This is a genomic window from Bifidobacterium sp. LH_426, from assembly GCF_056356875.1.
In genome coordinates, this window is the sequence record NZ_JBKEVB010000002.1 from 1 (window position 1) to 57,671 (window position 57,671).

A 57,671-nucleotide genomic window follows, 5' to 3' on the forward strand; every position below is an offset into this window, starting at 1 on the left:
GCAAACCCGTACCCGGTGCCAACGATGCCCCAACACACATGTAAACCATGCCCCAGGAGACCCCGTCAACCATGCCCCAAGACATGCGTCAACTATGCCCCGAGACAATACACGACGCATTGTTAGCGCTAAGTAGGCACGATACGATATGCTCGTGCGTTAGCGTTCAAAACACGAACACATGAGCATAGCTGTAGCGCCTTGGGCGCATGGGAGGATTTCAGGTGAGGACGTTAATTCAGGCCCTGAAGACGAAGGAGCTGAGGAAGAAGATCCTCTTCGTCCTGTTCATCATCATCATCTACCGCATCGGTTCGTTCATCCCGACCCCGGGCGTGGACTACACCGTCGTGCAGAAGTGCGTGGCGCCCCTGCAGGGCAGCCAGGAGAACTTCATCGGACTGGTGAACCTGTTCTCCGGCGGCGCCATGCTGCAGCTGTCGATCTTCGCGCTGGGCGTCATGCCGTACATCACCGCGTCCATCGTCGTGCAGCTGCTGCGCGTCGTCATCCCGCGCTTCGAGGCCCTGCACAAGGAGGGCCAGTCCGGCGAGGCGAAGCTGACGCAGTACACCCGATACCTCACCATCGGTCTGGCCGTGCTGCAGTCCACCACGATCCTCGTCACCGCCCGCTCCGGCGCGCTGTTCAACTACGCCTGCTCCCAGGTCATCCCCGACGGTTCGGTGTGGAACCTCGTGGTGATGGTCCTCATCATGACCGGCGGCACCGGCCTGATCATGTGGATGGCCGAGCTCATCACCGACAAGGGCATCGGCCAGGGCATGTCCGTCCTCATCTTCATGTCCATCTGCTCCGGCTTCCTGCCGCAGCTGTGGGAGATCGGCTGGGGCACCAACGGCACCGACGGCGACTGGACCAAGTTCGGCATCGTCGTGTCCGTCCTCGTCGTCATCCTCATCTTCGTCGACTTCGTCGAGCTGTGCCAGCGCCGCATCCCCGTGCAGTACACGCGCCGCATGATCGGCCGCAAGATGTACGGCGGCTCCTCCACCTACCTGCCGCTCAAGATCAACATGTCCGGCGTCATCCCGCCGATCTTCGCCTCCTCGATCCTCGCCATCCCGACGCTCATCGCGCAGTTCGGCAAGACCGACCAGAGCTGGGTCAAGTGGATCAACGCCAACCTGGCGAACACCACCAGCGTGTGGTACATCGCGCTGTACGCGCTGATGATCGTGTTCTTCTGCTTCTTCTACACGGAGATCACGTTCAACCCGGACGAGACCGCCGACAACATGAAGCAGTACGGCGGCTTCATCCCCGGCATCCGCGCCGGCAACGCGACCAGCCGCTACCTGAGCTACGTGATGAACCGCCTCAACACGGTGGGCGCCGTCTACCTGTTGTTCGTCGCGCTCATCCCGACCGTCCTCATCATGGCCCTCGGCCTCAACACGCAGCTGCCGTTCGGCGGCACGACGATCCTGATCATCGCGGGTGTCGGCCTCGACACCCTGCGCCAGGCCAAGGCCCAGACCGAGCAGTTCCAGTACGCCGGATTCCTGCTCGAAGACATCGACCACAAGGAAAACTGAGCCAACAAGACAAGGAGCAACGACATGCGTCTTCTCATCATGGGCCCGCAGGGCGTCGGCAAGGGCACCCAGGCCGCGCTGCTCGCCGAGCACTACGGCATCCCCGCCATCTCCACCGGCGACATCTTCCGCGCCAACATCAAGGGCAAGACCCCGCTGGGCCTCAAGGTCATCGAGTACACCGACAAGGGCGAACTCGTGCCGGACGAGCTGACCAACTCGATTGTCAAGGACCGCCTCGCCCAGGACGACGCCAAGAACGGCTGGATCCTCGACGGCTACCCGCGCAACGCCTCCCAGGTCGAGGCGCTCGACGCCATCCTCGCCGAGCTCGGCACCCCGCTCGACGCGGTGGTCGCGCTCGATGCCGACCACGACGTGCTCATGCAGCGCATCGCCAAGCGCGCCGAGGAGCAGGGCCGCACCGACGACAATCCGGAGGCCATCGCCAAGCGCCTCGCCACCTACGCGAAGGAGACCGCCCCGCTGCTGGACACCTACAAGTCCCGTGGCCAGCTGGTCGCCATCGACGGCGTCGGCGAGATCGACGAGATCCAGAAGAACATCGTCGCCGCGCTCGACGCCCGCTGAGTGTAGCGGCATAGCGCGCGTATACCACACGACGGAAGAGCCGGACGAAATGACACGCCGAGTGTCGATTTCGTCCGGCTCTTCGCTATCCTAGTAGATTGGTGTGTCTTCGGATACGTCAATGTAATGCAACCAACGAAACGGAAGCCGGGAGCTCATGGCAAAAGACGGTGTGATTGAAGTCGAAGGTCGGGTGGTCGAAGCGCTGCCCAACGCGATGTTCCGCGTTGAACTCGAAAACAAGCACATCGTGCTGGCCACCATCTCCGGCAAGATGCGGAAGAACTACATCCGCATCCTCCCGCAGGACCGCGTCGTGCTCGAGATGAGCCCGTACGATCTCAACCGCGGTCGCATTACGTACCGTTACAAGTAAGGTACAAGCAAAGGATAACCATGAAGGTCAGCCCTAGTGTGAAGAGGATCTGCGAGAACTGCCGCGTGATCCGTCGTCACGGCCGCGTCATGGTGATCTGCACCAACCCCCGCCACAAGCAGCGTCAGGGCTGAGAGCAGATTCTCCAGCGGCACAATTGAAAATCAGGCGCTCACTCACAGTGCTTCCCGCAAGGGAACGACACTGAACCACGGGTACGTAGGCCCGTGCCGGACAGCCGGACGAGTGGGTGCAAGACCTACGTCAACCAGAAGGAATCGCAATGGCACGTCTTGCCGGAGTCGACATCCCCAATGAGAAGCGCATCGAGATCGCCCTCACCTACATCTTCGGTGTGGGCCGTACTCGTGCGAAGGAAACGCTTGCCGCGACCGGTATCAACCCGGACATCCGCGTCAAGGATCTCACCGACGAGCAGCTGATCACGCTGCGTGACTACCTCGAGGCCAACTACAAGATCGAGGGCGATCTGCGTCGTGAAATCGACGCGGACATCCGTCGCAAGATTCAGATCAACTGCTACCAGGGCCAGCGTCACCGCAGGGGACTTCCTGTGCGCGGCCAGCGCACCAAGACCAACGCCCGCACCCGCAAGGGCCCGAAGCGCACGGTCGCCGGAAAGAAGAAGGCCACCAAGTAATAGGTGGCATTGGCACGGGCCACGGGGTGACACCCATCGCCCGAGCCGCAACCCCAAGCAAACAAGTTCGTTACTAGGAAACGAGGGTCAATGGCAGCGCCTAAGCAAGCCGCTCGTAAGCCCGCTCGTCGCCGCGATCGCAAGTCGATCCCGGTGGGCCAGGCTCACATCAAGTCCACTTTCAACAACACGATCATCTCGATCACCGATCCGTCCGGCGCGGTTGTGTCCTGGGCGTCCGGTGGTGACGTCGGCTTCAAGGGCTCCCGTAAGTCCACGCCGTACGCTGCCGGCATGGCCGCCGAGTCCGCCGCCCGCAAGGCGATGGAGCACGGCGTCAAGAAGGTCGATGTGTTCGTGAAGGGCCCGGGTTCCGGTCGTGAGACCGCCATCCGTTCCCTGCAGTCCGCTGGTCTCGAGGTCGGTTCCATCACCGACGTCACCCCGCAAGCGCACAACGGCGTTCGTCCTCCGAAGCGTCGTCGCGTCTGAGCACTACTAGACAATATTCATCCAACCCGCTGTTGGCCCGGTGAGTGCACCACCGGCCAAAAGCTGAAAGGATACCACAGTGCTTATTGCACAGCGTCCGACTCTTACCGAGGAATCGCTGAACCCCCAGCGCTCCCGCTTCACCATCGAGCCGCTCGAGCCGGGCTTCGGCTACACGCTTGGCAACTCGCTGCGCCGCACCCTGCTGAGCTCGATTCCGGGAGCCGCTGTGACTTCGGTGCGTATCTCCGGTGCCCTGCATGAGTTCACCACGCTGCCGGGCGTCCAGGAGGACGTGACTGAGATCCTGCTCAACATCAAGGGCATCGTGCTCACCAGCGAGTACGACGAGCCCGTCGTGATGTACCTGCGCAAGAGCGGCAAGGGCGAGGTCACCGCCGGTGACATCACTCCGCCGGCGGGCGTGACCATCGCGAACCCGACCATGCACATCGCCACCCTCGCGGAGGACGGCGAGCTCGAGATCGAGTTCACCGTCGAGCGTGGCCGTGGCTACGTGCCGGCTGCGATGAACAAGCAGGACAATGACGAAATCGGTCGCATCCCGGTCGATTCCATCTACTCCCCGGTGCTCAAGGTGAGCTACAAGGTCGAGGCGACCCGTGTGGAACAGCGCACGGACTTCGATAAGCTCATCCTGGACGTGGAGACCAAGCCGGCCATCTCCCCGCGCGACGCGGTGGCTTCCGCCGGTTCCACCCTGGTGGAGCTGTTCGGCCTGTGCCGTGAGCTCAACACCCAGGCCGAAGGCGTCGAGGTCGGCCCCGCCCCGGTGGCGGAGGAGTCCAACCCCGAACTCGCCGTGCCGATCGAGGATCTCAACCTCACCCAGCGCAGCTACAACTGCCTGAAGCGCGAGGGTATCCACACCATCGGCGAGCTGGTCTCCCACACTGAGCAGGATCTGCTCGATATCCGCAATTTCGGCATGAAGTCCATCGACGAGGTCAAGGAGAAGCTCCAGTCTCTGGGCATGTCCCTCAAGGCCTCCCCGCTGGGTGGCTTCGATGCCAACAATCTCGAAGGCGGCACCTTCTTCTCGCCTGAAGACGAGTGAGAACCCGTTAGCCGCATTCGACCAACCGTCCGACCGGTTCGGATGTTCGGGCCACTGCCCACCTGAACCGGCCTGACATAAGGAGTTACTATGCCCACACCCAAGAAGGGCCCGCGTCTGGCCTCCAGCCCGGCGCACGAGCGCCTGATGCTCGCGAACATGGCCACCAGCCTGTTCCAGAACGGCCGCATCGTCACCACGCTGCCGAAGGCCAAGCGCCTTCGTCCGCTGGCCGAGCGCCTGATCACCTTCGCCAAGCGCGGTGATCTGCACTCCCGCCGTCGCGTGATGCGCGTCATCCGCAACAAGTCCGTCGTGCACGTGCTGTTCACCCAGATCGCCGAGCAGATGGAGCAGCGTGAGGGTGGCTACACCCGCATCGTGAAGATCGCCCCGCGCAAGGGCGACAACGCGCCCGCCGCCATCATCGAGCTCGTCACCGAGCCGGTGAGCAAGAAGCAGGCCGTCGTGAAGGAAGCCGAAGCCGCCGCCAAGTCCGCCGAGACCGAGGCTCCGGCTGCCGAGGCTCCGGTTGAGGCTCCGGCCGAGACCGCCGCCGAGGCCACCGAGGCTCCGGCCGAGCAGGCCGAGTGAGCCGTTAGCGTCAGCTGACTCGCGATACAAGGGGTCGGGAATCCACCAGGGTTCCCGACCCCTTTCGCATACCCACCCAATTCCCCTTCCTCCTCTTCCATCCCACCTATCCACCCCACCTATCCCACCTATCCACCCCACTCATCACCCACTCAACCTCCCATGGTGCGGTAAAACACCCATGGTGCGGTAGGCGAAAATGGCGGAATTCCGCCGTTGTGGAGAAAGTGTGTTGCCGCACCATGGGAGAGAGGGCGCTATGGGGAGGTGAGTGATGGGATGGTGGGTTGTGGAGGAGTGGGTTGTGAAAAGGTGGGTTGTGGAGAAGTGGGGAAGTGAGTCGCGGGGAAGCGTTACGGCAACGTGCGGACGGCGCGGATCGCTTCGGCGCGGGAGGCGAGTTCGTCGTCGGGCGGGTAGGCGACGTGTTCCAGCGTGAGTCCCTGCGGCGCGATCGGTCCCGTCGATCCCTCGCGCTTCGGCACGGCCATTTTGCCGGCGAACCAGTCCAGATCGCGTTTGCCGATGCCCACCGCGACGCATGCGTTGACGAGCGATCGCACCATGTTGCGCGCGAACGCGTCCGCGACGATCGTGAAGCACACCAGTCCCGACTCCAGCGTCGGCGTCACGTACCCGATCGTCGCGTCGTCGCCGGTACCGTGCGTCGCGACGTCGTCGCGCGCCGGTACCAGCGGGCGCGACGGGACGCGCGTCCACGCGGCGCGCTTCACCTCGCGAATCGTCGTGCCTCCCGGATTCGGCGTCGCGAACGAACCGAAATCATGGAGTCCCAGCGTCATCGCCGCCGCCCGGTTCATCGCGTCCAGGTCGAGCGTGTCGTCGATGTGCAGCACGCAGCCGCGCAGACGCGGGTCCACCTCGCTCGCGCGGTCGGCGATCCGGTACACGTACGTGCGTTCCAGCGCCGAGAACCGTGCGTCGAAGCCGTCCGGCGCGACGGACACGCGATGGATCGCGATGTCCATCGGCAGAAGACGTTGCAGACGATGCTCCAGCGCGGTGGCCGCCGGCACCTTCATGTGCCCGACGGCGCGTTCCAGCGTCGATTCCGCGATGTCGAGATGACAGACCTGATGGCTCGCGTGGACGCCCGTGTCGGTGCGTCCGGCGACGACGAGACGAAGCGGCTCGTCCGGGTCGTGTTCGGGCACGCGCAGCAGCTTGTGCAGCGCCGCCTCGATGGTGCCCTGCACGGTGCGGATGTCCGGTTGCGTGGCCCATCCGTAGAAGCCGCCGCCGTCGTATGCCAGGTCGATGCGCAGTCGTGTCATAGCCAACGAGTATACGGTTCAGCGCCGATGCGGCGGTGATGGTGCGGCGATGCAGTGACGCGATGATGCGACGATTGTGATGATTGCGACGATGCGGCGGTGACGTGTTCGTAACATTGGCGCGCGTTTGCCGAAACCGGGTCTTCCTACGGTGAGTCGGGTACGAAAGACAAGACCCATCACAAGGAAAGTGGCACGATGATTGAATCGGCGGCGAGCAGGCTTGCGGCGGAACTGGTGGCGCGACGTGAGGAGATCAACCGCGAACTGAGCCGCAACGGCGTGCGGTTCGGCGTGTACAAGGACGGCGTGTACAAGGACCGTCTGTTCCCCTACGACCCGATTCCGCGCGTCATCGAATCCGACGAGTTCGACGAGCTGGAGGCGGGCCTGAAGCAGCGCGTCAACGCGCTGAACGCCTACCTCAGGGACATCTATTCGGAGAAGCGGATCATCCACGACGGCGTCGTGCCCGAGGAGTTCGTGTACACGTCCGCCGGCTACTACCCGCAGGTCAACGGCGTGACGCCTCCCGGCGGCGTGTTCGCGCACATCGCCGGCGAGGATCTCGTGCAGGGCGAGGACGGCCGCTGGTGGGTGCTCGAGGACAATCTGCGCATCCCGTCCGGCGCCAGCTACCCGCTGTTCGCCCGCGACATCGAACGACGCACGAATCCGCGACTGTTCCGCGAGATTCACGTGCGCGACAACCGCGACTACCCGCGCCTGCTGCGCAAGTCGATGGACTTCGTCTCCACCGAGGGCATCGCCGTGGTGCTCACGCCGGGACGCTACAACTCCGCGTTCTTCGAGCACGCGTATCTGGCGGAGAAGACCGGCGCGACACTCGCTTTCCCCGAGGACCTCGAAGTCGTCGAGAACAAACTGTTCTTCCTCGACTACGCGGGCAGCCGCCATCGCGTCGGCGTCGTCTACCGCCGACTCGCCGACGACTTCCTCGACCCGTTCGCGTTCAACCCGGATTCGGTGATCGGCGTGCCGGGACTCCTGTCCGCCTACCGCGCCGGCAACGTGGCGATCGTCAACGCGCCGGGCAACGGTGCCGCCGACGACAAGGCCATCTACTACTTCGTGCCGCGCATGATCAAGTACTACCTCAACGAGGAGCCGATCCTGCACAACGCGCCCACCTACATGCCGATGTTCGAGAAGGACCGCAAGGAGGTCCTCGACCGCATGGGCGAGCTCGTCATCAAGGACGTAGCCGAGGCAGGCGGCTACGGCGTGGTCTTCGGCCGCGACCTCGACAAGGCGAAGCGCGAGGAGCTGGCCGACAAGATCAAGACCGACCCGCGCCGGTTCATCGCGCAGGAGATCATCCAGTTCCGCGACATCGACGTGGTCGACCCGGCGACGGGGGAGCGGAGCCCGCGCAAGTGCGACCTGCGCGCGTTCGTCGTGACCGGCCAGAACACGCACGTGTGGTATTCCGGCCTGACCCGCTACTCGTCCGTGCCTGGCCAGATGATCGTCAACTCCTCGCAGGGCGGCGGCTTCAAGGACACGTGGGTGCTCGCCCCGTCCGACGGCAGCAAGGACTTCGCGCGCGGCGCCGAGATCGAATCGGTGAGCCTCATGCCGCATGCGCGCAAGCACTCGCTCCAGCTCGTCACCGCATCCAAGGCCGACAACCTGTACTGGCTCGGCCGCTACACCGAACGCGCGTTCACCACGCTCGTCCAGTTCTTCCCGTTCTACGACCGCGTGATGGACGAGAACCCGGACGCGTTCCGTCCGTTCGCCCGCGCGCTCGACCTGCCGGAGGATTTCGAGGACTTCGACACGTTCATCCACTCGTTCCTCTATGACGGCACGAACCCGGATTCGGTGCGCTCCGCGATCGTCGCCGCGTTCAACAACGCGGTCATCCTGCGTCCGGAACTGTCGTCGCGTCTGCTGCAGTACGTGGAGCTCGCGATGACGAACATCACCGACGCGGCCGAACGCTCCGCCAGCGCGGAGGACATCTACACGCAGCGCGACGTGGCCGACGACATGCTCGCCTTCTGGGGCGGCATCGAGAACTCGGCGGCGGACATGACGCTCAAGGCGTTCATCTTCATCGGCAAGTACATCGAACGCATCGACCTGTACACGCGCTTCGGCATGCCGATGGCGGAGATGGAGGCGCCGCTGCGCAAGCTGGAGACCTACGCGCACGCGCTCGACGGCATGCCGCTGCCGCAGTGCTTCGCCGAGGGCGTGAGCTGGCTGCTCGGCCAGCTGCCGCAGCGCGGCTACCCGGAGCTCAACGGGCGCCTGCAGGAGTTCCTCAGCGACTTCGGCCGGCGGTCCATCCACGGCGACATCAAGGACGGCAGCTCGCTGAGCTCGATGAACATGGACGCGCGCAGGCCGTGACCTGGGTCACACTGGTAAAGTTGGAAGACAGTATGTCGTTCCTATGCCGTCCACTTTCCCGGAGCCTGAAGCATGAAAAAACTGGTGTTTGATTATGAGATGAAGCTCAGCTTCAGCTCACCCGTCACCGACCACCGGTTCCAGTTGCGGTGCATCCCCGCCACCGGCCCGCGCCAGCAGGTCGTGGACGTGGAGATCGACATCGAACCGGACGTGGAGTTGGAGACCACCATCGACTCGTTCGATTCGGTCGTGAAGACCGGGTACATCCCCGAGCCGCACGACGTGTTCAACTACAAGGTGACCGGCATCGCGTTCGTCGACAACGAGCACATCAAGCCGGAGATCTACAAGCCGCTCTACCGGTTCGACTCCGCGCTGACGATCCCGGGGCCCGCGGTCGAGGCGCTGACGGCGATTTGCCGCGGGCGTCTCGCCGCCCTGCCGGACAGCGCCTCGCCGATCGACAAGGCGCGCGAGATCATGGACGAGGTGTTCCGCGCGTTCGTCTACACGCCCGGATCCACGACGATCCGCACGACCGCCGAGCAGGCGTTGGCGCAGCGCAAGGGCGTGTGCCAGGACTACGCGCACGTGATGCTCTCCGTGGCGCGCCACTGCGGGCTGATCGCGCGCTACATCGCGGGCCTGCTGGGCGGCGAGGGCGCGACGCACGCGTGGGTGGAGATCTATCACAACGGCCGGTGGATCGGCCTCGACCCGACCCACAACCGCATGGTCGACGACAACTACATCACGATCGCCCACGGCCGCGACTACCGCGACTGCATGCTCGACATTGGCATTTTCTCCGGATACAACGTCCAGCAGAGCCAGTGGGTCAACGCCTCCGTCCACGAGCAGGAGCTGTAGCGGCGGGTCGCGCGCGACGCGCGGTGATTTGCGTATCGGACGAACAGGCTTATAATGAACAGGTTGCGTTTTACGTGACGACTGGATAAGTGTCCGAGCGGTCTAAGGAGCACGCCTCGAAAGCGTGTGAGGGCGAACCCCTCCGCGAGTTCGAATCTCGCCTTATCCGCGATATCAAGGGCTTCGGGAATTCCCGAAGCCCTTTTCGTATGCGGCCGTTCTCTGGCCCCCTCTGACGAGGGGGCTGTCAGCCGAAGGCTGACTGGGGGAGAGACAGCGGCCGCAGGCCGCGGAAGATACGGCATCGGCCGCAGGCCGATTCGATGTTCCCGCGGCCTACGGCCGCTCATCTTCTCTCCCTCCGTCATCGCTTCGCGATGACACCTCCCTCGTCAGAGGGAGGCGATGTTCCGTAGAGGGGGCCGAGGAGCCGTTGCTCAGCGGAAGAGGGCGGAGTCGGCGGAGGGGTAGCCGAGCTCCATCGCACGCCAGGCGCGGGCGGCGGCCATGCGGGCCAGCCAGGCGAGCGTCTTGCGCGACGGGGACGAGGCCGTGCCCGAGGCGTCGGACGAACCGGTGCCGCTCGAATCGGCGGTGCCCGAGCCGGATTCCGCGGAGCCGGAGCCGGCGGCCGATCCGGAATCATCCGTCGTGGAACCAGTCGTCGAATCGTAGGTGGCGGTGCTGTTGGACGTATCGGATTCGGCGGCGATATCGGACGAATCCGCATCGTCGACGCCGCCGATCGCGTCGAGGTAGGCGCGGGCGCAGTCCATCTCGACGACGGCCACCGTCGGCGCTGTCACGCCGGCCGCGGAATCCTCGATCGTGTCGGGATGCGCGAGAAGCTCGTCGACGGCGTACACCTTCTGACGTGGGTCCCGGCTCGCACCGGACAGCGTGAACAGGCGCTGGGCGGCGGTCTTGTGGTTGTCGGAGGCGGCGAGCGTGGCGTCGTCGACGCCGCGCGCCGCCAGCACCTCGAGCGCGAAACCGGCGCGGTCCTCCGCCAGCGACATCGCCGCCAACGCGTCGGCTCCCGCGTCGAGCCGCACGACGTCGCCGTAGTCGACGGTCGGCGGCGTGGGCGAGGCGACGCCGAGCGCCGCGCCGAGCGTCTCGGTGCGGTAGGCGACCTGCGCCGAGCGCAACGCGCCTTCGGCGAACCGCGACGTGCAGACGGAGGCGACGGTGAGCCACGCGTCCGTCGCCGCGAGGCCGTTGAGGTAACGCATCATCGTCGGCTGCGCGTCGGCCGTGCCGGCGTCGCCGCCGGTGCCGGCCTGCGCGGTCAGGTAGGCGCTTTCGCAGGCGCCGAGTTTCGTCGCGTCCGTGTTGCGCGCTTCGAGATGCGGCGTGGCGCATCCCGCCAGCGGCGCGACGAATGCGCATACGGCGACGGATGCGGCGAGACGCGAGACGAGACGCGATGACGTGGGATGCGATAGGGGACGCGACCTGCGGCGCGAGGCGAGACGGGCGATGACGGCGCCGGGGCCCGTGCCCCGCGCGCCCACGGCTGAATCTCGAAGTGTCTGCATAAAACAGTAGAGTAAACATCGACTGTGACCAAATGGGCCAAGAGCCGATATAACTGAACTCAAGGGAGGTCTTGCGACATGGAACTGGACCTGCAAGGCATGCACAAGCTCGCATCCGAGCAAGGAATCGACCCGGCCGCGCTCGACGCGGCCCTCGCCGAGGCGCTGCGCCTCGCCTACATGAAGACCTCGCACCCGGCCAAGCACGCGCGCGTCGAACTCGACGAGCGCGCCGGCACGTTCACCGTGTGGGCCGCCGACGAGATTCCGGGCACCCCCACCGAGGAGGACCCGCACCCGGCACCGACGCTCGGCGAGGAGTACGACGACACCCCGCGCGACTTCGGCCGTCTCGCCGCCGCCACCGCGCGCCAGGTCATCACCCAGCTGTTCCGCCGCGCCGAGGACGAGCGCGTGTTCGGCGCGTTCTCCGGTCAGAAGGGCAAGCTCATCACCGGCATCGTCCAGCAGGACGTGAAGGACCCGTCCAACGTGCACATCGCCGTCGGCGATGTCGAGGCGATCCTGCCCCGCCGCGAGCAGGTGCCGGGCGAGCGCTACCGTCACGGCCAGCGTCTGCGCGTGTACGTGGTGAACGTGGGCCGCGGCGTGAAGGGCCCGGAGATCATCGTCTCTCGTTCCCACCCGGAGCTCGTGCGCAAGCTGTTCGAGCGCGAGGTCCCGGAGCTCGTCTCCGGCGCCGTGTCGATCATGGCGATCGCGCGTGAGGCCGGCGCCCGTACGAAGATTGCCGTCAAGGCGAACACGGACGGCGTGAACCCGAAGGGTGCGCTGATCGGCCCCGGCGGCGCCCGCGTGCGCGCCGTCATGGAGAACCTCGGACCGGAGAAGATCGACATCGTCGACTACTCCGACGATTCGGCGAAGTTCGTGGCCTCCGCGCTGAGCCCGGCCGTCGCGACCGGCGTGCAGGTGATCAGCGAGAAGAACAAGACCGCGATCGCGTTCATCCATGACGACCAGCTGTCGCTCGCCATCGGCAAGGAGGGCCAGAACGCGCGTCTGGCCGCCAAGCTTACCGGTTGGAAGATCGGCATCGAGTCGTCCGAGGCCCACGCGAAGAAGGTCGCCGCGGAGAAGGCCGCTGAGGCCGCCGAGGCTGCCGGTGCGGCGTCCGGCGACGCCGCCTCCGCCCCGGAATCGGCCCCGGAAGCGAAGTAACCGGAAGGCTTGCGCCCGGCGTGCCCACATCCAGCGCTTTGAGTATGCTTGATGCGGTATGCCGGGCGTAAGCATGCCCGGCCAAAGAACGAGGATTACACGATCATGGTCGCACGATGAACAGGCTCGTCGTCTTCAAGTTTTGACCGCGCAGGCGCGTGGTCACGGATAGGAGAACAAGTAGTGGCGAAACCACGCGTTTATGAAATTGCCAAGGAACTCGGCATCGACAGCAAGACCGCGCTGGAGAAGCTGAAGGATATGGGGGAGTTCGTCAAGTCCGCCTCCTCCACGGTCGAGCCCCCGGTGGCTCGCAAGCTCAAGTCCGCCTTCGCGAAGCAGGGCGGCAACGGTGGCCAGGGCGGCAACCGTCAGAACGGCGCCGGCTCGCACGGCGCGAAGGGCGCGCGTCCGGCGGCCCCGTCCGCGCCGCGTCCCGGCCAGCATCATCCGTCTCCGGCCCCGACTCCGGGCCCGGCGGCGTCCCACACCTCCCACACGTCCTCCGCGCCGACTCCGGGCCCGCGTCCGGCGGCGCCGACCCCGGCTTCGGCCGCGGCCGAGCACGAGCAGCGTCCGGTTCCGGGCGCGCGTCCGTCCGCCCCGCACCCGGGCCAGCATCGTCCCGGCCAGGGCGGCGCGCAGGCCGGCGCCGGCTCCCGCGGCGAGCGCGGCGATCGCGGTCAGCATCGCGGCGAGCGCGGCGAACATCGTGGCGAGCGCCGCGGTGAGCGCCCCGGCCAGAACCGTTCCGGCGCCCCGCGTCCGGGCGGCGAGCGTCGCGGCGGCCAGGGCCGTCCGACCGGCGCCCCGACTCCGGGCCCGCGCAACAACCAGCCGCGCGGCGGCCAGCAGGGCGCTCCGCGTCCCGGCCAGGAGCACGGCGGCCAGCAGGGTCAGGCCGGCCAGCGTCCGCACACCCCGGGCCCGCGTCCGGGCAACAATCCGTTCAGCCGCAAGCAGGGCATGCACACGCCTACGCCCGGTGACATCCCGCGTCCGCATCCGATGGCGCGTCCGACCGTGAACGACAGCCGCAACGGCGGCGGTCGTGGTCGCGGCGGCGCCCGCGGCGGCTTCCGCAACGGTCGTCCGGGGCAGGGCGGCGCTCCGCGTCCGGGCCAGTGGGGCCACAACCGTCCGGGTCAGGGCGGTGCGCAGGGCGGCGGCGCCCGCGGCGGCTTCCGCTCCGGCACCGGCACCGGCGGCTTCCAGAACAACGGCGGTCCGAGCAACGGTCCCGCGCGCGGCGGCGGTCGCGGTCGCGGCGGCGCGGCCGGCGCGTTCGGCCGTCAGGGCGGCAAGAGCTCCAAGGCGCGTAAGAACCGTCTGCAGAAGCGCAGGGAGTACGAGGAGATCAAAGCGCCGACCATCGGCGGCGTGCGCATCCCGCGCGGCAACGGTCAGACCATCCGCCTGCGCCAGGGCGCTTCCCTCGCGGACCTCGCGGAGAAGATCAACGTCAATCCGGCGGCCCTCGTCACCGTGATGTTCCATCTCGGCGAGATGGCCACGGCCACGCAGTCCCTCGACGAGTCCACGTTCCAGATCCTGGGCGAGGAGATCGGCTGGAACATCCAGATCGTCTCCGCCGAGGAGGAGGACAAGGAGCTGCTCCAGCAGTTCGACATCAACCTGGACGAGGAGGAGCTGCAGGAGGACGAGGATCTGAAGCCGCGTCCGCCGGTCGTCACCGTCATGGGCCATGTCGACCACGGTAAGACCCGACTGCTCGACACGATCCGCAAGACCAACGTCATTGAGGGCGAGGCCGGCGGCATCACCCAGCGCATCGGCGCCTACCAGGTGACGGTCGAGCTGGACGGCGAGAAGCGCAAGATCACGTTCCTCGATACCCCGGGCCACGAGGCGTTCACCGCCATGCGTGCCCGCGGTGCGGAAATCACCGACGTGGCGATCATCGTCGTGGCCGCGGATGACGGCGTCATGCCGCAGACCGTCGAGGCCATCAACCACGCGAAGGCCGCCCACGTGCCGATCGTCGTGGCCGTCAACAAGATCGACAAGCCGGGCGCGAACCCGGACAAGGTGCGCGGCCAGCTCACCGAGTTCGGCCTCGTGCCGGAGGAGTACGGCGGCGACACCATGTTCGTCGACATCTCCGCCAAGCAGAACATCAACGTCGACAAGCTCCTCGAAGCGGTGCTGCTCACCGCCGACGCGGACCTCGACCTCAGGGCCAACCCGGATATGGACGCCCGCGGCGCCACCATCGAGGCGCGACTCGACAAGGGCCGCGGCGCCGTGGCGACCGTGCTCGTCCAGCAGGGCACCCTGCACATCGGCGACGCGATCGTGGCCGGCACTTCGTACGGCCGCGTGCGCGCCATGCTCGACGAGAACGGCAAGCACATGAAGGAGGCCACCCCGTCCACGCCGGTCCAGGTGCTGGGCCTGACCTCCGTGCCGACCGCAGGCGACCTGTTCCTCGTCGCCCCGGACGACCGCACCGCGCGTCAGATCGCCGAGAAGCGCCAGGCCACCGAGCGTGCCGCGCAGCTCGCGAAGCGCCGCAAGATCGTCTCCCTCGAGTCCCTGAAGGAGCAGTTCGCCAAGTCCGAGGTGGACATGCTCAACATCGTCATCAAGGGCGACTCCTCCGGCTCCGTCGAGGCGCTCGAGGACTCCCTGATGAAGATCGAGGTGTCCGACGAGGTCGGCATCCAGGTCATCCACCGCGGCGTCGGCGCGATCACCCAGAACGACGTCAATCTCGCCACGGTCGACAAGGCCGTCATCATCGGCTTCAACGTGCGTCCGAACCGTCAGGTGCAGGACCTCGCCGACCGCGAGGGCGTGGAGATCAAGTACTACTCGGTCATCTACCGCGCCATCGAGGACATCGAGGCGGCCCTCAAGGGCATGCTCAAGCCGGAATACGAGGAGGTCGTCACCTCCCATTCCGAGATCCGCGAGATCTTCCGCTCCTCCAAGTTCGGCAACATCGCCGGCGTCATGGTGCAGGACGGCGAGGTCAAGCGCGGTACGAAGTGCCGTATCCTGCGCAACGGCGTCGCCACGGTCAACGACCTGGAGATCTCCTCGCTGCGTCGTTTCAAGGACGACGTGCAGTCCGTCAAGGAAGGCTACGAGGCGGGTATCAACCTCGGCACCTTCAACGACATCGAGCTCGGCGACATCATCGAGACCTTCGAGATGCGCGAGGTCGAGCGCAAGTAGCGCACAATGGTCGCCTCCGCGGGAAGCGGAGGCGGCGGTTTTCATGCTCCCCCTGTCAGGGGGAGCTGCCGAACGAAGTGAGGCTGAGGGGGTTGCAGGGCGCGACCGGATGAGGCCGCGTGACCCCCTCAGTCGTCTACGACGACAGCTCCCCCTGACAGGGGGAGCAAACTGTATGGGGCTCCCCTTCCCCGGATGCGGGAGCGAATCATCGAAAGGACTTTCATGGCAGGAACGAATCCCCGCGCCGCGCGCATCGCGGCCCTGATCCAGCGCGTCATCGCGTCCTCCATCGAACGCGAGCTGCATGACAAGCGACTGACGAACATCACCATCACCGACGTGCGCGTGACCAACGATCTGCAGATCGCCAAGGTCTACTGGACGCAGTACGGCCACGAGGGCAAGGAGGCGGGCGAACGCAAGCGCGCCCAGCAGGCCCTCGACCAGGCGAAGGGCCATCTGCGCAAGCTCGTCGGCCACAAGGCCGGCCTGCGCCTCACCCCGCAGCTCCAGTTCGTGTTCGACGAGGTGCCGGGCGAGGCCCACGAGATCGAGGACATCCTCGCCATCGCGCGCAAGCGCGACGAGGAGCTCGCCAAGGCGCGCGCCACCGCCCAGTACGCGGGCGACGCCGACCCGTACAAGCACGACGAGCCGGAAGACGCCGACACCGAGGCGGATGGCTTCGACGACGATGCGGATTCCGACGACGATTTCGACGACATGGACGATTTCGACGTCACCGCGAACGACGCCGAATGACGACGATCGCCTCTCTTTGAGGGAACGAGACCTGCGGAGGTGCCCAGAATGCCGATGACCACCACCACATGCGCCGACGGCCTGCTGATCGTCGACAAGCCGAAGGGCGTGACCAGCTTCGACGCGGTCGCGGCCGTGCGCGCCGCGCTGCACACGAAGAAGGTCGGGCACGCCGGCACGCTCGACCCGATGGCCACCGGCATGCTGGTCATCGGGTTCGGCCGCGCCACGCGCCTCCTGCAGTACATCGTCGAACACGACAAGACGTATGAGGCGACGATCCGCCTCGGCCTCGCCACCACCACCGACGACGCCGAAGGCGACATCATCCCGCCCGACACCGCCTCCCTGCGCTCCCGCTGGCGGGAGCTGTCGGCGCAGCCGACTGAGGGTGGTCGTCCGGACGCGTCGGATGACGACGCCACGAACGCCGCCCGTCTCCGCGCCGTCATCGCATCGACGATCGCCGAACGGTTCACCGGCGACATCGAACAGATTCCGAACACGTTCTCCGCGATCAAGATCGACGGTCAACGCGCCTACGATCTCGCGCGCGCCGGCAAGGACGTCGCCCTGAAGGCGCGTCCCGTCCACATCGCCGAGTTCGCCGTGCTCGCCACACGCGAAGGCGTCGCAAGCACAAGCGACCCCACTTCCCCGCTGCAAACTGACTCCACGTCCCGCTCCCGCTGGCGGGAGCTGTCGGCGCAGCCGACTGAGGGTGGTCCCGAGGGCGGCTCCGAAGTCGAACAGACGGAAGCCGTCGTCCCCGTCATCGACGTGGACGTGCGTGTGAGCTGCTCGTCCGGCACGTACATTCGCGCGCTCGCCCGCGACCTCGGTGAGGCGCTCGGCGTCGGCGGGTACCTCACCCGCCTGCGCCGCACGCGCGTCGGCCGGTTCGCGCTGTCCGACGACCATTCCGGTCTCGCGCAGGTGACCGTCCTCCCGGCCGTCACGGACGCCGGAATCGGCGATGATACGACCGGAACCGGCGAAACCGCGCCCGCTGCGATGCAGGTGATCGCCGCGCACGCCGAGCCGAAGACGTTCACGAACCGCGACGGCGAGACCGTCACGCGCAACCGTTGCGTGCTCGATACGCCCGCCGGACTGTCCGGCGACGCGCGCGGCGACTGGCTGCGCGCGCGTGCCGTCGGCATGGCCGACGCGGCGCGCGGCGCGATGCCGGTCGTCGCCATCACCGCCGACGAGGCGCGTGAACTGCGATTCGGCCGCCGCATCGACCGCGAACTGGAGAAAGGCGTCCACTACGCCGCCATCGTGGCAGAAACGCGCGATGACGCGGCCGGTGCCATCGCCCCCGCCGACGTGGCCGCCATCATCGAACGCGCCAACCGCACCCAGGCCAAGCCCGCCGTCGTCTTCCCGGCGGCGTGAGCGGCGGGAGACGACGGACAGCGTGGCGGCCGAATGCCGTCCGCCACGTCGTCCGTCACAGATGCTGCAACGCGGCGACCGGGCTGATGCGCGACGCCTTCCACGCGGGATAGAGACCCGCGAGCACGCCTGTCAGTATGCCGAGCGCGGGACCCAATGCGAGCAGCAGCGGGTCGATGACGGCCGTCCATGATTGCGCCACGCATACGACGAGTACCGCCGCCAAACCGAGATTCATGCCGAGCAGACCGCCGATGCCGCCGAGCACCGCGGTCTCGCCCAGCACCTGGGCGGCGATATGGGCGGGACGTGCGCCCAACGCCCGGCGCAATCCGATCTCCGGGATACGCTCGTAGATCGATGTCAACGTCGCGTTCGCGATGCCCACGCATCCGATGAGCAGCGCCATCGCCGCCAATCCCAGCAACAGGCCGGACATCGATGATTTCACGCCGCCGGTCGCTTTCGACCAGTCCGGTGGCGCATCCACGACGAATCGGTCGGGGGCGTCCGGCCGCAACGCATACGGTGCCTGACGTGAGATGAGTTGCGCCGCGCCCAGTTGCGTGTGCACCATCATCTCCGCCGGAGAATCCGCGGAGGGAGCGCCGTACATGCCGATCGCCGTGCTGACGGGAATGACGCCTGCGGTCGACAGTTGCGGAATCTCCGGTACCGCGCGCATGACACCGATCACCGTGTACGGTTCGTCGCCGATATAGACGGACCGCGGCGTCGTCGGATCGCCGTCCATACCAAGCGCCTGTGCGGCCTTCGTGCCCAGCACGATCACATGTGAACGATGCCGGACATGCGCCGCGTCGAACGGTACGCCGGACTTCATGCCGGCCCCGATGCCGAAGATCCCCGTATCCGCGGCGTACACGGGGAACGAGGACCGCCCACTGGAACCATCCGCCGCCATGGCCGACGCCGGTGATGTGCGTATCGCCGCCGGACTGCCGTCATCCCCCGAACCGGTCGATACGCGCCAGAACAGCGTCGCCGATTCGACGCCATTGAGCCGTTCCATGCGTTTGCCGGAATCCAGCGGAAATCCCAAGCCCGGCACCAAGCCGGCTGTGTCGCCGGTCTCGCTATCCCCGGCTGCGTTATCACCGTCTCCGGCACCCGGCTTGTCCGTGATGTGCACGGTGGTCGCCTCCAGCTCGTCGAAGCCTTCACTGATCTGGCCATTCGCGCTTTGCGTCAGCCCGATGATGCCGATGAACGCCGCGATACCCAGCACGGTACCGACCAGCGTCATCAGTGTGCGCGACGGGCGTCCGGACAGTGATGACACCACTTCGTAGATGAAATCGGACATCGTGATACGCGATGTCGCGCGTGATTTCGCCCGCGACGCGGAACTCGACTTGAACCATGGCCTCATGATGCGCACCGCTCTTCCCGAACCACGCCGTCCTCCGTACGGAACACACGGTCGGCGAACCGCGTCTGCCGCTCGTTGTGCGTCACCATCACCACCGTCATGCCGTCGTCATGCAGCTGCGCGAACAGACGCATGATCGACTCGGCGCGTTTGGAATCGAGATTGCCGGTCGGCTCGTCGCATAGAATCAGCCGCGGTCTGCCGCAGATCGCGCGCGCGATCGCGACGCGCTGCTGCTCGCCGCCGGACAGATCGCGGGGCAACGACTGCGCCTTGCTCCCCAATCCCACACGTTCCAACGATTCCAACGCGCGACTGCGTCGCACGTCGCGCGGCACGCCGCCGTACAGTCCCGCCATCGCGACATTGTCCAGCACGCTGCGAGCGGCGATGAGATGGAACGCCTGGAAGATGAATCCGATGCGTGAGGCGCGCAGATACGCCGATTCCGCGGCGTCCATCGCACTCACGTCACGCCCCTCGAACCGGTAGACGCCCCGCGTGGGCGCGTCCAACAGGCCGATGATGTTCAACAGCGTCGATTTGCCGGATCCCGATTCGCCGACAATCGCCGCGAACTCGCCCTCGTGGATTGTCAGGGTCACGTCGCGTAGCGCGTGGACGGGCACCGCGCCGCCATACTCCCGGTCGACGTGTTCGAGTTCGATGACCGGTTCCGGCAGGACTCTCGTATCATCCATCGGCGTCACTGCTCCCGTCATCGTCCGCCTACCGCCACGCGGTCGCCTGCGCGCAGGTCCTTCGCATGCGTCGGCGTGACCTGCACGTACCCGTTCGCCTGCACACCGACCTTCACCGGCACGCGCGCGAGCTTATCCTCCTCGCCGCTCCCGCCGCCCGTGACCTTGATGACCGCGTCGCCGCCATCCGTCGCGGTGGTGAGCGCGCCGATCGGCACGGCGAGCACGGCGTCACCCGTGGTGGCGCGTGTCAGACGCACCGTCACCTGTCGTCCCGACAGCGCGGCGTCAAGCGGCTGGTCGCAGTTCACGGTGACGATCGTCGCGTCCGTGTGGACGATGCCGCCGACCTTGCACGGCAATCCATCGCCCGTCCCGGTCTCCACGATGGCGCTCGTACCCGGCACGAGTCCGTCCGTCTGCGCGGAATCCAACGTGGCGTGCACCACCAGCGCGGACGAGGCGAGCGTCAGCACCGTGCCGGACGCGTCGCCGCCGACTTGTGACGTGACGTCGGCGACCGTCGCCGGCATGTTCGGGACGAACACGATTTCGGCGCGCGGCATCGTCGTGCCGGAACGCGCCTCTACCGCCTCCAGCGAGGCCTCGGCATCGGCGAGATCCTGCTGTGACGTGGCGTCGCCGCCGGACGCCGCCGCTTCGGCTGCGCGCACGGCGGCGCGCGCCTGCCGAAGCGACTCGTCGTCGGCGCCGGTGCCGCCGTCGGCCTGCGTCGCGTCATAGCCGTTATCGGCGTACAGCCGTGCGACCGCCGCCTTGGTGAGTGGACCGTAATAGCCAGTGATGCCGCTGCCGTCCAACAGTCCCAGCGCGGTCAGTCCGGTCTGCAACTGTATGACGTCGGGGCCTTTCATACCGGGTTTCATATCGCGCCAGGCCGGCAGCGCACCACGGAACGCGAACACCGGTCGGCCGGAGACCTCCGCCACGATCGTGCCGTCGTTGACCGCCGCGCCTTTGGCGAGCGGCAGTGCGGTGACGATCGGGGAACCGGTGGCGGCGGGTGCGCTTGGGGTCTGCTGGGTGGAGGAGGTATCGCCGGATGAGTTCGTATTGGTGTCGGGCGCGCCTGCGCCGGTGCCCGATGCGACGGCGCCGGTTCCGTTCGTCGCCGCTCCCTGCCCGGAACCGGTGACGGAAACCGTGTTTTCGGCTTCGACGGTGCCTTGGACGGCGATGACGTCGCTGACCACTTTCCGCTCCACCTTCGCGGAAATGATCGATGGCGTGGGTGCGGCGGAATGCGCGGCGATATCCTGCGGCGATTTGATGGCCATGCCCGCCACGAAGCCGACGATCGCCGCGACCACGGAGATCGCGGCGACCAATACCAGCCAGTGGCGGCGCAGACGCTCGACGATGCGGCGTTTGCCGCTCTTGGGAGTGACGCTCACTGTCCGTCACCTTTGGCGAGTTCCTCCTGTGCCTTGAGGAACATGGCATCCGACAGGCGCTTGATGGTGTCCATCGTCGCCTGGTTGTCACGCACGGCCTGCGACTCGTACTCATAGGTCACGTCGGTCACAGTGCGCATCAGACCGCTGGATGCCTTGCAGCCGGCATCGGCGACGGCGATGTTCCGTTCCTCGTCGGTGACGGTGTGCGTGCCGCCGCCTGCCGAACCGTTTCCGGATGCGCCGTTCGTGTAGTGCTTGACGATGTCGCGCGGGTCGTTGTATTCGTAGCCTTTGCCGTCCATGCACGTCTTCCAGTCGCCGATCGCCTTGGTCACGCGGGAATCCTGCAGGGCGTTCTCATCGGCGTTGCGCCGGGCCGTGTCGTAGGTGCCGATTTGGGCGAACCATTCGTCGTTGTATCCCAGGGCGGTGGTGTTCTGATTGTCGCAGCCGGTGCCGTCCGGATTCGCCAGCGCCTTGACATAGCCGGAGGAGGAAGGGCCTTTGAGGGAGGTGCCGTTCGGGGACTGTTGCGTGTTCGTGTTCTTCTGTGTGTTCTTCTGTGTGTTCTTCTGTGTGTTCTTGGTGGACTTGTAGAGCTTGTCGTATTGCGGGGCGTAGCCGTACTTGCGCGCCCATGCGGCGGTCAGCGGGCCCCACTGCGGCGCGTACATCGCCTCGGGATCGTCGGTCGCGGCCTCCATGCCACCCGTGTCTTCGTAACGATAGCCGCGTTCCGCCATGCATGCGGTGTTCATCATCACAAGGGCCTGATTCACCGTGTCCTTCTTGTCGCCCTGCAGGAAGTACTGGTCGAACGGCGATCCGGTTTTGAGGTCGGCGGTCTGGCCGGTACCGGTGTCGTTGGCATCGTCGTTCGCGCCGTCGGATTCGCTGCTGGATTTGCCTCCGGACTGCGACTGTGACGACGATCCGCCGTTCTGACCGTAAATGTCTTCTGCAGTCAGCCCGTCGCCGGCTGCGCCGCTCTGCCCGCACCCCGTGCAGAGCAACAGCATCGTCATGATCAATGCCGACGATTTTACGATCCAGTCCATCGATTCCCCTTAGCGATTGTCTCCCGATGATGACCCGCACCGGCGTCGTCATTGACTTCGAACACGAAAGCGCGCAGCTTCGTTTCGTTTCCGATGATATCGAAACGTGCGGGGGGGGGGACAAATCTAGGGCGGGTTGGGCGAAGTCGTTTGGAGGATGAACGACTGCGCCATGTGGCGCCGCGGAGCCTGCCGTGAGGCCACTTCGTCGGCGTTTGCTAGAGTGGTCGCGGCGAAATCGGGCCGCGATCGGTCGCGGATAGCGCCGCGGGCGGCGCCGTGGGCATCACGGCGGTCATCACCGCGGCGACGAGTATGAGGAGCGCAATGGACATCACCTATCTGACCCCTGACGAGACCGGCGACGTCGAGTGGCCGTCCTTCGACAACGACAAGCGATCGGTCGTCACGGTCGGCGCGTTCGACGGCATGCACCGGGGGCATCAGGCCGTGGTCGACCGCGTGGTCGAACTCGCGCGCAAGCATGACGCGTTCTCCATCGTCATCCTGTTCGACCCGCGTCCCGCGTTCGTGCACGGCTGGGCCGCCGCGCACGACGGCGAGGAGCCGGGTGCGGACGTCATCGACGCGAACGCGCTGAGCGGCGTGGACGACCGTCTCGCCTATCTGGAGCAGGCGGGCGTCGAACACGTGCTTGTCGTGCGCTACACGCTCGCGTTCGCCGCGAAATCGTACATCTTCTTCCTCGGCCGACTGGTCGGCAAAATCGGTATGCGTACGCTCGTGCTCGGCTCCGACGCGGCGATGGGCGCGGGCCGCAAGGGCGACGTGAAGGCCATCTCGAACCTGGCCGCCGGCGCCGGCGTGTTCGAACTCGATGTGGTCGACGACCGCGGCCCCGGCGACGTGCGCATCCCGCGCGACTGGAAGCCGGAAATGCCCGCCGAATGGGGCGAGCCGGCCGACCCGTTCGCGAACGCGACCAAGGCGGAACGCCGCGCGTGGAGCAAGAAGCATCAGGCGAAGCTGGCGCGCGCGTGGAGCTCCACGAACGTGCGCTACCTGCTCGGCCACGGCCGCATCAAGGATGCGAACGCGATCCTCGGCCGCCTGCACAGCGTGGTCGGCGAGGTCGTGCACGGCGAGGAGCGCGGCCGCACCATCGGCTTCCCGACCGCGAACCTCGGCGACGACGTGATCGGCTACCTGCCGGTCGACGGCGTGTACGCCGGCTGGCTCGTGGATGGCGACAAGCGCTGGCCCGCCGCCATCTCCATCGGCACGAAGCCCACGTTCAGCGAGAAGACCGGCCTCAACGAGCGTGTGGTCGAAGCGTACGCGATCACCGACGACTGGCTGGAACTCTACGGCCACAAGGTGCGCGTCGAATTCGCCGGCTTCCTGCGCCCGCAGGTCAAGTTCGACGGCGTCGACGCCCTGAAGGCCGAACTCGCCCGCAACGTCGAAGAGACCAAGCGCCTCACCGCCTGACACGCTCGCAGGTTCGCGCAGGCGGCATAGGGCATACGCCTATGCCGCCAGCTCGATGGGGGCTCGTTTCCGTAGCTCCGAATAGGCGATGACACTCACCCCGTAGTTACGGAACGCCTGTACGGCCCCATCCCGTAAATCGCCGTTCCGGTCGTCACCGATGACGATGAGTTTGGAATCCTGCCGTTGCGGGTCTCCTACGGTGTCGTTCCAACCGAACATGATGCTCTGCATGGTGGTCTTATCCAATCGGTTGGGAGCCTGACAGAACCGTGTGGGGTGATTGGCACTACGCTGGAACAGAAAATCGAAATTCACATCGTAACCGGATATGCCACGCACCTGCACGTTCTCCGTGTAGTACACCCCGCAATCGGTGAGTTCAGTGGCGACATCCTCGGCGAAATACTCGGAGACACGACGCTGGGACGCCTCCATGACGGCACCGATGCCGTTCAAGGCCTGAACATACCGGTTCAACGCGTCGGCGCGCCCCTCGTCTGAGGACAGAGTGACGCTGCCGTTCGATTCGATGCGGGCACCGTATTTGCGGGCGATGCGTTCCACACGCCCTCGTCGTGTTTCGGTGAGTGTGATGCCGTTCTGATGGAACGCCTCGAGCGTATAGCCGTCATCGGTGAAACTGATGGAAGGGCCATCGGTCTTGGCGTAGAAACACAGGTCGTCGTTAGAACGGTCGAGGAACGGCAGCGTGATTTCCTGCCAATCGCCGAGCATGCGGAAGGAGGATTCACGTGCCAGCCATTCTCCATACTCCTCGACGAGGGTTTCGGCATTGATGACGGTCATAGCAGGACCCCCAAGGCGGATTTGAGGGTGGCGACCTGGACTATGGTGAGGCCGGGGATCTCGACGCGTTTGCGCATGCGCGGCACCACGGCCGTCGTGAAGCCCAGACGAGCCGCCTCGCGCAGGCGGTATTCCAATCGCGGCGCCGGACGCACCTGACCGGTTAGGGAGATCTCGCCGATCGCACACGTGGTGCGGGGGATTGGCGCATGCTTCGCCGCGCTCGCCAACGCGGCCACGATCGCCAAATCGCACGCCGGTTCCTTCGCGAGTCCGCCCGCGATCGTCGAGATATACAGGTCGTTCTGCAGCAGGTTCACGTGACCATGCCGGTACAGCACGGCCACGAGCATCGCGATGCGGTTCGAATCCACGCCGTTCACCGCGCGGCGCGGCGTCGGCAGCACCGAATTCGTGACCAGCGACTGGATCTCGATCGGCAACGACCGGTGGCCATCCAACGTGAACGTCACGCACGTGCCCTCCACTGGGGAAGGGGCGTCATCGCCTGCGCCGCCATCTCCGTCAGTACCGTCGCCCGAATCGCCGCCGCCCGACAGGAACAACCCGGCCGGATCGGTCACCTCCTCGATGCCTTCGCCGCTCATGTCGAAGCAGCCCACCTCGTCCGTCGGGCCGAAACGGTTCTTCACCGCGCGCAGCATGCGCAGCGCCGTCTCGCTGTCGCCCTCGAACTGGCACACCACATCCACCAGATGCTCCAACGTGCGCGGACCAGCGATCGAACCGTCCTTCGTGACATGGCCGACCAGCAGCACCGGCACGTCCAGCGTCTTCGCCACGTCGATCAGCGCGCTCGCCACCTCGCGCACCTGCGTGGAACCGCCCGAAATGCCATCCACGTCCTGCGAGACGATCGTCTGCGCCGAATCGACGATCGCCAACGTCGGCCGCTCACGCTCGATCAGACCCAGTACCGTGCCCAGATCGGTGGTGGCGGCGAGCAGCAGGTTCGGCTCCACCGCGTCGATACGCGTCGCGCGTAGACGCACCTGCCCCTGCGACTCCTCGCCCGACATGTACAGCACCTTGCCGCCCGCCGCCGCATGGGCGCGCGCGATGTTACCCGCCGTCTCCAACAGCAGCGTCGACTTGCCGATGCCCGGCTCGCCGGCGATCAGCACCACCGACCCCGGCACGATGCCGCCGCCCAGCACCCGGTCGAACTCGGAGAATCCCGTCGGGATGCGCGTGACGTCGTCCGTGCCGACCTCGGTGATCGGCACCGCCGCCGATTCCGCCACCACCGAGGCCTGCGTATGCCCGACGCGCCCGCCGCCCGCCGCGCCGCGACCCACGCCGGCACCGCCGGCCGCACCCGAGCCGCCGCTGCGCCGCGCGGCCGCCGGCCGGGCCTCGTGGAACTCGTCCACCGTGCCCCACTGGCCACATTCGGGGCATTTCCCATACCATTTCGTGCCCGTCCAGCCACATTCCGAGCACAGGTACTGCACATTCGTCTTCGCCATGCCTCGACGATACGCACGCGATCCGCGAATCGGTGCATACGTACCGTTTTCCTTCCGCTCCCGGTGTGTCGCGCCGGCATCCCGTCTCCCATCCCCGGCGTTCCGCGCCTTCCGCAGCGTCACAAGGCTGTGCCACAATCGGAATCATGTCGAATACTCGTAGTTCCTCGCAACACGGCCACGGCAAACTGATCGCCGTCATCATCGCCGCGGCGCTCGTCGTCATCCTCGCACTGCTGTCCGCCTTCGTCTGGCCCGGCTGGGCTCTCAACAAGAACGCCGCCGGCGAACAGAACGGCACGCAGCAGACCGCGGAACCGACCACGCCGAGCATCAAGGCCACGGCCCTGCCGGACAATGCGACCGAACTGCTCAAGGCCATGCCGGACAGCGTGCTCAACTTCGCGCGCACCAAGGCGGACGCCTCGACCACGTGGAACTCCGCCACGCCGCTCGAAGAGTACACGCTCACCTATTCGACCGGCAAGAAGGCCGCCGACGTGACGCTCATCGTCGCCCAATGGAGCACGTCCGACCCGGCGAAGACCCAGTACGACGCGCTCGCCAAGGCGCTGGACGGCAAGTCGATCGCCTCGGGCTCGGTGAAGGTGCAGGGCGACACCACCGGCGACTACGTGGTGAAGACCGACAAGGACGATGCGAAGAAGGCCACCGCCCTGTGGCGCAACGACACGGTCGTGTTCCAGGCCACCGGCACGAAGGCTTCGATCCAGCGGTTCTACGAGAAGTTCCCGCTGTGATGTTGCGACGCTGCGACGCACGGGTGGCGTAGTCCGCGAGAACGTGTATACTCGTGCGAGTTGCAACTTTTACGATTAATCGGATTGGAGGCTTCAGATGGGTTCCGTCATCAAGAAGCGCCGCAAGCGGATGAGCAAGAAGAAGCACCGCAAACTGCTGCGTAAGACCCGCCACCAGCGCAAGTAGTCTTACCTGCATCAAGGCATGAGAAGACCCCCGCGGACCGGAAGGTTCGCGGGGGTCTTCGTTTGTTTTGCGGGGTCGGAGGGGAGGACGTAATGGTCGTTCCGGTGATATCACGGTTCACTCCGGGATTTTCCACGGGAAAACGTGGACAGCTCCGGAGTGAACCGTGACGAATCGGGAGGGGAGCGTGACGGGCCAGGGCGAACTGTGGTCTACCCCTCAGTCGGCTTCGCCGACAGCTCCCCTGTCAAGGGGAGCCGAGAAAAGTGAGGCCGACTCGGTCCGACGTCGGTCGAACTATCTCACTTGTTGCCGTTGGTGAGGACGCGCGGGCCGTTCGGATCGCCGACGATCACCTTGTCGACCATGTTGAGGAACAGGCCGTGCTCGACGACGCCCACCGTGTTGATGAGGTCCTCGGCCAGCTCGAACGGGTGCTCGATCTTCTCCAGGTGCAGGTCCACGACGTAGTTGTTCTCGTCGGTGCGGACCTCCTTGCCTTCGGCGTCGAGACGCAGGACCGGCTTGTAGCCCTTGGCCTCGAACTTCTTGATCACGTGGCCGGCACCGAACGGGATCACCTCGACCGGCAGCGGGAACTTGCCGATCGTGTCGACGACCTTGGATTCGTCGACGATCCACACGATCTTGTCGGAGTTGGTGGCCACGATCTTCTCCCACAGGAGGGCCGCGCCGCCGCCCTTGATGCCGTTGAAGTTCTTGTCGACCTCGTCCGCGCCGTCGATGGTCACGTCGATGTGGTCCACGTCGTCGATGTCGACGATCTTGATGCCGTAGCTCTCGGCCTGCGCCTGCGTGCGGCGGGAGGTGGTCACGCCGGTGAACTGGAGGCCTTCCTCCTGCACGCGGCGGCCGAGCTCGTCGACGAGGAACTTGACGGTGGAGCCGGTGCCCAGGCCCGCGATCATGCCGTTCTCGATGAGCTTGGCGGCCTCGATGCCGGCGGCCTTCTTGAGGGCGTCCTGCTGTGCCTTATCCATGATGTGAATCCTTTCCTTCCATGTGAAAAGTCGTTTCCATCCTAACGCGGGTGGAAGATTGTGCGCGGCTGTGTGCGCTCGTGTTCGCGAAGTGTTCAGTTGCGCAGGAAATCCGCGTTCGCAATCGTGAGATTGCCGTCGCCGTCCACGAATCCGTCCACTGCGATGTACCCGTGCACGTGCATCGCCGTGCCGTCGTAGAACGGGCTCGTCTTCGGTGCGGGCGAGAAGCGCACCGCCCCCGACACCTTCAGCCCGCTCGGCGCGAGTCGCGGCGCGGACTGTGCGGACTGTGCGGACTGTGCGGGTTGCGCGGACTGTGCGGGTTGCGCGGACTGTGCGGGTTGCGCGGACTGTGCGGGTTGCGCGGTGGCATGCGCGGTGGTGCGTTCCGCTGTCGCGCCGCGCGTTTCCGTCGCGTCCGGCGTAGCGTCGCGCGTCGTACGGGGGGCGTCCGGCGCTACGTCAGACGCGTCGCCGCCCGCGCCGCCGAGATCGTCCGGCACGCCTTCCGGTTCGGCGAGCAGATCCGCGAGACTCTTCCGTGATTCCGCCCGCGTCGTCGCCCGAGAGCCGGCCGTCGCGTCGCGACGTGCGCGCGACGGCGCGGCGGCCGTGCCGGCCCCGCCACGCCCCGTCGCCGTCGCGTCGCCGGCCGCGTGCTTGCGCAGGCTCGCCGCGTCCGCCTTGCCGTCCAGCACGAGCTGGACGTCCGGCGGCACGTCGGTTCCGCGCGAGTATTCCGAGTTCAGTAGCGAGCGCCACCCCTCGATCGGTAGATAGCCGTCGCGCGCGCCCGACCGGCAGTCGCCGGCGTACGTGCGCGCGAGTTCGTCGACGAGTTCGTTGCCCGCGTTGCCCGCGTGCCCCTTCACCCATTTGAATTCGACGGGACCGGGGCGTTGCGAGATCGCCTCGTCGATCGCCTGAATGAGTTCGCGGTTCTTGACCGGCTTCTTCTGCGAGTTCTTCCAGCCGTTGCGTTTCCAGCCTTTGACCCATTTCGTCGAGCAGTTGATCGCGTATTGCGAATCCGATTCGATGATGAGCTTCTGCGGTCCCGGATGCGTGCGCAGCGCCTCCAACACGGCGCACAGCTCGCCGATCTGGTTGGTGCCGTTCGTGGCGCCGCCCGCATCGTAGCCGCGTGAGTCGTGCTCATGCCCCGGTTCGCCGCCGTCGCCCGCGTCCTTCGCGTGGTCGGCCCACGCCCAGCCCATCGGTCCGTTCGGATTGCCGAGCGCGGAGCCATCCGTCGATACCACAATCGTGTCAGTCATGCCTCCACCCTAACGGCACCCGCGGGCGTGACGGGGAACGACCGTCCCACCCGCTTCGCGGGACTCCCCGCCGGCGGGAAGTCCGAGGCGAACCGGCGAATGTGAGGTTTATCACACCTATTGATTTCGGGGCGGGAATCTGCCATCGCGCGCGTGCGAATAGCGGCGGAATCCCGTGGACACAAGACTGTTCTTCCCAAAGAATCCTTCGTAGATTGCGAAATGCTTTCGCGGCCGCCTGCCAGCGACTCCAGGGAATCAGGGGCGGAATCCGCGAACCTCCGCAAGCGAACCTCCGCAAGGGAACGAAGGAACGAAAGGAACCCAGGATGACCGCATCATCCCACCGCGCAATCGCCGCGAATGCCGCACGTGCCGTAATCGCCGCGTTCGCGGCCGTCGCCGCGCTCGGCTCCGGACTCGTCGCGCCGGCCGCATACGCCGCCGACGCCGCACAGGGCACGCAGAAGACCACCAGCGACGCCACGCTCACGTGGAGCCTCAACAAGGAATCGAACTGGCGCGCCTACGCGCCGGGCACGTTCAACTTCCTGTCCGCCGGCATCGTCGACAAGACCTCGGCCGACGACTCCGTCGAGGAGAACGAGTGGAAGCAGACGGACGGCAACGTGTCCATCGAGAAGAAGCAGGCGGACGGCACGTACAAGGCCGCCACCTGGGCCGGTCTCAAGACCACGCCGGACGGCAAGGACCTGCCCGCCGCCTATTCCGCGACCGGCGAGGGCAGCGGTAACCGCGTCAAGCTCACCAAGGGCGTCGGCACGATTGATGCCGCGAACGACGACGCCGAGATCTCGTGGGACGGCGCGTTCACCGTCGTCTACTACTCCGGCCTCAACCAGTGGTACGCGAAGGACCTCAAGCTCACCGTGACGAACGGTTCCGGCAAGCTCACCGCCACGCTCGGCGGCTGGGGCACCGACATGAACGACACGAGCAAGTTTGCCGTGCTCGACGAGGAGCAGGACGTGGAGATCGCCACGCTTTCGAACGTCGACGTGAAGGACGACGGCACCGTCGTCACCCCCGACTTCAACGAGACCGACGTGGACGGCCAGGGCACGATGTTCAAGAGCTGGCCGAAGCCGTTCCTCGACTTCGTGACCAAGACCGGCTCCGGCCCGTACTGGTACGCCTCCGGCGGTGCCGCCGACCAGCGCAAGGCACCCGCCGAGATCCAGGTCGCCTACACGGCGAAGACCCCGGAACCGCAGGCCACCGTGCCGGACGCGCCGGCCAAGCCGACCGTGACCGTCGCCGGCACCATGGCCGACCCGTACCGCGTGAAGGTCGATTGGACTGCCCCGGCGAGCGATGGCGGTTCCGCGATCACCGGCTACACGGTGACCCTCACCCCGTCCACCGGCGACCCGGTCAACCAGGACGTTGACGCGAGCGCCACCACCGCGACGTTCGGCAAGCTCACCGCCCAGAACGTCTCCTACACGGCGTCCGTCGTCGCGAAGAACGCGGAAGGCGCGTCCGTCGCGTCCCCGGCCTCCGACGCGGTCACCCCGAACGCCGATCCGACCGCCACGCCGGCCGTCACCGTCGAACCGACCGACGGCATCGACCCGGCCGTGGAGAACACGTTCACCGTCAAGGGCACCGGTTTCACCGGTGGCGCCGCCTTCTACGGCGCGTACGCCGTCGTCGCCGACACGAGCAAGTGGAACGCCGGCCAGAACCCAGCCTCGCCGAACGACTTCGTCAAGGCCGCGTGGGTCAAGGCCGCCGACATCAAGGACGGCGCGTTCACCGCCACCGTCACCGTGCCCGCCGGCTCGCTCGAATACGGCAAGACCTACGTGGTCGGCACGACCGCCGCGCACGGCCTGTCCCTGACCGACCGTCGCCTCGACACCGCCACCGCGATCACGCTCAAGGCCCAGCCGAAGGCTCCCGAGGCCCCGGCCCAGCCCACGCTCGCCGCGAACGGCACCAGCGCCACCGTCACCTGGACCGCCCCGGCCGACAACGGTTCCGCGATCACCGGCTACACGGTGACGCTCACCCCGGCCAGCGGCACGGGCGACGTCAAGACCCAGGACGTCGCCGCCGACGCCACGTCCGTCACGTTTGACGGCCTCGCCAAGGGCGTCGCCTACACGGCGTCCGTCGTCGCGAAGAACGCGATCGGCGCGTCCGCCGCGTCCCCGGCCTCCGCGCCGGTCACGATTGATGATGACGGTGATGGTGATGGTTCCGGTGATGGTGATGGTAACGGTTCCGGTTCCACCGATGGCGACGGTACGACCGGCGGCAACGGCGGTAACGGCACCACCGACGGTAACGGCACGACCGGCGGCAACGGCGGCAACGACTCCACCGATGGCACCGGCTCCGGCACGACCGGTACCACGCAGTCCGGCACGACCGGTTCGACCACGACCGGCACCTCGAACACCACGACGAACGGCACGACGAACGCCGCCGGCTCCGCCACGCTGAGCTCGACCGGTGCCTCCGTCGCCGCGCTCACCGCCGTGATGATCGCCCTCGCCGCCTGCGCGGCCACTGCGACCATCCTGCGCCGCCGCAACGCCTGATAGGTGGCGCGAGTACCCCCTCAGTCCGACCTCCGGCCGGCCAGCTCCCCCTAAAGGGGGCGCAAAGGGCCGGCCCGAAAAGACCGTCGATCTCGACAGCTCCCCCTGACAGGGGGAGCAGAGTGATGGCATGTGCCGAAGGCGCATTCCGTTTTTGCTCCCCCACGCATGTGGGGGAGCTTGGCACGCGCGAGATACCCGCCTCCAATAAATCCTTGCTCCCCCACGCATGTGGGGGAGCTGGCGGCGAAGCCGACTGAGGGGGCATCCCGCCCCTCACCCTCATCTCCACCACCCATCTCCCCGTCACTCCCGGAAGGAATACCGATGCCCAGCGGACATGCGATCGCGACTGCGGCCTTCGTGGCCGTGTGCCTGCTGGCGTTCGGCGGATGCGCGAACATCGGCACGATTTCCGAGGCGAGCCTCGACAGCTGCGACGTGCCGACCGCCTCCACCGAGCCGAATCCGCCGCAACTGCCCGACGTCACGCAGGCGCAGCTCACCGATCCGCGCGAAATCACCGGCCCTACGACCGCGTACACGCGATCGGACCAGATCATCCCGATCACGAACGTGCCGTTCGAGGAGCAGCATCTTCCCGTCACCGTGGAAAGCGCGGACGGGCCGGAACAGACCGTGACCGACACGACGCGCATCCTCGCGCTCAACCAGAACGGCGGTCTCGCCGCGGCCGTGTACGCGCTCGGCTTCGGCTGCAACCTGGTCGGCCGCGACACGGCCACCGGCTCGTCCGGCATGGACAAGCTGCCCAAGGTGACCGTCAACGGCATGGACCTGAACGCGGAGGCGATTCTCGCGCTGGAACCGACCGTCATCATCACCGACACGTCGATCGGCCCGTACGACGTGCAGCTGCAGTTGCGCCAATCCGGGATTCCGGTCGTGTTCGTGCCGTTGGAAAGCGAGAAGGGCGTCGCCGGCGTGGGCGCGCAGATCCAGGCCGTCGCCGACGCGCTCGGCGTGTCCGGCCTCGGCAGACAGCTCGTCAAGCGCACGAACAGCGAGATCGGCCGGACCATCCAGAACATCGGCAAGAACCTCGTCCCCACGGACGAGAAGCGGCGCCCCCGCATCGTGTTCCTCTACGTGCGCGGCAAATCGATCTACTACTGGTTCGGCGAAGGCTCCGGCGCGGATTCGCTCATCCAGTCGATCGGCGCGGTCGACGTGGCCGAGGAGGTCGGTTTCAACGGCATGGCCCCCACCAACTCGGAGGCGCTCATCAAGGCGAAACCGGACGTGATTCTCGCGATGACCCTCGGCGTCGAATCCGCGGGAGGCGTCGACGGCATGCTCGCCCTGCCCGGCATTGCGGAGACGCCCGCTGGGCAGCACCGGCGCATCGTCGACATGAGCGACTACGAGATCATGAGCTTCGGTCCGCAGACCGCGCAGGTGCTGGCCGCGCTCGCCACCGCCGTCTACGCGCCCGAACACAGCTACCAGCCGGACGACGAGCCGGAAGTCATCCAGAAACGACTCGACGAGATGCAGGAGGAGAACAAGTCATGACCGAACGTGACTCGCGCATCCGCGCCAACGCGGCCGACCTCGGCCTCGCCGCCCGCACCCCGCGCGTCGGCAGGACCGCCCTCACCTTCATCGTGCTCGCCGCGGGCCTCGTCGTCATGACCGTCGTCTCCGCGTCGCTCGGCCAGCTCATCATCCCCTTCGACCAGGTGCTCGGCTCCGTGCTCAACAAAGTCGGCCTCCACTGGCTCGACGGCCCGTCTCGCGCGTTCGGCGAGGAAGCGTTGTGGAACGTGCGCTTCCCGCGCATCGTCATGGCGATCGTCGTCGGCGCGGCGCTCGGCGTGGCCGGCGCGCTCATGCAGGGCGTGTTCGGCAACCCGCTCGCCGAGCCGGGCACGGTGGGCGTCTCCTCCGGCGCGGCCGTCGGTGCGAGCTGCTCGATCCTCATGGGATGGGATTTCCTCGGCGCGCTCACCACGCCCGCGCTCGCCTTCGCGTGCGGCCTGTTCACCACCCTGTCCGTCTACCTGCTCGCCCGCCGTGACGGCCGCACCGAGGTCGTCACGCTGATTCTCACCGGCGTGGCCGTCAACGCGGTGGCCGGCGCGCTGATCTCGTTCTGCACGTTCGCCGCGCCCACCTCCGCCCGTGACCAGATTGTGTTTTGGCAGATGGGTTCGTTCAACGGTTCGCGTTGGAACCAGGTCGCGCTCGTCGCGCCGATGTGCGTGGTCGGCGTCATCGCCGTGCAGTTCATGGCGCATCGTCTCGACCTGCTCGCGCTCGGCGAGAAGCCGGCCCGCCATCTCGGCGTCGACGTGGAGCGTCTGCGCTTCTGCTCGATGCTCGTCGTCGCGCTGCTCGTCTCGTCGGCCGTCGCGTTCTGCGGCATCATCGCGTTCGTCGGTCTCGTCGTGCCGCATCTGCTGCGCATCATCATCGGTCCTGGGCATCGCGCGCTGCTGCCCGCCTCCGCGCTGGGCGGCGCGCTGCTGCTCACCATCGCGGATTTCGCCGCGCGCACCACGATCCAGTTCGCGGACCTGCCGATCGGCATGCTCACCTCGCTCGTCGGCGGACCGTTCTTCTTCTGGCTGCTGCGCCGCAGCCGCTCCAAGTCGGGAGGTTGGGCATGAAACTAACGGCCATGAACGTCCTGAGCCCGAACCGCACGCATCGCCCGCCGGTCCCGCCGCAGCCGGGCGACACCGTGCTGGAACTGGACGGCGTCGATGTCGAGATCGACGGCCGGCGAATCCTCGACGGCATCGACCTCGACATCCGCGCCGGCGAACTGCTCGCCATCGCCGGGCCCAACGGTGCCGGCAAATCCACGATGCTGGGCGCAATCACCGGCGACGTGCCGGTCACGTCCGGCTCGATCAGCCTGTTCGGCGAGCCGATCGCCGCGTGGGACGCGACCGAGCTCGCGATGCGCCGGGCCGTGCTCACGCAGAACGTGGACGTCACGTTCCCGTTCACCGTCGACGACATCGTGCGCATGGGCCGTTCGCCGTGGGAGGGCACGCCCGACGAGCTGGATGACGACATGGTCGTCGCGTCGGCGATGGCGATGACCGAATCCACGCCGCTCGCGGAACGCGTCTACACGTCCCTGTCCGGCGGCGAGCGCGGGCGCGCCGCGTTCTCTCGCGTGCTCGCGCAGGCCGCGCCGATCCTGCTGCTCGACGAGCCGACCGCCGCGATGGACGTGAAGCATCAGGAGATGCTGATGCGCCTGGGCCGCGACTACGCCGAAGCCGGTTGCGCGGTGGTCGTCATCGTGCATGCGCTCGACGCGGCGGCCGCATGGTCGGATCGCGTGGCGCTGCTGGAGCGCGGCCGGATCGCCGCGCTCGGCGCGCCCGATGAGGTGTTCACGTCCGCGCGACTGTCCGCCGTGTACCAGTGTCCGATCGAGGTGCTGCACCGCGGCGACGGGAGCCTCGTGATCCTGCCGGAGCGTCCGGCCGTGAGTCGTCACGTGTACGGCCGCCGCGCGTTCCCGCTCGAGGGACGCGCGAACCTGCCGCAGTTCGATCATGTGTCCGGTCAGATGTCCGGTCATGGGGAGGAGACGCGATGATGGTGAAGAGGACGATGACGCGTCTGGCCGCATGCGCGCTGTCCGCCGCGCTCGCGCTCGCCGCGGCCGCGACGGCGGTCACGCTCGGCGGCGTGCCTGCCGCGCACGCCGCCGGCGCGAGCGTCGCCGTCAGCGTGGACGGCGGCACGCTCAATTCGGACGGGAACACGGCGGTCGCGTTGTCTGGCAGCGGATTCCAGTCCGTGAAGAACGGATTCGGCGGCATCTACGTGCTGTTCGGATGGGTGAACGATCCGTCCGGCGGTACGTGGAAGCCGTCGCAGGGCGGCGTCACCGGCGAAAGCTACAAGTACGTGCCGGACGACGAGAACGATCCGGCCGGCTACGACGTGTTCGTCGCGTTCCCCGGCAGTTCGACGGCGAGCGCGGCGAATGGCGGCACGATCTCGTCCGACGGCACGTGGAGCGCGACGATCACCGTGCCGGGCGCGCGGTTCACGAGCTACGACCGCAACGGCGACCCGTCCGACGTGGACTGCACGACCGTCCAGTGCGGCATCATCACGATCGGCGCGCACGGCGTCGCGAACGCGAACAACGAGACGTTCACGCCGTTGACGTTCGGCGCGTCCGCCTCGCCCGCGCAGGATGCGGGCGCGACGGGGGCGTCCGATTCGTCGGCGGATGCGGGTGCCGCGGGAGGCGATGCCTTCGCCTCGGGCGGACAGTCCGCCGCGACGACCGCCACGCCGCGATCACAATCGAAGAAGACGACATCGAAGACGGATGCGGGCACGGGCGCGATTGCCGCCGACGCCGCAGTGGAGGGAACGGATATGGGAACCATCGCCACGTCGACGCTCGGCGTCGCGGGAACGCTGATCGTTGCTGCGGGCGTCATCCTCGGCGTCGCCGTGATCGTGCTCGCGGCGGGCATGGGCGGATATCTCGCCGCGAAGTCGCTGCTGCTCGGCGTCTCGCCGGCCGCGTTGGAGAAGGAGATGGCGCGGCGTGAGCGTCGCGCCGAGGCCGTGCGCGCGCGTGAGGAGCTCAAGTCGGCGCGCCGTCGCCGCAAGCAGGCCGAACGGCTGGCGCGCGAACAGGCGAAAGCCGGTCCCGCGCAGGGCCTGCTGGCCGATGCGGGCACGGGCGTGGATGCGGGTGGCGCCGTGGGCATGGCGGCGTCGCGCGCCACGATGCCGGGCGGCATCGGTGCCGTCGGCGATGAGACGCAGGTGCTTGCGATGCCGACGGGGGAGACCACGGTGATGCCTGCGGTCGCGGGTACGTCGGGTGCCGTCGCACGTCGCGCGGCCGACATCCGCGGGTTCTTCACCCGTCAGGTGGCGGCCGGCGCGGTGACGGCACAGGAGGGCGCGTGATGGGAGTGTGGCGCATGATGCTGAGGATGCTGTGCGCATTCGCCGTGGCGCTGACCGTGTGCGCTGGTTCGGTAGCCGTCGTCGCGCCCGCGTTCGCCGTGGGCGCCGACAGTGCGGATAGTGCGGGCGGTGCTGACAATGTGGACGGTGCGGACGGTTCCGGTGATAACGGGGATTCCGGTGATGGCGATGATTCCGGCGACTCCGGGAACGCCACGACACTCGCCGACGTGACGCTGCGCTGGGGCGTGAACGACGAGACCAACTCGGCCGCGTTCTACGGCGGCTGCAACTTCCTCTCCGCGGGAGTCGCCGCGAATACGGGCGGCTCGAAGACCTGGGATGAAAGCCTCTACCGGGCGAGCGACGGGAAGGTGAGCATCCAGAAACCCGACGCGAACGGCACCTGGACCGAGGCGACCTGGGCGTCGAAATGCCTCACCCGTGACGGCAACAACGTGACGATGGGCAAACGCGCCGACGGCCGGTCGATCAACACCGAAACGCAGGTCGTGCTCGGCGGCGGCACCGGCATGGTGAAGGCCGATGGCACGACGACCATCAGCTGGAAAGGCTCGTGGACGGTCGCCTACTACGGCGGCATGACCTACTGGTCCGTCACCGATCCGACGCTCACGCTCGCCGCGGACGGCACCGGCGCGCTCACCGCCACCGCCTCCGGCTACGGCGCCGACATGAACGACGCGAGCAAGTGGCTCACGCTCGAACCGCAGGAGATTCACCTCGCCGACTTCACCGGCGGCAACGCGGTGGACGTCGCGAAGGCGCTCGACGACCACGGGTTCACGGCGACGCCCGACTATCTCGGCATCGCGGTGAACGCGAGCGGCGACCACGGTTCGCAGGCCGCGAAAAGCGACGCGAACGCCGCCTACTGGGGCTCGTTCCCGCAGTCGTTCGTCGACTTCCAGCTCAAAACCGGCCAGTCCGCGTACTGGTACACGTCCGACAGCGCGCGCGATTTCGCGAAACCCGCGCTGCCGGTGAGCGTGCAGTACGACGCGTCGTATCAGGTGGACGCGGGGGAGGGGAGTCCGGACGCCGGGAGCGCCGCCGGGGGAGCGGCGTCGGGGAGCGCGCGCGGTTCGGGTGGTTCGGGTTCCGGCGGTTCCGGCGTGAGTGGTGTGACGGGGAAGGCCGCGTCCGGTGCGACTGGTTCCGGTGCGCGCACGAACGGCACGGGAACGGCGGGTGCGGTTTCCGGTGATGCCGGTGATGATACGGCTGCCGCGGGCGACGATGCGGACGGCGGCGTCGCCGGTGATGATGCGGCGGATTCCGCGGATTCGGGTGACTCCGGTGACGCGGGCGTGCTGCTCGTCGCCGACAACGCGCGCACCATCGCCGTCGGCTCCGGCTCGGTGGCCGTCGCCTCCGGCCTGCCGCTGGCGCTCGGCTGGCTCATCCGCCGCCGTCTCGGCCTCGACGCCGCCGCCGAATTGGACCGGCGATTAGGGCTGTAGGACAACTGTGGCCCCCTCTGACGGGCTGAGCCGTGAAGCGGAGAGCCCGGTGGGCTCTCCGTCGGCGAAGGCGAGCGACAGCGAGCTGATATGAGGTCGGCCGCAGGCCGTCCCTGATTGCGGACGGGCTCCCGGCGAAGCCGGGTGGGGGAGAGAAGAAGAGCGGCCGTAGGCCGCGGGGAAATCGAATCGACCTTCGGTCGATACCGCATCTCCCGCGGCCTACGGCCGCTCCACATACTCTCCCTCAGTCGCGGCTACGCCGCGTCAGCTCCCTCATCAGAGGGAGCCGAGAATGAGGACGTCACTCGCCGAGGGCCTTGTCGACGACCTCGGAGGCCTCCGCGAGCACCTTGTCGAGGGCTTCGGGGCTCTCGAAGGACTCGGCGTACACCTTGTAGATGTTCTCGGTGCCGGAAGGACGGGCGGCGAACCAGTTGTCCTTCGTGGTGACCTTGAGGCCGCCGATCTTGGCGTGATTGCCCGGCGCCTCGGTCAGCTTGGCGGTGATGTCCTCGCCGGCGAGCTGCGTGGCGGTCACGTCGTCGCCGGACAGGGAGGCGAACTTCTGCTTCTGCTCGAGCGTGGTCGGGGTGTCGACGCGCTTGTACCAGGACTCGCCGAAGCGGGCCACCTGGTCCTTGTGGAGCTCGGCCGGGTTCTTGCCGGTCTTCGCGGTGATCTCGGCGGCCAGCAGGTCGGGGATGAGACCATCCTTGTCGGTGGTCCACACGCGGCCGTCGCGGCGCAGGAAGCTCATGCCGGAGCTCTCCTCGCCGCCGAACGCGACCTCGCCGGAGAACAGCGGGTCGACGAACCACTTGAAGCCGACCGGGACCTCGATGACCTTCGCGTCGATCGACGCGGCGACGCGGTCGATCAGGGAGGAGGAGACGAGCGTCTTGCCGACGGCGGCGCCCTTCGGCCAGTCCGGACGGTTGCCGCCGAACAGGTACTCGACGCACACGGCGATGTAGTGGTTCGGGTTCATCACGCCCCAGTTCGGGCAGACGATGCCGTGGCGGTCGGCGTCCGGGTCGGTGCCGCCGACGAGATCGTACTTGTCCCACGCGCCGGCGTTGAGCTGGTCGACGAGGCCCTTCATCGCGTACGGCGAGGACGGGTCCATGCGGATCTTGCCGTCGTGGTCGATGGTCATGAAGCGCCAGGTCGGGTCGACCTCCGGGCGGACCACACCGATGTTCAGGCCGTACTTCTCGTTGATGAGCGGCCAGTAGTTGACGGACGCGCCGCCGAGCGGGTCGATGCCGAGACGCACGCCGGAGTTGCGGATCACGTCGAAGTCGATGACGTTGCCGAGGTCGGCCACGTAGTGCTCGCGGAAGTCGAAGCCCTCGACGTACTCGGACTTGACGGCCTCCTCGTAGGGCACGCGCTTGACGTTCTTGTAGTCGCCGAGCAGCTCGTTGGCGCGGGCGGCGATCGCGTTGGTCACGTCGGCCGGGGCGGGGCCGCCGGTGACGGGATCGTACTTGAAGCCGCCGTCGGTCGGCGGGTTGTGGGACGGGGTGACGACGATGCCGTCGGCCAGGCCTTCACCGGTGAAGCGCTGGGTGCCGTCGGCGGCGCGGTTGTGGGTCAGGATCGCCTGGGAGACGACCGGGGTGGGGACGAAGTCGTCGCGGGAGTCGATGCGCACGTGCACGCCGTTGGCGACGAGCACCTCGATCGCGGTCTTCTTGGCCGGGCCGGACAGCGCGTGCGTGTCGGAGCCGAGGTACAGCGGGCCGGTGACGCCGGCCTTCTTGCGGTATTCGGCGATGGCCTGGGAGATGGCGACGATGTGGGCCTCGTTGAACGAGGTCTTCAGGGACGATCCGCGGTGGCCGGAGGTGCCGAAGATGACACGCTGTTCCGGAACGGACGGGTCGGGGACGAGGTCATAGTACTTGCCGATGACCTCATCGACGTTGATCAGATCTTCTGGGGTGGCGGGCTTGCCCGCATTGTTTGCTACCATGGTTCCTATTGTGCCACGGTTTCGAAGCACGACATGGATGTTGTGTTAATTTTTGTCATATTTTGTGCGAAGTAGTCCCGTTGTCGGCCCCCTCTCGTTGACTGGCCTCTCGCTGGCCGGCCTCCCTCTGACGAGGGAGGTGTCATCGCGAAGCGATGACGGAGGGAGAGAAAAAGAGCGGCCGTAGGCCGCGGGGAAATCGAATCGGCCTTCGGCCGATGCCTTATCTCCCGCGGTCTACGGCCGCTCCTGTCTCTCCCCCACCCGGCTCCGCCGGGAGCCCCCTCGTCAGAGGGGGCCTAGGGGAACTTAGGCCTGGCGCTTGCGCCAGACCGTCAGGCCGATGCCGGCGGCGGCGGCGATGGCGGCGAGCGTCATGACCGCGGCGACGGCGGAACCGGTCGAGGACAGACCACCCTTGGCGGCCGTCTTACCGCCCTGCTGGTCCTTCTTGTCGGACTTGTCGGCGGGCGCGGACGGCTCCGGCTTGGGTTCGGGCTTGGGCTGCTCGGACTCCGTCAGGGCGTCGAAGGCGGTCTTCAGATCGCTGTAGGCGGTCTCGACTTCGGGCTGGGTGGCGTCCTTGTTCGCGAGCACGTCCTGCGCGGCCTTGAGGGCCTTCTGGAACGCGTTCCAGGAGTCGTCGGTGTAGTCGCCCTGCTTGGTGTCCTTCACCTGATCGACCAGAGCCTGCAGCTTGGTCTTGTCCACGGTGGCCTCGATGTGCTTCAGGCCGTCGAAGGCGGTCTTCAGATCGTTGAGCGCACCGTTGACCTCGTCCTGGGTGGCGTCGGTCTTGGCGAGCACGTCCTCGGCGGCCTTGAGGGCCTTCTGGAACGCGTTCCAGGAGTCATCGGTGTAGTCGCCCTTCTGGGTGCCCTTCACCGAGTCGACGAGCTTCTGCAGCTCGGTCTTGTCGACCTTGGCGGCCGGAGTGGACGGCGTCTCGATGTCGATGTTGTCGGTCTCGTCGGTGGACTTGACCGGCTCGACACCGTTGAGGTGCAGTACGAGGGCCTTGGACTTCGGGGCCTCCGGGCCGGCGCCGATGTGGGCGGCGATGCTCGTGTCGCCCTTGTCGGCGAAGACCGCGGTGCCGGAGTCGGACTGGCCGGCGTCGCCGAACCACAGGTACGGGTTCAGCGCGTCGAAGGCGAAGACGTCGCTCTTGTCGGACACGGCGGAGCCGGTGGTGGACACGTTGGCGGCGGCGGAGGATTCGATCTGCACATAGCCCTGCATGTATGCGGTCTTCGAATCCTTCGTGATGCCGAGCTTGGAGAGCTTCACCGGCAGCAGCACGATGTTGGAGTCGGCCACGGTGGAATCCGGAATCGGCTCGGAGTCGATCACATCGCCGAGGGCCAGGCCCTGACCGTTGTTGTAGACCTCGTAGGTTTCGGCCCACACGGCGTCGGTCGCGGTGGACTTGCCGGAGATGGGCTCGGCGGTGCTGATGGAGACGAAGGCGTCGACCTGACCGTCGCCGTTGGAATCCAGCAGCACTTCAGGGATGAAGTTGTTGCCGAGACGCGACCAGGTCTTGTCGGTCTGGACGCCGATGGTCAGGTATCCGGCGGACGGGTCGGACAGCTGGCGGGCGGTGGAGGAGAAGCCGACGGCGCGGATGTCGCCGGCGGCCGCGGAACGGGAGGTGTCGACGCTCGTGGCCTCGTCCCCTGCCGGGTCCTCGGTGAGCAGCTGCATCGGAGCGACCTGCGAGGTGTAGTTCTCCTCGCCGTCGCCCTGCGCGAAGCCGGCGTCGCCGGAGAGCTTCAGTGCGCCCTCCTTCGAATCCTTGGCGAATTCGAGCGAGGACTTGGTCGAGACGGACGGACGCGGCGCGGAGGAGACGGCCACGCGCAGCGGGGAGAACGCGGCGTCGGAGCCCTCGGCCGGGGCGAGACGCACGATGCCGCTGGCATCGGTCACGTAGTTGCTGTCACGGGTGGCGAGGCTCGGGTTCTTCGCCGGCTGGGTGGTGTCGCGCGTGTGGCGCAGCGCGGAGCGGTCCGGGATGCTCAGCGTCACGTTGAACGTGGCGGAGCCGTTGGCGGGCACGGCGAGCGTGGACTTGTCGACCGTGTAGGTGACGCCCGGGGTCTCGGTGCGCGGCACGTAGGCGACGTTGTAGGTCACGGCCTTGTCGGAGGAGTTGGTCACGGTGAAGGACTTCGTCGCGGTGTAGCCGTCGGCGGGCACCTGCACGATGCCGAACTGGCCGGTGACGGCTGTCGGGTCGTCGCTGGCGGCGACGGTGACAGGGTTGTTCACCGCGTCGAGGGCGTCGATGCGGCCGGTGCCGGAGCGGATCGGGCTCGTCGCGGCGCCGCCCTTGCTGATCGTCACGTCATGGTCGGCGGTGTTCATCACGGCGGCCTTGACCTGCTCCGGGGTCCAGCCCGGATGCGCCTGGAAGGTCAGCGCGGCCACGCCGGAGGTGAGCGGGGTGGCCATCGAGGTGCCGCTCATGACCTCCGGCTTGGTGCCGGTGCCGGCGGACGCGGAGACGATGCCCACGCCGGGGGCGGAGACGTCGGGCTTGACGGTGCCGTCGGCGGAGCCGTGGATGCCGCGGGAGGTGAAGTCGGCCACGGTGTCCTGGAAGTCGGCGGAGTAGTCGACCTTGAGGCTCATGCGCTGGTCGGAGGAGAGCTTGACCTCGAGCGTGCCGGCGTCGAGCGCGGACTGGATCTTCTCCACGCCCGGAGCGGTGACCTGGAAGCCGGGGATGCCGGCGTTGCCGGCGATGCCGGCGGACGGCAGCTTGGACTGGGAAGCGAAGATGATGGCCTTCGCGCCGGCCTTCTCGGCGTTGTTGAAGCGTGCGCCGGAGCCGCAGACCACGTTCGCGTCATCCCATTCGACCCACGCGATGTTGCCCTTGACGGCCTTCGCGTCGGCGTCGGAGTAGGCGGCGCAGCCGTTGAGGTTGTTCGGGTCGGAGACCTTCACGACCTTGCCGGTCACGGAGAAGTCCTCGAGCTTCGTGTAGTTCTGCGAGTACTGGCCGGGCAGCGCGGTGCCGGCGATGTCGCTCGGGGCGGTCGCGGTGATGGAGTCCTGCAGCGTGCCGCCGGACTGGCTGGCGGCCACGGCGAGGGAGCTGGTCGCGGTGGCCGGGCTGCCCATGATGTCCGTGAAGTCGCCGTCGTTGCCGGCCGCGACCACGGAGAGCACGCCCTGCTTGGTGAGTGCGTTCACCTTGGCGGTGTCCGGGTCGTCCGGGGTGCCGTAGCCGCCGCCGAGGGACATGGAGAGGATGTCGATCTTCTTGCCTTCGGGCGCGTTGACGAGGTTCTTGGCGACCCAGTCGAGGCCGGCGCCAACCAGACCGGTGGAGCCGCCGTTGTCGCCGAACACCTTGACGGAGTAAATGCCCGCCTGCGGCGCGGAGCCGGGGGCGACGGTCATCGCGCGCACGTCGGCTTCGGAGATCTTCGTGTAGTCGGAGTCCTTGGCGCTCGTGCCGTCGGCCTTCACGCCGTAGCCCGCGGCGGTGCCGGCGACGTGGGTGCCGTGGTGGCCGCCCTTGCCGTCGATCGGGTTCTCGTCCGGGTTCGGGGTGACGTGCACGTTGTCGTTCGGGTAGTAGTCGGAACCGGCGAGATCGGTGCCGCCGAGGAACTTGTTCGTGTCGGCGAGGCCGGCGGGCACGGTCGTGGAAGCGAGCGCCTGCTCGTAGGCCGCGGTGGTGCCGGGGCCGCCGAAGTCGGCGTGCGTGTAGTCGAGACCGGTGTCCATGATCGCGATGTTGACGCCCTTGCCGGTCTTGCCGGTCTGCGTCCACGTGCTCACGGCGCGCACGAGCGCGTCGTTGTTCGCGTTGGCCGGGTTCGCGTTGGTACCGGCCGCGGTGGTGTCCGCCGTGCTGGCGGTGGTCGCGGTCTTCAGCGTGATCGGGCTGATCTTGACGACGTCGCCATTGTTCCCGGCGAGCGTGCGCAGCGCGTTGGCGTCGGCGTAGACGGCGACGCCCGGAACGGTGTACGAGGTGGTGTACACGAGCTTGGCGTTCGGGTCGAGCTTCTTGAGCTGGGCGAACACGTCGTCGGCGGTCGCGGCGGACTGCTCGGCGGCCGCGTTGGCGGCGGCCTTCATCGACGTGCGTGCACGGGTCGAACCGCCGTTGTTGCTGTAGACGGACAGACCGCTCTTGCCGACGGTCTGGATGAACACGAGCTTGGTGCCGGTCGCGTCGGCGAGACGCGACGAGATGTTGGCGTACTGCAGCGGGGTGCCGGTCGCCGGTGCGGCCGACGCGGTGGCCACGAACGACCCCGCGGCCATCGCCGCGCAGGCCGCCGCGGCGGCCCAGCGCATCCATGTGGGTTGCTTCATACCTCTCCTTTTCAGGTGTTCTGCGACCGGATGCGTCGAACGTGCGCGGGGGTATGGCGGAACGCGGATGCGTCGAGACGCTCCCGTGTGATTCAGCTTCGAGTCCCCCGTGCGCGTGCGTGAACCGCCCGCGATAAACGTCTGCATTGTATGGACGCGATTGTTTCCGTCGCCCGTCCGTCCGATTGGTGACACGGTGCCCGCCATGCGGCGATACCGTGGCCCGCGGCCCGCCGCCGGCATCGTTTTCGTTGCCGTTTCAGCGTTTTCAGGCTTCCTTCACATCGTTGTCCGGGCTGTGCCGAATCGCCGCGATACGACGTTTTTCTGGATGTTTCTGAAGATTTTCTTGCATGAATCCTGCATAATTCACATACGCTTGGAACCGTTGCCGTGCATGGCATGCACGATGATTTCGATGCCGGTCGTCAGCCGGAATCTTTCATTGTTTTTACAAGCCTGTAACACGATTCTCGTTTTTCCGTCACGAGCCCTGTCGCCTCCCTCTGACGAGGGAGGTGTCATCGCGAAGCGATGACGGAGGGAGAGAAGCAAAGCGGCCGTAGGCCGCAGGAAACGGAATCGGCCTTCGGCCGATGCGGTGTCTCTGTGGCCTGCGGCCGCTGTCTCTCCCTCAGTCGGCCTGCGGCCGCCAGCTCCCTAACCCCCTCAGTCCGGCCTTTGGCCGGCCAGCTCCCCCTGAAGGGGGCGCAAGAAAATCGACATGCGCGAAGCGCATGATCTTTTCCCTTGCGCCCCCACGGATGTGGGGGAGCTGTCGCGCGAAGCGCGACTGAGGGGGCCGGCGGTTTCATACCGTGGAGGCAATCGTAAAAATTTTCTTTCATAATTCCCGCGGCGCTGGCGGCATTGGAACGATGGGGCTGTGAGGACCGAATCATCCGGTCCGCACAGCCCCGTCTTTTGATTGTTTTTACTTCGGCGCAACATGATGTTCTTCCGTTTCGAGAATTTTTCATAACATGGGGCCACTTTGATCGGGAAACCTGGACGTGCGCACCTTGGCAGTCAAGGAAAGGGGAGTCGCGGCAACGGGCGGGGAAGGATCGAAGCGTCACTCGGAAGGGAGTCGAGAACATCATGAACATCACCACCACGCGCAAGGCCCTGGGCGGGCTGTGCGCGGTCGTGCTCGGGCTGACGAGTCTGGGCGCCGGGACGATGACGGCCATCGCCCAGACCGCGCAACCCGGCCAGACGCAGGCCGCGACGTCGCAGACCACGGCGACGGGCACCGCCGCCAAGTCCGCCAAGGACGACTACACGCTCACCGGCGCGGACGGACAGGCCGCCCCCGTGCAGTCCTCGAACGGCGACGACGCGCTCAAGGCCGCCACCACGCCGCAGCAGGGCGCACCGGATCTGAAGAACGCGAAGACCTTGCCGGACACGGTCAAGCTGAACGACATGTTCCGCTACGAGGCCGCGTCCACGTCCGGCGCCAAGCCCTCCGACGCCGACGCGTTCGCCGCGGACGGCGTGGCAGACACCGGCACCGGTGCCGCAGACAGTGCCCCGGCCCCGGCCTCCGCAACCGCCGCCAAGGCCGAGATGACCCTGTTCCCGCAGACGGTCACGCACAAGGAGCTGTCCGACCGGCGCGCCATCGCCATCCACGCGTCCGGCTTCGCCGCGGGCGAGGCCATCGCGTACGAGGTGGCCGGCCCCGGCGACCCGCTGTACAACATGACCAAGTACTTCGCCGGCTACGCCGACAAGAACGGCAAGTGGATCAACACGATCAGCTACCTGAACGCCGACTACGCGCGCAAGGGCGACTACACCGTCAAGCTCACCGGCATGAAGAGCGGCGCGAGCGTCGAAGACAAGTACACGATCACCGATGATCCGGCCGAGCTGGCCGCCGGCACCGCGAAGATCGAGCCCGCCTCCGCCACGGTCACCCAGTACGACATGCGCTTCACCGGCATGAAGTTCACCGCCTCCGGCTTCAAGGCCGGCGAGGAGGTGAAGATCTACGCGGTGACCTCCCTTGGCGACGCGCAGGCCATCGACGACTACAAGGCCTCCGCCGACGGCACCGTCTCCGACGCCATCGTCACCCGCACCGCCGTCGGCCTGACCGGCGTGTTCCAGCTGGTCGCGGTCGGCACCGAATCCGGCGCAGCGAAGGCCGACTTCACGATCGTCGCCAACGACGACCCGTTCGCCGACGCGGTGGACAGGAAGGCCGCCGACACGGTTAAGCTCACCATCGACCCGAAGCGCATCTCCCAGTACGCGCTCGGCCTGCAGGGCCTCAAGTTCACCGTCGACGGCATGCAGAAGGACGAGAAGGTCGAGTTCATCCTCACCGACCCGAACACCGGCTTCCAGACGGCGTACAACATGCTGCCCACCACCTACCCGAAGCCGGTCGAGGGCCAGTACTCCTCGCCGCTGTACGACACGTCGCTTGCCGCCAAGCCCGGCACCTACGCGGTCAAGGTCGTCGGCACCAAGTCCGGCTACGTGACCGGCAGCTACGAGGTCTACGACGACACCAGCATCACGATCGACCCGAAGATCGTACCGACCGGCGAATTCGCCAAGCACGTCAAGGACGGCGTCGCCACGATGACCCAGTCCGATCTGCTGGCCGACGGCGCGATCACGTTCAAGGCCACCGGCTACGTGCCCGGCGACTACACGGAAAGCTACATCATCAACCCGAACGGCTCCCAGATGCCCGGCGTCAGCGGCCTGACCGGCGACGACGGCACCTACGTGGACGACGGCAGCTACTGGAAGGCCCCGAACAACTTCGGCGGCCGCAGCGGCTACAACAACGCGCTCGTGCCCGGCACGTACACGCTCGTCGTGGCCGACCACTACGCCAAGAGCCGCATCTACAGCCAGATCGCCATCAAGGTGACCGACGACTCCAAGACCGCGCCCCGCGGCAAGGTCGCCGTCTCCGCGAACACGATCAGCGCCTACGACCTCTACAAGAACGGCCTCAAGCTGGACGTCAGCGGCTTCAACGCCTCCGAGCTCGGCAGCCTGCTCATCACCACGCCGAACGGCACGCCCGCCATCGCCAGCCCGATGACGCTCGGCGCCAACGGCAACTACGAGGGCACGTTCAAGGCCAACGATCCGGAGACCGCGCAGACCGGCGAATACAAGGTCGCCTTCTACACCAACGACGCGGACCACCCGAAGCAGGAGGCCACGTTCACCGTGACCGACGACCGCGCGCCCGAAGCCACGATCGGCGTGACCCTCTCCGCCGACACGCTCACCCAGTCCGACTTCGCCAAGACCGGCCTCGACCTGAGCGCCACCGGCCTCGACGCCTACCAGTACGGCGACGTGCGCATCACCGAGCCCGACGGCACCACCGTGATCGCCGCCACGCTGCAGGCCGACGCCGACGGCGACATCAAGCTCGCCGCCCCGCTCAAGCGCGCCACCGACACCGCGCAGTCCGGCGAATGGACCGTCCAGGTGAAGACCAAGGACTACCACCACGGCGAGGCCACGTTCGCCGTCACCGGCGACAACAAGCCGGCCGGCGTCGACAAGACCGAGCTCAAGCGGCTCGTCGACAAGGCCGCCGCGCTCAAGGAATCCGACTACACGGCGGAATCCTGGGCCGGTCTCGCCGCCCCGCTCGCCGCAGCCAAGGCCGTCCTCGCCAAGGAGAACGCCACCCAGGCCGAAGTGAACACCGCGTGGGGCGACCTCAACGCCGCGATCGACGCGCTCGTCGCCGCCGCCAAGCCCAGCACGGCCGATAAGACCAAGCTGCAGGATCTCGTCGCCAAGGCCGAGACGCTGGACTCCTCCAAGTACACGGCGGAATCCTGGGCCGGTCTCGCCTCGCCGCTCGCCGCGGCCAAAGCCGTCCTCGCCAAGACCGACGCCACGCAGCCGGAAGTCGACGCCGCCTACCGCGACCTCGCCGCCGCGATCGACGCGCTCGTCGCCAAGAGCGAGCCGACGCCGCAGCCCGGTTCCGGCGCGGGCGCGGGTGCCGCGAACGCCGGCACCGGCGCGGCCGCGACCTCGCCGCTGGCCTCGACCGGCGCATCCGTGAGCCTGCTGGCGGTCGGCGCGCTGCTGACCCTCGCCGGCGCCGCGATGCTCGCCAAGGCGCGTAAGGAGCGTGCGTGATGGAACACTCGGATAAGGAGAACAAGATGAACGCAACGCGCGCGACGATGTCGCGTTCGAAGAAACTGGGCGTCGCCGCGCTCGCCGCCGGACTGGCGTTCGCCACCGCGGCCGGCGTGATGATGGCCGTGAACGGCCCGGCGGTGGACATGAGCGGCGTCGTGCGATACAGCGCGCCGAACGTCGCGGACTACACGGCGCAGGCCGGCGCGCTCGGCGACGGTCTCAACGCGGCCATCGCGCATGATCTCGACATGAGCGGCGCGAAGTATCTGGCGCTCGCCGACGCCGGCCGCGCCGGGGCGGCGACGGTCAAGTCGCTGGGGAGCGGCGTGAAGGCGTCATGGATCGACGGCGACGGCACGCTGCACGTCATCGCGTCCGACGCGGCGACGGCGCGACGCGCGTCCGCCGCCGGCGCCGACGCGACGACCTCCGATCCGCTGGGACGTGAGGCCGCCGCGAAACAGGCGTCCGACGCCTCCCGCACCTACTACGCCGACTACACGGACGGCACGGTGAAGTCCTACGCGAAGAAGTCCCTCAAACTCACCTCGGGCGGTCTCGCCGCGGGCGACTTCATCGGCGGCACCGGCTACATGGTGACGACCACGTCGGGCGGCAACGCGCGTTGCTCCGCCGGATTCGCCGGCACCGACGGCTTCGGCCAGAACGTGAACCTCACCGCCGGCCACTGCGTCGAAGGCATCGACACCGGCGTGCAGATCAAGGCGATGACCTTCCCGGTCCCGACCATCTACCTCGACCGCCAGTGGGGTCTCGACGACGCGCGCAACGTGGTCGGCCGCGCCGCGCAGGGCCACGTCGGCGACGAGAACGACGCCGGCGTCATCAACCTGTCCGAGAACACCTACCAGTCGTTGCCGCAGGTCTCCACCTGGGGCGCCGACGGCAAGGACGCCTCCCAGTCGAAGGGCGAGGGCCTGTACTCGCAGGACGACGGCACGCCGCTCGACGTGTACGACGGCTCCGACGTGATCGTCGGTATGCCCGCGTGCAAGTCCGGTTCCACCAGCGGCTGGACCTGCGGCACCATCAAGCGCGTGAATGTGAGCGAAAGCATCAACGCGGAAGGCGTGATGAAGTCGGTCTCCGGCTTCCAGTTCGACGCATGCATGCTGTCCGGTGATTCCGGCGGCGCGATCGTCTCCGGCCACTACGCGATCGGCATGGACTCCTACGGCAACATGGACAGCTGCGCCGACCGCGACAATCCGGACGCGGTGGCCGGCGGCTTCGCGTTCATCGCCGGAGACCACAACGCCGAGAAGATGTTCGGCGATAACTTCAACCTGACCATCAAGGTCGGCGAACCGGTGATTTCGGCCGCGGACGCGCAGTCCGTGTCCGGCACGGTCGATGCGGCGACCGGTGCGAAGGTCGCGGTGTCGGTGGACGGCAAGTCGTACACGACGGTCGTCAAGGACGGCGGCAAGTGGTCGGTGCGTCTCGGTGACGGGCTCGCCACGGGTTCGCATGAGGTGAAGGCGACTGCGTCGCTCAAGGCCGCGGGCTCGGATCTGACGACCACGGGTGCGACCGCGAGCAAGCAGTTCACGGTCTGATCGCTTTCGGGTTGTAACCCCCCTCAGTCCGGCCTGCGGCCGGCCAGCTCCCCCTGAAGGGGGCGCGGAGAACGGTCATGCGTTGCACGCATGTCGATCTCCCTGCGCCCCCTTCAGGGGGAGCTGTCGCGCGAAGCGCGACTGAGGGGGTAAACGCGGCTGAGGACGAGGAGGATGATAATGGTGGATGACTTGACCGACGAGTGGGAGGAGATGACGGCGATGGCCTACGACGAGCTGCCCGAGGTGTTCGAGGTCAGCGACCGCCGCGTGCTGCGCGTCATCACGAATCCCATCCGCTACGCGGCGCTGTCGGAGCTATTCGAAAGCCACGAGCCGCTGACCGCCACGCAGATCGCCGACGCGGTGGGCGTCAGCCCCAGCGTGATGAGCTACCATCTGCGCGAACTCGGCAAGGTCGGCATCATCCATCGCGTCCGCGGACTGCGCGACGGACGCGAGGCGCCGTGGATGCCGAGCGCCAAGCAGTACCGCATCGTCGTCAGCAAGGAGCCGAGTCATGAGGCGCGCATGAAACTGATGGACGCCGTGCTCGTCGCGATGCGCGACCGCATCGAACGCATGATCGTCGCGCGTGCCCGGAGCCGCGCCGTGCCGCCGAACGACGCCAGTCCCTACACGATGCTCTCCACCGGCAACCTGGTGCTCACCGAGGAGGAGGGCATCGCCGCGCAACAGGAGGTCCGCGCGATCTGGCGCAAATACGAACAGCTTAGCGACGGGCGCAAGCCGGGACGCTACCCGGTCAACGCCGTCTACGTGTGGTCGTGCCTGCCCGACGCGGCACGTGACGGCGCTACGCGTGACGGCCACGCGCGTGACGGCGGCAGGCGCGGCACCGGTGGACGTGCGGGCGCCTCCCGTACGGCTAGAATCGCCGGTGTGTCGCCGAAAAACGTTGGAAACAAGCCGTTTTGGGGAGTTGTTTAAAAAAGGTTTGCATATTCGTTATCGTTCTGTTATAGTGACGCACTGTCAGTTTCCTTAGCAGGGTTGCTACTCAAGATTTCGAGGCAAGACCTGAGGCGTGAGCCAAACCATAGGAACATGCACCCATAAGGTGCGGGTTCCACGGTCCCAGACTCTTGCCCCAGGTCTTTTTCGTTGTCTGGGCCAATGCCGACCTGACACGTGGGAAGCTGCGACATATGGAATGAAGGAAATGGAGAACACGATGTCGCATCAGGACGATGTCAAGGCGATCATCACCGCCGTCGGTGGTGCCGCCAACGTCAAGTCGTTGACGCACTGCGCCACCCGACTGCGTTTCGAACTCAAGGACGGGGGCAAGGTCGACCAGGCCTCCCTCGACGCCAACAAGGTCGTGCTGGGCGGCGTGCCGCAGTCCGGCGACCGCTACCAGGTCGTCATCGGCGGCCAGGTCGCCTCCGTGTACGACGAGATCATGCACCTGCCGGAGATGGCGGGCCTCGGCGCCGGCACCGTCCCGGACGACGACGGCGATGGCGAGATGTCCAACGCCGAACTCAAGGCCGCGGAACGCAAGAAGGGCATCCGTGGCAAGGTCGCCTGGCTCGACAACTTCTTCGAGTATCTGGCCGACTCCTTCCGCCCGATCCTGGGCGTCCTGCTCGGCGCGTCCATCATCATCGCGCTCGTCAACCTGGCCATCTCCCTCGGCCTCGTCGAGAACGACACCGCCACCACCGGCCTCGTGTTCATCCAGGCCATCTGGAAGGGCGTGTTCTACTTCCTGCCGATCATGATCGCGTACAACGCGTCCAAGAAGCTGAAGGTCGATCCGTGGCTGGGCGGCTCCATCATGGCCATGCTCATGACCCCGCAGTTCATGACCACCCTGCAGGATCCGAAGCAGTGGGGCGACGCCGTCAAGTGCGTCAAGGTGATGGGCAACACGCAGTGCACCACCACCGTGTTCGGTCTGCCGATGCAGATGTCCGACTACTCCGGACAGGTCTTCGTGCCGCTGCTCATGGCCGCCGTGCTCGCCCTCGTCTACCACGGGCTCAAGAAGATCATCCCGGATTCCGTTCAGCTCGTCTTCCTGCCGTTCTTCTCGATGATCATCGTCGGCGCCCTGACCGCCTACATCATCGGACCGCTGGGCGTCTGGGCCGGCAACGGCGTCGGCGTCGGCCTGTCCTGGATGAACTCCCACGCGCCGTTCATCTTCGCCATCGCCATCCCGCTGCTCTACCCGTTCCTCGTGCCGCTGGGCCTGCACTGGCCGCTCAACGCCCTGATGCTCATGAACATCCAGACGCTCGGCTACGACTTCATCCAGGGCCCGATGGGTACGTGGAACTTCGCCTGCTTCGGCGCCACCGCCGGTGTGCTGTTCCTCTCCATCCGTGACCACGACGACCAGATGCGCCAGACCTCCATCGGCGCCCTCGCCGCCGGCCTGCTCGGTGGCGTCTCCGAGCCGTCCCTCTACGGCATCCACCTGCGCTACAAGCTCATCTACTCCCGTATGCTCGTCGGCTGTGGCGTCGGCGGTGTCGTGATCGCCGTCATGGGCTGGCTGTTCCCGTCCTCCGTCGGCGTCCACGGCGTGACCACCACCACGTTCGCCTTCACCTCGCTGCTCACCATCCCGGTGTTCAACCAGATGTGGGTCTACGCCGTGTCCATCGCCGCCGCGTTCATCACCTCGATGGTTCTCATCATCACGCTCGACTACCGCACTCCGGAGCAGAAGGCCGAAGTGAAGGCCCGCGCCGCCGCCGCTGTCAAGGCCAAGGCCGGCAAGGGCAAGGCCGCCGTCGAGGCCGCTCCCGCCGCCGCCCCGGTCGCCGAGACCGCTGTTGAAGAGACCCCGGCCGCCCCGGCCGCCGACGCCGAGCCGACCACCGCCGTGGGCGCCCCGGTCGACGGCCACGTCGTCTCCCTCGACGACGCCGGCGATCCGGTGTTCGCCTCCCGCGCCCTCGGTGAGGGCGTTGGCATCCAGCCGACCGGCTCCGTCGTCAAGGCCCCGGTCTCCGGCGTGCTCCAGACCGTCGCCGAGACCGGCCACGCGTTCGGCCTCAAGACCGATGACGGCGTCGAAGTGCTCGTGCACGTCGGCATCGACACGGTCAAGATGAACGGCGAAGGCTTCGACGTCAAGGTCGCCAAGGGCGATCGCGTCAAGGCCGGCGATCCGCTCGTCGCCGTCGACTTCGACAAGGTCAAGGCGGCCGGCTACAGCACCACCACGCTGATGACGGTCCTCAACACCGCGATGCTCACGTCCGTCACTCCGAAGACGAACGTGGACGTCAAGGCCGGTGACGAGGTCCTCGCCATCGAGAAGTGATCATTCCGACGCGCCGGTTCCGGGCCCTCGGCGGATGATTCCGCCGCGGCCCGGGCCGGCGCGTCGGCTATGCTGAGCCTTATGGACGGATTCCGGCGGCGGCCTTCGGGCCGGGGCCGGTCCGGTCATGGGGTGAAAGGGATGTCATGGAAATACTTCGCGTCTTCAACAACAACGTCGTCCTCGCGAAGGACGGCACGCGCGAGGTGATCCTCACTGGCCGCGGGCTTGGCTTCAAGGCGAAACCCGGCATGACGGTCGATCGCACCAAGGTGGCGCGCGTGTTCGTGCCCGCCGACGGGCGCGACCCCGACCATCTCGCCCAATTGCTCGGCGACATCCCGCCCGAGGTCATCAAACTCGTCTCCGAAGCCATGGACCGAATCGGTCTGGGCGAGGAGGCGGCCCAGAATCCCACGCTCGTCATGGCCCTCGCCGACCACGTGTGCGGGGCGCTGCGCCGCGTCAAGAACGGCATCCCAGCCATCGCCTACCCCCTCACCGAAGAGGTGCAGACGCTGTACGAGCGCGAATACACGCAGGGGAAGGCCCTGCTCAAGGCGTTGAACACACGGCTCGGCGGCGTGCTGCCCGAGAACGAGGGCGTCGCGTTCGCGCTGCACCTCGTCAACGCCGGATTCTCGACCGGCGACCTGACCCACACGTATGCGATGACCGGCGTGATCCAGCAGCTGCTCGCCGTCATCGAAAGCACGTACGGCATCACGCTCGACGAACATTCCGTCAACGTGGGCCGATTCATTACGCATCTGCGCTACCTGTTCGTGCGCATCCACCAGCACAGCCAGCTGAAGCGCGAACCCGAGGCGATCGTCGCGTCGATCATGCAGTCCTATCCGAAGGCCGCCGAATGCGCCCGCCGCATCGCCGCGCTCATCGAGCTGCGCCTCGACACCACGCTCACCGAAGACGAAATCGCCTACCTCACCCTCCACGTGGCCCGAGTCAGCGCCGCCTGACGTTCGGTTCGGCCCTCTCCTTGCAGGGATGGTGCCTGACGTTCCTTCTGTTCTCCCGCAGGGAGGGTGGCTGTTTTTTCTTCCCTCCCCTTGCAGGGGAGGGTGGCGGCGAAGCCGACGGGTGGGGTAGTCGGGTCCCCCTCAGTCCGCCTCATGGTGGCCAGCTCCCCCTGAAGGGGGCACAGAAACAATGGACCCTACGCCCGGATCGGCTCCATCGTGCCGGTGGCGGACGGGTCACCGCCGGTGATCTCCGGCACGCGCACGATCAGCGCGTTCCGGTCGACGGTGAACCGGATGTGCTGCGTGGCGGGCAGCATGTCGCCGTCCACCTGCGCGGGCGTCGGCTTCTCCAGTACGAGTTCCGCGCTCACGCCCTGCACCTGGTCGATCGTCGAATTCGTGGAGAGCGGGTTCTGCTCCGCCTTGCCGGTGATCGTCTGATGCACCACGTCGCCGAACAGGTTCGCCCATCCGATGATGCCGCCCGTCGTGTCGATGATCTCGAAATCGAGCAGGCCGTCGTGGAACGAGGCGTTCGGCATCAGCGAGAACACGGGGATCTGGCCGCAGTTGCCGGCCATGAACGTGCGGAACACGAGTCCGCGCGTCGAATGCGTGCTGCCGTCCGCGCTCGTGATCGTCACGTTCGCACGGTATTTCGGCGCGAACAGGTTCTTCACGCCGCCCACGAAATACGCGAGCCAGCTGATGTTCTTCTTCAGTTCCGGATCGGTGTCGTCGATCATCGCCGCGTCGAAGCCGACGCCCGCGATGATGAGGAACGCGTGCGCGTGATCCTCCTCCGGGTGGTCGAGCAGCGCGAGACGGCCCATGTCCACGCGACGCGACCCGTGCGACGTGGCCACGGTGAGCGCCGCATCGATGTCGTCCACCGGAATGCCCATGTTGCGCGCGAACAGGTTGCCGGTGCCGATCGGCACGATGCCGAGCGCATGGCCGGTGCCGGACACGGCGGACGCGACCGTGCGCACCGTGCCGTCGCCGCCCACCGCGACGACCACGTCCGCGCCGTGCTCGAGCGCTTCGAGCGCGCACGCGCGGCCGTCCTTGTCGAGCTGCGTGTCGATGAACTCGACCTCGGTGAGCCCCTTCTCCTTGCAGAACCGTTCGATATGCGCGCGGCGCGCGGCGGCCTGCGGCTTCGACGGGTTCACGATGAACGCGTAATGCACCTGGTCGTCATCGCGTGCGACGAGTTTCTCGGCGAGACGGCGGCGCCGATACGCGCGAACGGCGAACGCGACGGCGACGATGACGGCGACGACGCCGAGGACTACTGCGATGATGACTGCGGCTGTGGGCATAATCCTTATTCTGCTCACTCGGCGCTAAGATTCCCGCATCGCCACGGAATAATTGAACGATTCCTGCACGTTGGGATGCGGGTCGGACCGGCCGGCTGGCGGGGGCCGGTCGCATGGTTCGCGTCGGTTGCGTGCCATGGTTGGCGTGGCGACGACGTGTTTGGCATGAAAGCGACTGCGTTGCCTGTCGGAGCAAGACCGCGATACAGGACAACGGGACCCCGCATCCCGCGTGTCGGCTTACGGCGGTAGGCTGGGCGGCATGCTTGATATTCAATTCATTCGCGAACACGCCGATGTCGTCAAGGAATCCCAGCGCGAGCGCGGCGAGTCCGTCGAACTCGTCGACGAGGTCCTGCGCTCCGACGAGGCGCGCCGCTCCTCCCTCAAGGAATTCGAGGCCGCCCGCGCCCAGCAGAAGGAGATCGGCAAGAAGGTCGCCGCCGCCCCGGCGGACGAGAAGGCCAAGCTGATCGCCGAGACCAAGGCGCTCGCCAACAAGGTCTCCGAGTACAAGGCCGCCGCGGACGCCGCGTCCGAGGAATACACCACCGCCATGTGGAAGCTGTCGAACATCGTCGAGCCGGAGGCGCCGGAAGGCGGCGAGGACGATTACGTCGTCGTCAAGAAGGTCGGCCAGATCCGCGACTTCGCGGCCGAAGGCTTCGAGCCGAAGGACCACCTGACCCTCGGCACCGAGGTCGCCGGCATCGACATGCGCCGCGGCGTCAAGGTCGGCGGCTCCCGCTTCTACTTCCTGCGCGGCCAGGTCGCCCGCATGCAGATCGCGATGCTCACGATGGCCGTCGACCAGGCCGAGGAGCACGGCTTCACGCTCGCCATCACCCCGACGCTCGTGCGCCCCGAAGTGATGCGCGGCACCGGCTTCCTCAACTCCCACGCCGACGAGATCTACCGTCTGCGCGAGCCCGACGACCAGTACCTCGTCGGCACCTCCGAGGTGGCGCTGGCCGGCATGCACGAGAACGAGATCCTCGACCTCGGCAACGGCCCGCTGCGCTACTGCGGCTGGAGCTCCTGCTACCGCCGTGAGGCGGGCGCCGCCGGCAAGGACACCTCCGGCATCATCCGCGTCCACCAGTTCGACAAGGTGGAGATGTTCGTCTACGCGAAGCAGGAGGACTCCTACGCGGAGCACCAGCACCTGCTGGAGATGGAGCAGGAGATGCTCGCCAAGGTCGAGGTGCCGTACCGCATCATCGACACCGCCGCCGGCGATCTCGGCTCCTCCGCCGCCCGCAAGTTCGACTGCGAGGCCTGGGTCCCGACCCAGGGCCGCTACCGCGAGCTCACCTCCACCTCGAACTGCACCGAGTACCAGGCCCGCCGTCTCAACATCCGCGAGCGCACCGAGGACGGCTCCACCCGCCCGGTCTCCACGCTCAACGGCACGCTGGCCACCACCCGCTGGCTCGTCGCGATCCTCGAGAACCACCAGCAGAAGGACGGCTCCATCGAGATTCCGAAG

The 57,671-nt window shown here is 67.0% G+C and carries 42 protein-coding genes and 1 tRNA gene (1 of these 43 running past the window's edge); 30 read left to right on the forward strand and 13 right to left on the reverse strand.

What is annotated here, in order from left to right; genetic code table 11:
• The first annotated feature begins 224 nt into the window (after positions 1-224).
• The 8 genes from secY to rplQ all read left to right on the forward strand — a co-directional run bounded on the left by secY (position 225) and on the right by rplQ (position 5,351).
• A complete protein-coding gene (gene secY / locus AC1AYD_RS02390; protein WP_476502903.1) occupies positions 225-1,559 on the forward strand; it encodes a preprotein translocase subunit SecY in 1,335 nt (444 codons plus the stop codon).
• Between the two features lie 24 nt (positions 1,560-1,583).
• A complete protein-coding gene (locus tag AC1AYD_RS02395; RefSeq protein WP_476502902.1) occupies positions 1,584-2,150 on the forward strand; it encodes an adenylate kinase in 567 nt (188 codons plus the stop codon).
• A gap of 157 nt (positions 2,151-2,307) precedes the next feature.
• Positions 2,308-2,526 (forward strand): translation initiation factor IF-1, encoded by a 219-nt coding sequence (gene infA, locus AC1AYD_RS02400; protein ID WP_004268611.1) that lies wholly within the window; start codon positions 2,308-2,310, stop codon positions 2,524-2,526.
• A gap of 20 nt (positions 2,527-2,546) precedes the next feature.
• Positions 2,547-2,660 carry a 50S ribosomal protein L36 gene (gene rpmJ / locus AC1AYD_RS02405; RefSeq protein WP_003814578.1) on the forward strand — a complete coding sequence of 38 codons (114 nt, stop codon included), beginning with the start codon at positions 2,547-2,549 and terminating at the stop codon, positions 2,658-2,660.
• A 149-nt stretch (positions 2,661-2,809) separates the two neighbouring features.
• Positions 2,810-3,187: a 30S ribosomal protein S13 gene (gene rpsM / locus AC1AYD_RS02410; protein ID WP_034527264.1), complete on the forward strand. Its 378-nt coding sequence runs from the start codon at positions 2,810-2,812 to the stop codon at positions 3,185-3,187.
• A gap of 90 nt (positions 3,188-3,277) precedes the next feature.
• Entirely contained in the window at positions 3,278-3,679 is a 402-nt protein-coding gene (rpsK, locus tag AC1AYD_RS02415; RefSeq protein WP_034527262.1) for a 30S ribosomal protein S11, read from the forward strand.
• A 79-nt stretch (positions 3,680-3,758) separates the two neighbouring features.
• The gene (locus AC1AYD_RS02420; protein ID WP_476502901.1) at positions 3,759-4,757 is read left to right on the forward strand and encodes a DNA-directed RNA polymerase subunit alpha; all 999 of its coding nucleotides are present in this window, start codon (positions 3,759-3,761) and stop codon (positions 4,755-4,757) included.
• Positions 4,758-4,847: 90 nt separating this feature from the next.
• Positions 4,848-5,351 carry a 50S ribosomal protein L17 gene (gene rplQ, locus AC1AYD_RS02425; RefSeq protein WP_101622008.1) on the forward strand — a complete coding sequence of 168 codons (504 nt, stop codon included), beginning with the start codon at positions 4,848-4,850 and terminating at the stop codon, positions 5,349-5,351.
• 353 nt (positions 5,352-5,704) lie between these two features.
• On the opposite strand, the gene AC1AYD_RS02430 is transcribed toward rplQ, so the two are convergent.
• Positions 5,705-6,646, reverse strand: a complete 942-nt coding sequence (locus AC1AYD_RS02430) for a tRNA pseudouridine synthase A (RefSeq protein ID WP_476502942.1) — start codon at positions 6,644-6,646, stop codon at positions 5,705-5,707.
• 198 nt (positions 6,647-6,844) lie between these two features.
• Between AC1AYD_RS02430 and AC1AYD_RS02435 the strand changes: the two genes are divergently transcribed.
• The 3 genes from AC1AYD_RS02435 to AC1AYD_RS02445 all read left to right on the forward strand — a co-directional run bounded on the left by AC1AYD_RS02435 (position 6,845) and on the right by AC1AYD_RS02445 (position 10,070).
• A complete protein-coding gene (locus AC1AYD_RS02435) occupies positions 6,845-9,028 on the forward strand; it encodes a circularly permuted type 2 ATP-grasp protein (RefSeq protein WP_476544636.1) in 2,184 nt (727 codons plus the stop codon).
• A 72-nt stretch (positions 9,029-9,100) separates the two neighbouring features.
• Entirely contained in the window at positions 9,101-9,901 is an 801-nt protein-coding gene (locus AC1AYD_RS02440) for a transglutaminase family protein (RefSeq protein WP_476502899.1), read from the forward strand.
• 83 nt (positions 9,902-9,984) lie between these two features.
• Positions 9,985-10,070 (forward strand) — tRNA-Ser (locus AC1AYD_RS02445).
• Between the two features lie 268 nt (positions 10,071-10,338).
• On the opposite strand, the gene AC1AYD_RS02450 is transcribed toward AC1AYD_RS02445, so the two are convergent.
• The gene (locus AC1AYD_RS02450) at positions 10,339-11,442 is read right to left on the reverse strand and encodes a hypothetical protein (RefSeq protein WP_476502898.1); all 1,104 of its coding nucleotides are present in this window, start codon (positions 11,440-11,442) and stop codon (positions 10,339-10,341) included.
• Positions 11,443-11,520: 78 nt separating this feature from the next.
• Here AC1AYD_RS02450 and nusA point away from each other — a divergent pair, with 78 nt between their 5' ends.
• From nusA to AC1AYD_RS02470, 4 genes are all read left to right on the forward strand, one after another.
• Complete coding sequence (gene nusA, locus AC1AYD_RS02455; RefSeq protein ID WP_476502897.1) at positions 11,521-12,624, forward strand: transcription termination factor NusA; 1,104 nt, start codon at positions 11,521-11,523, stop codon at positions 12,622-12,624.
• A 183-nt stretch (positions 12,625-12,807) separates the two neighbouring features.
• Positions 12,808-15,825, forward strand: a complete 3,018-nt coding sequence (gene infB / locus AC1AYD_RS02460) for a translation initiation factor IF-2 (protein WP_476502896.1) — start codon at positions 12,808-12,810, stop codon at positions 15,823-15,825.
• A 225-nt stretch (positions 15,826-16,050) separates the two neighbouring features.
• Positions 16,051-16,590: a 30S ribosome-binding factor RbfA gene (rbfA, locus tag AC1AYD_RS02465; protein WP_476502895.1), complete on the forward strand. Its 540-nt coding sequence runs from the start codon at positions 16,051-16,053 to the stop codon at positions 16,588-16,590.
• Between the two features lie 54 nt (positions 16,591-16,644).
• Positions 16,645-17,991, forward strand: a complete 1,347-nt coding sequence (locus AC1AYD_RS02470) for a tRNA pseudouridine synthase B (protein ID WP_476502894.1) — start codon at positions 16,645-16,647, stop codon at positions 17,989-17,991.
• 55 nt (positions 17,992-18,046) lie between these two features.
• Here the strand turns inward: AC1AYD_RS02470 and AC1AYD_RS02475 are convergent, their stop codons facing one another.
• The 4 genes from AC1AYD_RS02475 to AC1AYD_RS02490 all read right to left on the reverse strand — a co-directional run bounded on the left by AC1AYD_RS02475 (position 18,047) and on the right by AC1AYD_RS02490 (position 22,528).
• A complete protein-coding gene (locus tag AC1AYD_RS02475) occupies positions 18,047-19,318 on the reverse strand; it encodes an ABC transporter permease (protein WP_476502893.1) in 1,272 nt (423 codons plus the stop codon).
• 62 nt (positions 19,319-19,380) lie between these two features.
• Entirely contained in the window at positions 19,381-20,085 is a 705-nt protein-coding gene (locus tag AC1AYD_RS02480) for an ABC transporter ATP-binding protein (protein WP_476544637.1), read from the reverse strand.
• A gap of 17 nt (positions 20,086-20,102) precedes the next feature.
• The gene (locus AC1AYD_RS02485) at positions 20,103-21,500 is read right to left on the reverse strand and encodes a peptidoglycan-binding protein (RefSeq protein ID WP_476502891.1); all 1,398 of its coding nucleotides are present in this window, start codon (positions 21,498-21,500) and stop codon (positions 20,103-20,105) included.
• A complete protein-coding gene (locus AC1AYD_RS02490) occupies positions 21,497-22,528 on the reverse strand; it encodes a hypothetical protein (protein ID WP_476544638.1) in 1,032 nt (343 codons plus the stop codon). The genes AC1AYD_RS02485 and AC1AYD_RS02490 overlap by 4 nt, the downstream gene beginning before the upstream one ends.
• Before the next feature lie 360 nt (positions 22,529-22,888).
• Here AC1AYD_RS02490 and ribF point away from each other — a divergent pair, with 360 nt between their 5' ends.
• Entirely contained in the window at positions 22,889-24,013 is a 1,125-nt protein-coding gene (ribF, locus tag AC1AYD_RS02495; protein ID WP_476502889.1) for a bifunctional riboflavin kinase/FMN adenylyltransferase, read from the forward strand.
• Between the two features lie 39 nt (positions 24,014-24,052).
• Here the strand turns inward: ribF and AC1AYD_RS02500 are convergent, their stop codons facing one another.
• Together AC1AYD_RS02500 and radA are read right to left on the reverse strand one after the other, a co-directional pair.
• On the reverse strand, positions 24,053-24,823 hold the full coding sequence (locus AC1AYD_RS02500; protein ID WP_476502888.1) for a DUF1829 domain-containing protein: 771 nt from the start codon (positions 24,821-24,823) through the stop codon (positions 24,053-24,055).
• Complete coding sequence (radA, locus tag AC1AYD_RS02505; RefSeq protein WP_476502887.1) at positions 24,820-26,313, reverse strand: DNA repair protein RadA; 1,494 nt, start codon at positions 26,311-26,313, stop codon at positions 24,820-24,822. The genes AC1AYD_RS02500 and radA overlap by 4 nt, the downstream gene beginning before the upstream one ends.
• A 146-nt stretch (positions 26,314-26,459) precedes the next feature.
• On the opposite strand from radA, the gene AC1AYD_RS02510 reads away from it, so the two are divergent.
• Complete coding sequence (locus AC1AYD_RS02510; protein WP_476502886.1) at positions 26,460-27,074, forward strand: hypothetical protein; 615 nt, start codon at positions 26,460-26,462, stop codon at positions 27,072-27,074.
• 97 nt (positions 27,075-27,171) lie between these two features.
• Positions 27,172-27,261: a 30S ribosomal protein bS22 gene (locus AC1AYD_RS02515; RefSeq protein WP_004268639.1), complete on the forward strand. Its 90-nt coding sequence runs from the start codon at positions 27,172-27,174 to the stop codon at positions 27,259-27,261.
• Positions 27,262-27,563: 302 nt separating this feature from the next.
• On the opposite strand, the gene rpiA is transcribed toward AC1AYD_RS02515, so the two are convergent.
• Entirely contained in the window at positions 27,564-28,262 is a 699-nt protein-coding gene (gene rpiA, locus AC1AYD_RS02520; RefSeq protein ID WP_034527071.1) for a ribose-5-phosphate isomerase RpiA, read from the reverse strand.
• Between the two features lie 95 nt (positions 28,263-28,357).
• On the reverse strand, positions 28,358-29,542 hold the full coding sequence (locus tag AC1AYD_RS02525; protein WP_476544639.1) for a ribonuclease H family protein: 1,185 nt from the start codon (positions 29,540-29,542) through the stop codon (positions 28,358-28,360).
• Positions 29,543-29,871: 329 nt separating this feature from the next.
• On the opposite strand from AC1AYD_RS02525, the gene AC1AYD_RS02530 reads away from it, so the two are divergent.
• From AC1AYD_RS02530 to AC1AYD_RS02555, 6 genes are all read left to right on the forward strand, one after another.
• Positions 29,872-32,112: a fibronectin type III domain-containing protein gene (locus AC1AYD_RS02530; protein WP_476544640.1), complete on the forward strand. Its 2,241-nt coding sequence runs from the start codon at positions 29,872-29,874 to the stop codon at positions 32,110-32,112.
• A 327-nt stretch (positions 32,113-32,439) separates the two neighbouring features.
• A complete protein-coding gene (locus AC1AYD_RS02535) occupies positions 32,440-33,648 on the forward strand; it encodes a heme/hemin ABC transporter substrate-binding protein (RefSeq protein ID WP_476502884.1) in 1,209 nt (402 codons plus the stop codon).
• Entirely contained in the window at positions 33,645-34,745 is a 1,101-nt protein-coding gene (locus AC1AYD_RS02540) for a FecCD family ABC transporter permease (RefSeq protein WP_476502883.1), read from the forward strand. Before AC1AYD_RS02535 ends, AC1AYD_RS02540 begins: the two co-directional genes overlap by 4 nt.
• An 11-nt stretch (positions 34,746-34,756) precedes the next feature.
• Positions 34,757-35,695: a heme ABC transporter ATP-binding protein gene (locus tag AC1AYD_RS02545; RefSeq protein WP_476502882.1), complete on the forward strand. Its 939-nt coding sequence runs from the start codon at positions 34,757-34,759 to the stop codon at positions 35,693-35,695.
• Entirely contained in the window at positions 35,692-37,038 is a 1,347-nt protein-coding gene (locus AC1AYD_RS02550; protein ID WP_476502881.1) for a hypothetical protein, read from the forward strand. The genes AC1AYD_RS02545 and AC1AYD_RS02550 overlap by 4 nt, the downstream gene beginning before the upstream one ends.
• Positions 37,038-38,522, forward strand: coding sequence for a hypothetical protein (locus tag AC1AYD_RS02555; protein ID WP_476544641.1), 1,485 nt, complete (start codon positions 37,038-37,040; stop codon positions 38,520-38,522). The genes AC1AYD_RS02550 and AC1AYD_RS02555 overlap by 1 nt, the downstream gene beginning before the upstream one ends.
• A 304-nt stretch (positions 38,523-38,826) precedes the next feature.
• Here the strand turns inward: AC1AYD_RS02555 and pgm are convergent, their stop codons facing one another.
• Positions 38,827-40,503, reverse strand: coding sequence for a phosphoglucomutase (alpha-D-glucose-1,6-bisphosphate-dependent) (gene pgm, locus AC1AYD_RS02560; protein WP_476502879.1), 1,677 nt, complete (start codon positions 40,501-40,503; stop codon positions 38,827-38,829).
• A gap of 309 nt (positions 40,504-40,812) precedes the next feature.
• Positions 40,813-44,844, reverse strand: coding sequence for a S8 family serine peptidase (locus AC1AYD_RS02565; RefSeq protein WP_476502878.1), 4,032 nt, complete (start codon positions 44,842-44,844; stop codon positions 40,813-40,815).
• Positions 44,845-45,945: 1,101 nt separating this feature from the next.
• Between AC1AYD_RS02565 and AC1AYD_RS02570 the strand changes: the two genes are divergently transcribed.
• From AC1AYD_RS02570 to AC1AYD_RS02590, 5 genes are all read left to right on the forward strand, one after another.
• Complete coding sequence (locus tag AC1AYD_RS02570) at positions 45,946-48,984, forward strand: hypothetical protein (protein ID WP_476544642.1); 3,039 nt, start codon at positions 45,946-45,948, stop codon at positions 48,982-48,984.
• Positions 48,984-50,570, forward strand: coding sequence for a hypothetical protein (locus AC1AYD_RS02575; RefSeq protein ID WP_476502876.1), 1,587 nt, complete (start codon positions 48,984-48,986; stop codon positions 50,568-50,570). Before AC1AYD_RS02570 ends, AC1AYD_RS02575 begins: the two co-directional genes overlap by 1 nt.
• A 180-nt stretch (positions 50,571-50,750) precedes the next feature.
• Positions 50,751-51,521 carry a helix-turn-helix domain-containing protein gene (locus AC1AYD_RS02580; protein WP_476544643.1) on the forward strand — a complete coding sequence of 257 codons (771 nt, stop codon included), beginning with the start codon at positions 50,751-50,753 and terminating at the stop codon, positions 51,519-51,521.
• A 244-nt stretch (positions 51,522-51,765) separates the two neighbouring features.
• A complete protein-coding gene (locus AC1AYD_RS02585; protein ID WP_476544692.1) occupies positions 51,766-53,874 on the forward strand; it encodes a glucose PTS transporter subunit IIA in 2,109 nt (702 codons plus the stop codon).
• Between the two features lie 146 nt (positions 53,875-54,020).
• Positions 54,021-54,854 carry a PRD domain-containing protein gene (locus AC1AYD_RS02590; protein ID WP_476544644.1) on the forward strand — a complete coding sequence of 278 codons (834 nt, stop codon included), beginning with the start codon at positions 54,021-54,023 and terminating at the stop codon, positions 54,852-54,854.
• A gap of 197 nt (positions 54,855-55,051) precedes the next feature.
• Here the strand turns inward: AC1AYD_RS02590 and AC1AYD_RS02595 are convergent, their stop codons facing one another.
• The gene (locus tag AC1AYD_RS02595; RefSeq protein ID WP_476531338.1) at positions 55,052-56,182 is read right to left on the reverse strand and encodes a diacylglycerol/lipid kinase family protein; all 1,131 of its coding nucleotides are present in this window, start codon (positions 56,180-56,182) and stop codon (positions 55,052-55,054) included.
• 262 nt (positions 56,183-56,444) lie between these two features.
• On the opposite strand from AC1AYD_RS02595, the gene serS reads away from it, so the two are divergent.
• On the forward strand, positions 56,445-57,671 hold the 5' portion of the coding sequence (gene serS / locus AC1AYD_RS02600) for a serine--tRNA ligase (protein ID WP_476544645.1). The gene runs 60 nt beyond the window's last position; the window shows 1,227 of its 1,287 coding nt (coding positions 1-1,227); its start codon is at positions 56,445-56,447; the stop codon falls past the right edge of the window.

Excerpts from the sequence above, each read along its gene's own strand:
- AC1AYD_RS02540 (WP_476502883.1), top strand. The coding sequence starts at position 33,645 with ATGACCGAACGTGACTCGCGCATCCGCGCCAACGCGGCCGACCTCGGC.
- rpiA (WP_034527071.1), bottom strand. The coding sequence starts at position 28,262 with ATGGATAAGGCACAGCAGGACGCCCTCAAGAAGGCCGCCGGCATCGAG.
- AC1AYD_RS02510 (WP_476502886.1), top strand. The coding sequence starts at position 26,460 with ATGTCGAATACTCGTAGTTCCTCGCAACACGGCCACGGCAAACTGATC.
- infA (WP_004268611.1), top strand. The coding sequence starts at position 2,308 with ATGGCAAAAGACGGTGTGATTGAAGTCGAAGGTCGGGTGGTCGAAGCG.
- AC1AYD_RS02435 (WP_476544636.1), top strand. The coding sequence starts at position 6,845 with ATGATTGAATCGGCGGCGAGCAGGCTTGCGGCGGAACTGGTGGCGCGA.
- rplQ (WP_101622008.1), top strand. The coding sequence starts at position 4,848 with ATGCCCACACCCAAGAAGGGCCCGCGTCTGGCCTCCAGCCCGGCGCAC.
- radA (WP_476502887.1), bottom strand. The coding sequence starts at position 26,313 with ATGGCGAAGACGAATGTGCAGTACCTGTGCTCGGAATGTGGCTGGACG.
- AC1AYD_RS02490 (WP_476544638.1), bottom strand. The coding sequence starts at position 22,528 with ATGACGATGCTGTTGCTCTGCACGGGGTGCGGGCAGAGCGGCGCAGCC.
- AC1AYD_RS02395 (WP_476502902.1), top strand. The coding sequence starts at position 1,584 with ATGCGTCTTCTCATCATGGGCCCGCAGGGCGTCGGCAAGGGCACCCAG.
- AC1AYD_RS02535 (WP_476502884.1), top strand. The coding sequence starts at position 32,440 with ATGCCCAGCGGACATGCGATCGCGACTGCGGCCTTCGTGGCCGTGTGC.
- AC1AYD_RS02530 (WP_476544640.1), top strand. The coding sequence starts at position 29,872 with ATGACCGCATCATCCCACCGCGCAATCGCCGCGAATGCCGCACGTGCC.
- nusA (WP_476502897.1), top strand. The coding sequence starts at position 11,521 with ATGGAACTGGACCTGCAAGGCATGCACAAGCTCGCATCCGAGCAAGGA.
- AC1AYD_RS02590 (WP_476544644.1), top strand. The coding sequence starts at position 54,021 with ATGGAAATACTTCGCGTCTTCAACAACAACGTCGTCCTCGCGAAGGAC.
- AC1AYD_RS02595 (WP_476531338.1), bottom strand. The coding sequence starts at position 56,182 with ATGCCCACAGCCGCAGTCATCATCGCAGTAGTCCTCGGCGTCGTCGCC.
- AC1AYD_RS02575 (WP_476502876.1), top strand. The coding sequence starts at position 48,984 with ATGGAACACTCGGATAAGGAGAACAAGATGAACGCAACGCGCGCGACG.
- AC1AYD_RS02580 (WP_476544643.1), top strand. The coding sequence starts at position 50,751 with ATGGTGGATGACTTGACCGACGAGTGGGAGGAGATGACGGCGATGGCC.
- AC1AYD_RS02550 (WP_476502881.1), top strand. The coding sequence starts at position 35,692 with ATGATGGTGAAGAGGACGATGACGCGTCTGGCCGCATGCGCGCTGTCC.
- pgm (WP_476502879.1), bottom strand. The coding sequence starts at position 40,503 with ATGGTAGCAAACAATGCGGGCAAGCCCGCCACCCCAGAAGATCTGATC.
- AC1AYD_RS02450 (WP_476502898.1), bottom strand. The coding sequence starts at position 11,442 with ATGCAGACACTTCGAGATTCAGCCGTGGGCGCGCGGGGCACGGGCCCC.
- AC1AYD_RS02470 (WP_476502894.1), top strand. The coding sequence starts at position 16,645 with ATGACCACCACCACATGCGCCGACGGCCTGCTGATCGTCGACAAGCCG.
- AC1AYD_RS02570 (WP_476544642.1), top strand. The coding sequence starts at position 45,946 with ATGAACATCACCACCACGCGCAAGGCCCTGGGCGGGCTGTGCGCGGTC.
- AC1AYD_RS02555 (WP_476544641.1), top strand. The coding sequence starts at position 37,038 with ATGGGAGTGTGGCGCATGATGCTGAGGATGCTGTGCGCATTCGCCGTG.
- AC1AYD_RS02440 (WP_476502899.1), top strand. The coding sequence starts at position 9,101 with ATGAAAAAACTGGTGTTTGATTATGAGATGAAGCTCAGCTTCAGCTCA.
- rpsK (WP_034527262.1), top strand. The coding sequence starts at position 3,278 with ATGGCAGCGCCTAAGCAAGCCGCTCGTAAGCCCGCTCGTCGCCGCGAT.
- AC1AYD_RS02475 (WP_476502893.1), bottom strand. The coding sequence starts at position 19,318 with ATGTCCGATTTCATCTACGAAGTGGTGTCATCACTGTCCGGACGCCCG.
- AC1AYD_RS02525 (WP_476544639.1), bottom strand. The coding sequence starts at position 29,542 with ATGACTGACACGATTGTGGTATCGACGGATGGCTCCGCGCTCGGCAAT.
- AC1AYD_RS02430 (WP_476502942.1), bottom strand. The coding sequence starts at position 6,646 with ATGACACGACTGCGCATCGACCTGGCATACGACGGCGGCGGCTTCTAC.
- rbfA (WP_476502895.1), top strand. The coding sequence starts at position 16,051 with ATGGCAGGAACGAATCCCCGCGCCGCGCGCATCGCGGCCCTGATCCAG.
- AC1AYD_RS02500 (WP_476502888.1), bottom strand. The coding sequence starts at position 24,823 with ATGACCGTCATCAATGCCGAAACCCTCGTCGAGGAGTATGGAGAATGG.
- AC1AYD_RS02545 (WP_476502882.1), top strand. The coding sequence starts at position 34,757 with ATGAACGTCCTGAGCCCGAACCGCACGCATCGCCCGCCGGTCCCGCCG.
- AC1AYD_RS02515 (WP_004268639.1), top strand. The coding sequence starts at position 27,172 with ATGGGTTCCGTCATCAAGAAGCGCCGCAAGCGGATGAGCAAGAAGAAG.
- AC1AYD_RS02480 (WP_476544637.1), bottom strand. The coding sequence starts at position 20,085 with ATGGATGATACGAGAGTCCTGCCGGAACCGGTCATCGAACTCGAACAC.
- ribF (WP_476502889.1), top strand. The coding sequence starts at position 22,889 with ATGGACATCACCTATCTGACCCCTGACGAGACCGGCGACGTCGAGTGG.
- rpsM (WP_034527264.1), top strand. The coding sequence starts at position 2,810 with ATGGCACGTCTTGCCGGAGTCGACATCCCCAATGAGAAGCGCATCGAG.
- AC1AYD_RS02565 (WP_476502878.1), bottom strand. The coding sequence starts at position 44,844 with ATGAAGCAACCCACATGGATGCGCTGGGCCGCCGCGGCGGCCTGCGCG.
- rpmJ (WP_003814578.1), top strand. The coding sequence starts at position 2,547 with ATGAAGGTCAGCCCTAGTGTGAAGAGGATCTGCGAGAACTGCCGCGTG.
- AC1AYD_RS02585 (WP_476544692.1), top strand. The coding sequence starts at position 51,766 with ATGTCGCATCAGGACGATGTCAAGGCGATCATCACCGCCGTCGGTGGT.